Below are 57,671 nucleotides of genomic sequence, written 5' to 3' on the forward strand. Positions count from 1 at the left end.
CAGATGCCAAAGAAAGCTCTAGCTGACTAATAAAGCTATTCAATCAATTTTATCGACCAAAATAGCCCATAAATTTATGGGCTATTTTTTGACTTATAACCCTAAAACTCGCTCTTAAAGTTAAAACCGACTTTTTGTTTGACGCGAGCTGAGGGCTGAGAAATAACCTCAGAAAATAATGTTTGGGCACCTTGTTGCTGTAAATATCGGCTAAGTTCTCTGACCGCGGCAGTGCCTGCTCCCCTTACTGTCCCTTCACGGTCGGGAAATAAAACATACTCTGGCAGGGTGACAGAAGCGACCAGCTCAACTCTCTCTTGGCTATTAAAACGATCAGCCAGCACAACCGCGATAATTCGCCCCTGTAGTTTAATGACCACATAGATTTCACCTGGGCGGTGAAGGAGTAATCTGCGGCTGATAATACCGGTCACGATATATCCGGCATGGTGAAGTTTTCTGAGTGCTCTGTCTTTCTCATCTGGACTGTCATCCATACTGGCGGCTTGTCCATTATGTGGCTCTTGATATTGCTGCCCCCATTGCGCAATGGTTTCACTGAGTTTTTTACGCATGGCTTGAGCATTTTTAACTTCAACGTCTGAAAGTTTTTCTTCTTCTTCTGGTGTCAGTGTTGGCAATATTTCTACTTCGAATTCTAAGTCATTTTGTTCAACTAATTCACCCTGTGAAATGATTATCGGGGTAGTTTGTCTATAGCTAAAAGTCTCTAAGAGTAACTCGTAAATACCTAATGGTAAGGTCTCAACTTGAGATGGTGTGTCATCAGATGAATAGTAAAGACCATAGGTCAAGTAACTAAGCTGAGCATAGTCAAATGCCGTTTTTATCTCATTGAGAGCATTGCTGGTCTTTCGCTCGATTATTTTTTCTTTTATAGCGTTGATTAATCTATCTGCTACTACTTGATTCTCCGCAGCAACACCAATATTTCCTGTTCTGATTATGGTGTCTATCATTCGGCCAAAAAATGCTGTATTCCAAGTATCTAAACTATGACCAAACAGTAATGTGAAGTCAGTCATAATATCAAGTGTCCAATCAATACACTGAGGCCTTATTTGACGGATGGGACGAGTGCTTATTAAGGAGTAGACTGAAACCATGCAGGTTTTAGCTACCGCAGGCAGACTTAGAGATTGACTGATTATATTATCTATATAAGTCAGTGTCATATGATCATCACTGCCTTCTTGTATTAATAGTTCTTCTTTTGTTATCGGTTGGGGTTTTAGTGGGATGCTGTTTCCGGCAATATGCAAGGTTTTCCCTTTTGTATTACTGTTGAAATATCGATCTACACTGAATACGATGGCATCCAGTTGCTGGCATTTACCTCGGATAATATAGTTGTAAATATTTAAGAAAGGGGTGAAAGCACATATTATTTTACTTGTTTGAGTTAAATCTCTCTTTTCCCAATCTTTATCGCCTGCATCTGCGGTAAGTATAGTTTTGGCAAGAACTAAAGGATTACCTTGGTTGTAGTTAGTGATAATGATATCTGGTGAAATACTGATGTCATTAATCCAATTAAAAGAGATAATGGGAGATATATCTACTAAGTTATGTTTTAATGTTTGAATGAATTGTGTTTGTATGGAATCCATATTTATTTGTACAATAAAAGAAATGTTGTCACTGTGCTTATAACGTTCAAAATAAAATTTATTAACCATTTTATAGTCAGAGAATATAATAATTCTTTTGTTTATATTAACGCTAGTACCATTAAGTAGTTGAATGTCATAATTGTCACCCTCTCCAAGGCCTGAAGTGTCAAACACTAATATTACCTGTCTGTTTTGCAATCGTCTATCATTCCAATATTCGCCAAACGCATCATCAAGTTTTATCTTATGGATATTTATGATGGCGCACTTTTGGTCGCAGTTAAGGCCTTTTCTATCGGCTACTTTGATGCTGGTTATTGACATGCTCATTTTGATGGCTTTCAAATCATCATCTGTAATATTCTCTATTAGTGTGAAAAAAGGTAAATTGAAATTATCATTCTTATATATTTTTGCCATCATTCCATTCGGAATTGTTATTGACCTAATACTATCATTATGAATAAGTAATACATCTCGGCCAGACTCAATAATGGGTTCGCTATCATGATATAAATCTATTTGTTGGTCTGCTGCTAAACACATACTATCACCTTGAAATTGATCTTGGGTATAAAAACAAATGGCAGGTGCTATTTCGTACGAATTTATATTTTTATATAAACTCGATAGCTGGAGTTCTGGTAGGTTAATGTCATTTTTTAATATCATTTGTTCACCGGTAAAATTGGCGCCATCATAAAGGGTCACGACCATGCCCGGTGGCACAGATATTGATTCTATCTCGTTATCAAAGCCATCATTATAATTAGACCCTACCTCACCTTCAGTAGAACAAAATGAATTTCCGCCAAAATTAGGCAGTTCATAAAAACAAACTTTAGCTTTGTTTGAATAGGCTGCTTGCGACATTATTAATATAATGCTGATTAATAGTTTTATCACTATTTTCATAGGTGCACCCTTGGGTTGTTTAATTTATTACTCTATGTTACCTACTGGTTTATAATGTTATATTATATTTTTTTCGTTGGCATTATCTATTTTTATTATTCTTTTTAATTGTTTTATAGGACTAATTTTATAAAATAATCTATTCACCACAAATGATAATTAGGCGTAATAAAAAACCCTGAAAATAAGTATTCAGGGTGTGATTAAATATTATCTGCTACAGTTTTTTGTAATTAAACTACAGCTTGTGCTTGTAAACGCGGGCTTGGTTCACCAATGGGTAGTACTGTGCGGCCATATTGCTCGTTCAATACTTCCGCCATTGCCAGGTAAATGGCGCTGGCACCACAAATAATGCCTTCGAAACCGGCAAAAACCAACAGTGAATGGTTACCGGTAAAGTTACCGATTGCCAGCAGTGCAAAGAGTAGCGTCAGGCTACCGAACACAAACTGCAAGGCACGGTTAGCTGGCAAGGTGCCGAAGAACATAAACAGCGTGAAGATACCCCATAGGCCTAAATACACGCCAAGGAATTGTGCATCAGTTGCTTCTGCCATACCCATTTTTGGCAACATCAGCAAACCGACCAGGCTCAACCAGAATGCACCATAAGAGGTAAATGCAGTGGCGGCAAAGGTGTTGCCTTTCTTATATTCCAGCATACCCGCTAGAATTTGTGCCAGACCGCCGTAAAAAATCCCCATACTCAAAATAACAGAGGTCAGGGGAAAGAAGCCTGCGTTGTGCAGGTTAAGCAAGACGGTGGTCATCCCAAAGCCCATCAGGCCTAATGGGCCAGGGTTCGCCAACTTGGTGGTGTTCATAAGTCCTCTGCAAGTAACAGAATGCTAATAAAAAAGGATAATTATCCGAATAAGTATAAAGCGCCTGAATGACTAAAAAGTCGTCGATTCCCTCAGTGCGCGCGGCATCATAATGATCCACGCGATTGGAAACAATGATCTTGAGGGTGATAAAAAGTAATTTTTTTTCATCTCCCCCCTTGATGCTGCGTTTCCTGGCCCCATCTTATTTCCAACCGCAGGGACTAATCACGAATCAGCGGAAGCATGCATCAGCAAAATGCTGGGTGTGAAATCATTGATTATGAAAATACGGGCAGTTGAAAAAAAAACAATCCGCCCACATATAGATTAGTAACTTGACCGAATATGACTTTTTAGTGGAGGCGTTCTAGATGGGTAAAATTATTGGTATCGACTTGGGTACTACCAACTCTTGTGTTGCAATCATGGATGGCACAACTGCGCGCGTGCTGGAAAACGCCGAAGGCGACCGCACAACGCCTTCTATTATCGCGTATACCCAAGATGGTGAGATTCTGGTTGGTCAACCAGCTAAACGTCAGGCTGTTACTAACGCAGAAAACACACTGTTTGCTATTAAGCGTTTGATTGGCCGTCGTTTCCAGGATGAAGAAGCGCAGCGTGATAAAAGTATCATGCCGTACAAAATTGTTGCGGCTGATAATGGCGATGCTTGGTTAGAAGTTCGTGGCCAGAAAATTGCACCACCGCAGATTTCTGCTGAAGTGCTGAAGAAAATGAAGAAAACGGCGGAAGACTATCTGGGCGAACCAGTAACTGAAGCGGTTATCACTGTACCTGCATACTTTAACGATGCTCAGCGTCAGGCAACCAAAGATGCTGGCCGTATTGCAGGTCTAGAAGTAAAACGTATCATCAACGAACCAACCGCAGCGGCATTGGCCTACGGTTTGGATAAAGAAGTCGGCAACCGTACTATCGCAGTTTATGACCTCGGTGGCGGTACTTTCGATATCTCAATTATCGAAATTGATGAAGTTGATGGCGAAAAAACCTTTGAAGTTCTGGCAACCAACGGTGATACCCACCTGGGTGGTGAAGACTTCGATAGCCGCCTGATTAACTACTTGGTTGATGAGTTCAAGAAAGACCAAGGCATGGATCTGCGCACTGATCCGCTGGCAATGCAGCGCCTGAAAGAAGCGGCTGAAAAAGCGAAAATTGAGCTGTCTTCAGCTCAGCAGACCGACGTTAACCTGCCGTACATCACGGCGGATGGCAATGGTCCAAAACACATGAACATCAAAGTGACTCGCGCTAAATTGGAGTCACTGGTAGAAGATTTGGTCAACCGCTCAATTGAACCACTGAAAGTGGCTCTGCAGGATGCTGGCTTGTCTGTTTCCGATATCCAGGATGTTATCTTGGTGGGTGGTCAGACTCGTATGCCAATGGTTCAGAAGAAAGTTGCTGATTTCTTTGGTAAAGAACCACGTAAAGACGTTAACCCAGATGAAGCGGTAGCGATTGGTGCGGCAGTGCAGGGTGGTGTTCTGTCTGGTGAAGTGAAAGACGTTCTGTTGTTGGACGTAACGCCACTGTCACTGGGTATTGAAACCATGGGCGGGGTGATGACTCCGCTTATCACCAAAAACACCACTATCCCAACTAAGCACAGCCAGGTGTTCTCTACTGCGGAAGATAACCAGTCTGCGGTCACCATCCATGTGCTTCAGGGTGAGCGTAAACGTGCTCAGGATAACAAGTCACTGGGTCAGTTCAATCTGGACGGTATTCAGCCAGCACCTCGTGGTGCAGCGCAAATCGAAGTGACCTTTGATATTGACGCCGATGGTATTTTGCATGTGTCTGCTAAAGACAAAAATACCGGTCGTGAGCAGAAGATAACCATCAAAGCATCTTCTGGTTTGAATGAGGAAGAGATCCAGAAAATGGTACGTGATGCTGAAGCTAACGCTGAAGCAGACCGTAAGTTTGAAGAGCTGGTACAGACCCGTAACCAAGCTGACCACCTGATTCACGGTACTCGTAAACAGTTGGAAGAGGCCGGTGACAAACTGCCAGCAGACGACAAAACTGCCATCGAAGATGCGGTGAAAGCGCTGGAAGCAGCTCTGAAAGGCGAAGACAAAGCTGAAATCGAGGCGAAAACTCAGGCTCTGGTGCAGGTTTCTGGCAAATTGCTGGAAATGGCTCAGCAGCAGCAAGCGGCCGCTGGTGGTGATGCTGGTGATACCAGTGCCAAGAAAGAAGACGACGTGGTAGACGCCGAATTCGAAGAAGTTAAAGACAAAAAATAATTGCCCTTAAGCGGGCACAGCAGTGGTAGGCCTTACTGTTGCTGGAAACCAGCACGGGCGTCGAGGAAACTCTACGCCCGTGCACGCATGTTAAGGGTAGGAAAAAAAGAGAATGGCGAAGAGAGATTATTACGAGGTTTTAGGCGTTAAAAAGGACGCCGATGAACGTGAGATCAAAAAGGCCTATAAACGCCTAGCGGTAAAGTATCACCCGGACCGTAATCAGGACGAGAACGATACCGGCGAAAATTTCAAAGAAGTTAAAGAAGCTTACGAAGTGCTAACCGACCCGCAAAAGCGCGCAGCATATGACCAATATGGTCACGCCGCCTTTGAGCAAGGTGGTATGGGCGGCGGCGGTTTTGGTGGTGGTGCCGATTTTAGCGACATTTTTGGTGATGTTTTCGGTGATATCTTTGGTGGTGGCCGTCGTAAGCGAGCTTCCCGTGGTTCAGACTTGCGCTACAACATGGAACTGACGTTGGAAGAAGCGGTGCGCGGTGTGACCAAAGAAATCCGCATCCCCACGCTAAATGAATGTGATGTTTGCCATGGTAGCGGTGCTAAACCGGGCAGTTCTCCGGTAACCTGCTCGACGTGCCGTGGTGCAGGTCAGGTACATATGCGCCAAGGGTTCTTCACCGTACAGCAGGCATGTCCGACTTGTCATGGCAGCGGTCAAATCATTAAGGACCCGTGCAATAAATGTCATGGACATGGCCGTGTTGAGAAATCAAAAACGCTGTCGGTTAAAATTCCGGCAGGGGTGGATACCGGCGATCGCATCCGTTTAAGTGGTGAGGGTGAAGCTGGCGAGCATGGTGCACCTGCGGGTGATTTATATGTTCAGGTTGAGGTTAAAGCGCACCCAATCTTCGAGCGCGAAGGCAATAATCTGTATTGTGAAGTGCCGATTAACTTTGCCATGGCAAGCTTAGGCGGCGAGATTGAAGTCCCGACGTTGGATGGCCGAGTTAAGCTGAAAGTCCCTGCGGAAACACAAACCGGCAAATTGTTCCGTATGCGTGGTAAAGGGGTTAAATCTGTTCGGGGTGGCAGTCAGGGCGACCTGCTGTGCCGTGTTGTCGTCGAGACACCGGTTCACCTGAGTGAAAAACAGAAGCAATTGCTGCGCGAACTGGAAGAAAGTTTTGTTGGTGTGGCGGGTGAGAAAAACAGCCCTCGCTCCAAAAGTTTCTTAGATGGCGTTAAGAAATTTTTTGATGATCTGACCCGCTAGCGGTTAACCAGCTAATAAAACAGATGAAAATTAAAATCCTCGATAAACATCGGGGATTTTTTTCGCCGTCATAGCTGAATATCTGTGATGCACATCAGGAATGACTCGGTTTTACCGAGTATTTATTGCCATAAAAACGACTTTTTTCGAGTTAATGGTTATCCTAAAATTTATGAATTGATTTGCCGAGCAGCTGCTCACTGTCCGATGTAAGGAGTTTTCATTGTGACAAATATGATTCGTCAATTTTTACGCCAAGAGGCCGCTGGCGGCTTAATTCTCATTTTTGCCGCCGCGGTGGCTTTATGCATGGCCAACAGCCCACTGCAGGGGAGCTATCAATCATTTCTTGATATACCAGTATCAGTAAAAATAGCATCACTGGATATCAGTAAGCCCCTGTTGCTATGGATTAATGATGGTTTAATGGCGGTGTTTTTCCTGGTTGTCGGCTTGGAAGTGAAGCGCGAACTGATGGAAGGGTCACTGGCGGGGCGCGATAAAGCGGTGTTCCCAGCAATTGCTGCTTTGGGCGGTATGCTGGCACCCGCCCTGATTTACTTGCTGTTTAATGGGGCGGATGAGGTCACCCGCCAAGGTTGGGCCATTCCCGCCGCCACTGATATTGCTTTTGCGCTGGGCGTGATGGCATTGCTGGGGAACCGAGTTCCAACCAGCCTGAAAGTCTTTTTATTGGCATTAGCTATTATTGACGACTTGGGTGTCATCATTATCATTGCATTGTTCTATACCCATGAGGTTTCAGTGCCCGCCTTGGGGATTGCCGCTGCGGCCATTGCGCTATTGGGCTATATGAATTGGCGTGGTGTTGGGAAAACATCGGCCTATCTATTGGTCGGGTTGGTGCTGTGGGTGTGTATCCTTAAATCTGGTGTGCATGCGACCTTGGCTGGTGTCATTGTCGGCTTTATGATCCCGCTGCACACGAAAGATAAACGTTCGCCATCGGAATCACTGGAGCATGGCTTACATCCGTGGGTTGCTTATTTGATTCTGCCGTTATTCGCTTTTGCTAATGCGGGGGTTTCATTGCAAGGAGTTTCACTCTCTGGCATGACATCACTACTGCCTCTGGGGATTGCGAGCGGCTTATTTATTGGTAAACCACTGGGTATTTTCCTGTTCAGTTGGCTAGCGGTTAAGTTAGGAGTTGCTATACTGCCCGATGCAATCAATTTTAAGCAGATTTTTGCGGTGTCAGTGTTGTGCGGTATTGGTTTCACCATGTCGATATTTATTGCTTCACTGGCATTTGATGGCGCTGATATTGCTCTGACGACCTACTCTAAATTGGGCATATTACTCGGCTCTACTACCGCCGCGGTTGTTGGTTACAGCTTATTGCGTATGGTCTTACCGGTGAAAAGAAAAATAGCCCACTGATGACTATTTGAATAGCCAGTGCCGCTCATAAAGGCACTGGCGTTCTATTTGACGAATTTTAGGCTCACCATTTATTTGTGAAGTCTCAGAACAGGGAACGTTGAGTCGTGCGCGGGGCCATCTATTTGGCTAGGCGATATGTTAAGGAGATAACAATATGCGAATGTCACATATCAATTTCAATCATCTTTATTATTTCTGGCAGGTCTGCAAAGAAGGCTCTGTGGTGGGGGCTGCTGAAGCTTTATTTTTGACGCCACAAACTATTACCGGGCAAATTAAAGCATTAGAAGAACGTCTGGGGGGGAAATTATTTAAGCGCCAAGGGCGTGGGCTGGTGCCATCAGAATTAGGGCAATTGGTTTTTCGCTATGCCGATAAGATGTTCATGCTCAGCCATGAAATGCTGGATATTGTTAACTATCGCAAAGAATCTAACTTGCTCTTTGATGTCGGCGTTGCTGATGCATTATCCAAGCGATTAATTAGTCAGGTACTGGAAACTGCCGTGGTGGACCATGAAAAAATCCATTTACGCTGTTTTGAATCCACCCATGAAATGTTGCTAGAGCAGTTGAGCCAGCATAAGTTGGATATGATTTTGTCTGATTGTCCGGTTGATTCCAGCCAGCAAGAGGGGTTGTTCTCAGTAAAATTGGGCGAATGCAGTGTCAGTTTTTATTGTCGTCAACCTATCCCGGACTTGCCGTTTCCTGCCTGTCTGCAACAAAAGCGTTTGTTGATCCCAGGGCGTCGTTCAATGCTGGGGCGCAAATTATTAAATTGGATCAATAGCAAAGGGTTGCAGGTGGAAATTCTCGGTGAGTTTGATGATGCAGCGCTGATGAAAGCTTTTGCTATTTATAACAATGCCATTTTTGTTGCACCGACACTGTATGCTGCCAATACTTATGCTAAAGATGATGACATTGTAGAAATTGGTCGTTTAGATAATGTGCAGGAAGAGTATTACGTTATTTTTGCCGAGCGCATGATTCAACATCCAGCGGTGCAGCGAGTGTGTAACAAAGATTTCTCCGCACTTTTTAGTGGCTAAAACTGGCAGATTAACAAGTGTTGTGGGTTTGTAAAAGACGTAAAAAAACCGGCCTAAGCCGGTCTTTTTACTAAGCAGCCAACGTAATACAATTACTGCATTGCGTTGATTTGCGCTACCAAGTTTGACTTATGGCGCGCTGCTTTATTTTTGTGGATCAGACCTTTACAGGACTGACGATCCACGATTGGTTGCATCTCATTAAATGCTTTTTGCGCTGCGTCTTTATCGCCAGCTGCGATTGCCGCATACACCTTCTTAATGAAGGTACGCACCATTGAGCGACGGCTAGCGTTATGCTTGCGGCGTTTCTCAGACTGTACGGCGCGTTTCTTAGCTGATTTGATATTAGCCAAGGTCCAACTCCCAAATATATTCTATTGAGGACAATTCAAAGGCCGAGGAATATGCCCTTTTAGCCTTCGTTTGTCAATGGATTTGTGCAAATAAGCGCCGTTTGTACGGGCGGCACTTGCTACGTTGTGATGGAGCGGGATTTTACCAGCTTCGCGCTGTGGAATACAGTCTTTCGAAAGAAAATTCCACAGTTCACTGCCTCGAAGGGATTCGACGGTGGTTCTTGTAAAAATCTCAAGCTGCTTCTGTATTCAACGGCGTGCGTATTCTACAGGATAAAGTCAGTAAAAGGGATTTTACCTGCACAATTTTTGGCAAAATGGTATGACTTTCAGCTAAAGGTACGAATCGCGGGTTAACCTTAACCGCTGTACAAGGTATAATCCGGCGATTTCCACTGTTTTGAGCCAGCTATGGAGCTAATTCGCGGTATACATAATATCCGGGCACGCCACCATGGTTGCGTGCTAACTATCGGTAACTTTGATGGTGTCCATCGCGGACATCAAGCCTTATTGGAGCAGCTAAAGTGTGAAGGTCAGCGCTTGGGCTTACCCGTAATGGTCATGATATTTGAACCGCAACCACTGGAATTGTTTGCAGCGGACAAAGCACCGGCTCGACTGACGCGTTTACGTGATAAAGCCAGATATTTGGCCGATGCCGGTGTTGACTATTTATTATGCGTTAAGTTTGATCCGCGTTTTGCCGCGATGACTGCGCAAGCTTTCGTTGCTCAGTTGCTGGTAGAGAAGTTGGGTGTTAAGTTTTTAACTGTTGGTGATGATTTCCGCTTTGGCGCCGGGCGTCAGGGGGATTTTCAGCTATTACAGCAAGCGGGGGCTGAATTTGGTTTTGATGTAATAAGCACCGACAGCTTTTGTGATAGCGGCCTGCGTATTAGCAGCACCGCGATTCGGCAGGCACTTTCTGACGACGACTTGGTGTTGGCTGAGACACTGCTGGGTCACCCGTATCGTATTTCCGGCCGCGTGGTTCACGGTGACGAACTGGGGCGCACTATTGGCTTCCCTACGGCGAACTTGCCGTTAAAACGTTTAGTTGCTCCAGTAAAAGGAGTGTATGCGGTTGATGTTTATGGCCTAAGTCCAAAGCCATTACCCGGAGTGGCCAATATTGGCACTCGGCCGACCGTTGCGGGCATTCGCCAGCAGCTAGAGGTTCATCTGCTTGATGTAACTATGGATCTTTATGGGCGCCATATTGATGTGGTGCTTCGCGCGAAACTGCGCAATGAACAGCGTTTTGCTTCGCTCGATGCGTTGAAGCAGCAAATCGCCAATGATGTGGTGACGGCCCGAACATTTTTCGGGCTAAAGACACCGGTTTAATATTTCTAGCCGAAACGGAACCGAGAATCTAATGAGTGACTACAAGAATACCCTGAATTTGCCTGAAACGGGGTTCCCGATGCGCGGCGATTTGGCTAAGCGTGAACCTGACATGCTGAAACGTTGGTATGAGCAGGATCTGTACGGGATTATTCGTACAGCCAAGAAAGGTAAAAAAACCTTTATTCTGCACGATGGCCCTCCTTATGCGAACGGCAACATTCACATTGGTCACTCTGTTAACAAAATTCTCAAAGATATTATTGTTAAATCGAAAGGAATGGCTGGCTACGACTCACCTTATATCCCAGGTTGGGACTGCCACGGTCTGCCGATCGAGTTAAAAGTTGAGCAATTAATTGGTAAGCCGGGCGAGAAAGTCAGTGCCGCGGAGTTCCGTGCTGCTTGCCGCAAATATGCGGCTGAACAAGTTGAAGGCCAGAAGAAAGATTTCATCCGTCTAGGGGTGTTGGGCGATTGGGACCATCCTTACCTGACGATGGATTTCAAAACTGAAGCCAATATCATTCGCGCGCTAAGCAAAATTATTGATAACGGCCACCTGCATAAAGGTGCAAAACCCGTGCATTGGTGTACCGACTGCGGCTCGTCATTGGCAGAAGCTGAAGTTGAATATTACGATAAAACTTCGCCGTCTATTGATGTGCGTTTTAATGCCGTCGATGCAACTGCTGTGAGTGCAAAATTTGGCGTAACTCAGGTTAATGGCCCGATTTCACTGGTTATCTGGACGACTACTCCGTGGACTTTGCCTGCGAACCGCGCTATCTCACTGAATGCTGAATATATTTATCAGCTGGTGCAAGTAGAAGGCGAATGTTTGATTTTGGCCGCTGATTTGGTCGAAAGCGTGATGAAACGTGCTGGCATCAGCGAATGGACGATATTGGGCAACTGTAAAGGGTCAGACCTTGAACTGTTGCGCTTCAGTCATCCATTTATGGGCTTTGATGTGCCGGCGATTTTAGGTGACCACGTGACTCTGGATGCCGGTACTGGCGCGGTTCACACCGCACCTGGACACGGCCCAGATGACTTTGTGATTGGTCAAAAATACGGTTTAGAAGTGGCTAATCCGGTTGGCCCGAACGGTTGCTATCTAACGGGGACTTACCCGACGTTGGACGGCCTGTTTGTGTTTAAAGCTAATGATGTAATTGTGGAGCTGCTGCGCGAAAAAGGCGCGTTGCTGAAAGTTGAGAAACTGGTTCACAGTTACCCATGCTGCTGGCGTCACAAAACGCCAATTATCTTCCGTGCTACGCCGCAATGGTTCATTAGTATGGATCAAAAAGGTCTGCGCAAGCAGTCTTTGGCAGAGATAAAAGGCGTGCAGTGGATCCCGGATTGGGGTCAGGCGCGGATTGAAACCATGGTGGCAAATCGCCCAGATTGGTGTATTTCACGCCAGCGCACTTGGGGCGTGCCAATGTCTCTGTTTGTCCATAAAGAGACGGAAGTGCTTCACCCGCGCAGCACTGAATTAATGGAAGAAGTTGCCAAACGTGTCGAGCAAGACGGTATTCAGGCGTGGTGGGATCTGGACCCTGCTGAGATTTTAGGGGCTGATGCTGCTGATTACGTCAAAGTGCCAGACACTCTGGACGTCTGGTTTGACTCCGGCTCAACACATTCTTCAGTTGTTGATGTGCGTCCTGAGTTTAATGGCCATAGCCCGGATATGTATCTGGAGGGCTCTGACCAACACCGCGGCTGGTTTATGTCGTCATTGATGATTGCGACTGCGATGAAAGGCAAAGCGCCTTATCGTCAGGTGCTGACACATGGTTTCACCGTTGATGGTCAGGGGCGCAAAATGTCCAAATCCATCGGTAATACCATCAGCCCGCAAGATGTCATGAACAAACTGGGCGGCGATATTCTGCGCCTGTGGGTGGCATCGACCGATTACACCGGTGAAATTGCTGTTTCTGATGAAATTCTGAAACGCTCTGCTGATTCTTATCGCCGGATTCGCAATACTGCGCGCTTCTTGCTGGCTAACCTGAATGGTTTCGATCCTGCATTGCATCAGGTCGCTCCAGAAGATATGGTCGTGGTAGACCGCTGGGCCGTGGGCCGTGCTCAAGCCGCCCAAGCCGAGATTATGGCCGCGTATGAAAATTACGATTTCCACTTGGTGGTACAGCGCTTGATGCAATTCTGTTCGGTTGAGATGGGGTCTTTCTACCTCGATATCATTAAAGACCGCCAGTACACCGCGAAAGGCGATAGCGTAGCGCGCCGCAGCTGCCAGACGGCATTATTCCACATTGCAGAAGCATTGGTTCGTTGGATGGCACCCATCATGTCCTTCACGGCCGATGAGATTTGGAACGAAATGCCCGGCGAGCGCCCACAGTATGTCTTCACTGAAGAGTGGTATGACGGTCTGTTTGGGTTGGCCGGCGATGAGAGTATGAACGATACTTTCTGGGCTGAGCTGTTGAAAATTCGTGGTGAAGTGAACAAAGTGTTGGAGCAAGCGCGTAGCGATAAACGTATTGGTGGTTCGCTGGAGGCAGCCGTGACTCTGTTTGCTACTCCTGAACTGGCTGCCCGCCTGAACAGCTTGCAAGATGAGTTGCGTTTTGTGTTGCTGACGTCAGCTGCGACAGTCGCAGATTATGCTGATGCTGGTGATGATGCACAGCAAAGCGAGCTGATTGCTGGGCTGAAAATTACCTTTAACAAAGCTGATGGCGAGAAGTGCCCGCGTTGCTGGCATTACACGCAAGACATCGGTTTGGATGCGGAACACGTTGAACTGTGCGGCCGCTGTGTCACTAACGTTGCCGGAGACGGTGAAGAGCGTAAGTACGCCTGATGAGTAAATCGATTTGTTCGACCGGATTGCGCTGGTTATGGCTGGCTGTATTGGTGGTGATTGTGGATCTCGGGAGCAAGCAGTGGGTCATGACCCACTTTGCTCTGTATGAGTCCGTGCCGCTGATTCCTTTTTTCAACCTGACTTATGCGCAGAATTTTGGCGCGGCGTTTAGCTTCCTTGCCGATAAAAGTGGCTGGCAGCGCTGGTTCTTTGCAGGGATAGCTATCGGTATTTCAGTCCTATTGATGGTGCTGATGTATCGCTCTACTGCCAAGCAGCGCCTACTAAACTGTGCTTATGCCCTGATTATCGGGGGGGCGTTAGGTAACTTATTTGACCGCATGGTACATGGCGCGGTAATCGATTTTATCGACTTTCACGTCAATAACTGGCATTTCCCGACATTTAACATTGCCGATACCGCCATCTGTATCGGTGCTGCGTTAGTGATATTTGAAGGCTTTTTAAGCCCTGCTGAAAAAACAGCTATAAATAAAGGTGAGTGATATGTCAGAGCTTGTACAAGACAATAGCGCCGTATTGGTGCATTTCACTCTGAAACTGGAAGATGGCTCAACGGCAGAATCAACTCATATTCATGGCAAACCCGCGCTATTTCGGTTAGGCGATAGCAGCCTAAGTGACGCGCTGGAGCAGCAGTTGATAGGTCTGAAAGTGGGCGATAAGCACACTTTTACCTTGCAGCCTGAAGATGCATTTGGTTTGGAAAGTCCTGATTTGATTCAGTACTTCACTCAGCGCGATTTTGCTCAAACCGGTGTACCGGATGCCGGCACGATTATGCTGTTTACCACCCGTGATGGCAGTGAAATGCCAGGAGTGGTGCGAGAAGTGGCGGAAGAGTCCATTACTGTTGATTTTAATCACCCGTTGGCTGGGCATATCGTCAGCTTTGATATTGAAGTGCTGGAGATTGACCCCCAACAGGAGGCAACGCATGCAGATATTGTTGGCTAATCCACGCGGCTTTTGTGCCGGAGTTGATCGGGCTATCAGTATTGTTGAACGCGCGATCGAGATGTATGGCGCGCCAATTTATGTGCGCCATGAAGTGGTACACAACCGCTATGTAGTTGATAGTCTTCGGGAACGCGGTGCTATTTTTATTGAGGATATCTCTGAGGTGCCGGATGGCTCCATTTTGATTTTCTCGGCCCATGGTGTGTCGCAGGCTGTGCGGGCAGAAGCCCGTGCGCGTGAGCTAACCATGTTGTTTGATGCGACTTGCCCACTGGTGACCAAAGTTCATATGGAAGTTGCGCGCGCCAGTCGCAAAGGGAAAGAAGCTATCCTGATAGGCCATGCTGGTCATCCGGAAGTGGAGGGCACCATGGGGCAATACAATAACCCGAAAGGGGGCATGTATTTGGTCGAATCGCCTGATGATGTGTGGCAACTGAATGTTAAAGACGAGAACAATCTCTGCTTTATGACTCAGACCACTTTGTCAGTTGATGATACCGCCGCAGTGATTGATGCTTTACACCAGCGGTTCCCGAAGATTATCGGCCCACGTAAAGACGATATCTGCTATGCCACAACTAACCGGCAAGAAGCGGTGCGGAATTTGGCAAATGATGCCGATGTTGTCCTGGTGGTTGGTTCGAAAAATTCATCTAACTCGAACCGCCTGGCTGAACTCGCGCAGCGTATGGGGAAATCGGCTTATCTGATTGATTCTGCAGCTGATATCCAAGAGTCATGGCTAGAGAATGCGGCGTGCATTGGCGTCACCGCCGGGGCCTCGGCACCGGATATTCTGGTGCAGCAAGTTATTGCTCGCTTGCAAACCCTCGGGGCTGGCGGGTCTGTTGAACTACGTGGTCGTGAAGAAAATATCGTCTTTGAAGTTCCCAAAGAATTACGTGTTGAGGTTAAACAGATCGATTGATCTCGGCTAAGTATTCATCAGCAATATCAAGCAGCCCTTCGTGGCTGCTTTTTTTACCGGTAAATATCGTAATAACTGCATGAATATGCTTAATAAGCGCATTATGCTTGATGAAGGGTAATCGCACTGTAACCCGCTGAATGGGGCATTTGGCCGCTTACAAAGGCTATCGGCTTGAGGCGGCGGACGTGATGCAAGGAATTAAGTGGTTTCACTGATAAAAATGGGCGTATATCATTTTTTTCTAATACAGATTAAATAGGCTGGTAGAGTCCATGGCAGGCAGCTAATCTGAACCCTTGTCAGGGTAGATGACACAATATTGGGAGAACTAATGACTGATTCAACAATTCGTATCGCCGTTGTCGGCGCGGGTGGCCGCATGGGCCGGCAGCTTATCCAGGCAATTACACAGACAAAAGGTGTTGTACTGGGGGCTGCTGTTGAGCGGGTAGGTTCCACGTTAGTGGGAAGTGATGCGGGTGAATTGGCCGGTACCGGTTCACTGAATATCCAGGTAAATGATGATTTATCGAAAGTAACTGATCATTTTGATGTGTTGATCGACTTTACTCGCCCAGAGGGCACATTGGAACATTTAGCGATTTGCCGCAAACACCGTAAAGCCATGGTCATTGGTACCACTGGCTTTGATGATGCTGGCAAAGCCGTTATCAGTGCCGCCGCATCGGATATTGGCATTGTGTTCGCCGCCAACTTCAGTGTTGGGGTCAATGTGGTGCTTAAGTTGCTTGAGAAGGCCGCTAAAGTGATGGGGGATTACACCGATATCGAAATTATTGAAGCCCATCATCGCCATAAAGTGGATGCGCCATCGGGTACCGCGTTGGCAATGGGGGAGGCGATAGCCGAATCTTTAGGTCGGTCACTGAAAGATTGTGCCGTTTATAGCCGCGAGGGCCACACCGGAGAGCGTCAGCCGGGTACTATCGGTTTTGCCACTGTGCGCGCAGGCGATATTGTCGGGGAACATACCGCGATGTTTGCTGATATTGGCGAGCGGGTTGAAATCACGCACAAAGCGAGCAGTCGCATGACTTTTGCCAATGGGGCGGTTAAGTCTGCTATTTGGGTATCTAAGCACCAAAATGGCCTATTTGACATGCGGGATGTACTGAATTTAAACGAACTTTAATGGTGTAAAGTACAACCCGTGATGTGGTTGTTTTTATCATAATCATATGATAACAGGGCAATATTTTATTGTCCTTTTTTATTTAAATTGATAAATAATACAATTAATTATATTTTTTATTGTTAACATTTATTTTTATGTGTTTTCTATCTATTTTTTGTCTTTTATCCTCCCCGTTAAGCCCTATTACTCATTTTCATCACACCAGCGCGTTTTTTTTCAGTCACTCACCCTCGCAACCGTTTACTATATTAAGTTAGCATGTGTTTTTGCCACGGTAATCTACTCATTTTAATGAGAACGTTAAAAAACAGAGAAAAAATGGCACTTTGGCTAGACAAGAGCATCACTCATCATTAAAATGCGCCCAATTTGCCAAAAATTAGCTTTGAGGGCGGTTTTTGCATTGATTTAGGTCGCTAGGTATGAATTAATATGCAAATAATGTGACTGTTTATTCCTTGGAGGGTGTTTTGATTAAGTCAGCGCTATTGGTTCTCGAAGACGGAACCCAATTTCACGGTCGGGCCATCGGGGCAGAGGGTACGGCAGTGGGGGAAGTGGTCTTCAATACGTCGATGACCGGTTATCAAGAAATCCTTACTGATCCTTCCTACTCCCGCCAGATAGTCACTCTTACTTATCCTCATATCGGCAATGTCGGCACCAATGCCTCCGATGAAGAATCCTCCGCAGTACACGCCCAAGGTCTTGTCATTCGCGACCTGCCATTGATTGCCAGCAACTACCGTAATGAAGAAGGCTTAGCTGAATATCTCAAGCGCCACAATATCGTGGCAATTGCGGATATCGATACGCGTAAGTTGACCAGGTTACTGCGCGAGAAGGGTGCACAAAACGGCTGCATTATTGTGGGTGATTTGTCTGATGCTGCGTTGGCACTGGAAAAAGCCAAAGCATTTCCGGGCTTAAAAGGCATGGATCTGGCCAAAGAAGTGACCACCAAAGAGGTTTATCACTGGCTGCAAGGTAGTTGGACATTAGAAGGGGATTTACCGGCTGCGAAACAGCCAGCAGACCTCCCATTCCATGTTGTTGCTTACGACTATGGTGTGAAGCGCAATATTCTGCGTATGCTGGTTGATAGAGGCTGCCGCCTAACTGTTGTCCCGGCACAGACCCCAGCTGAAGATGTTCTGAAGTTAAGTCCGGATGGTATTTTCCTGTCCAACGGCCCAGGCGATCCGGAGCCATGTGATTATGCTATCGCGGCGATTAAACGCTTCTTGGATACTGATATCCCGGTGTTTGGTATTTGCCTAGGCCATCAGTTGCTGGCCCTAGCGAGCGGCGCAAAAACGGTCAAAATGAAGTTTGGTCATCACGGTGGCAACCACCCGGTAAAAGACCTGGATGCCAATTGCGTGATGATCACCGCGCAGAACCACGGTTTTGCGGTTGATGAAACCTCATTGCCCTCCAACCTACGCACCACACACGTTTCTTTATTCGATGGTTCTCTGCAAGGGATTCACCGTACCGATAAAGCAGCGTTTAGCTTCCAGGGGCACCCGGAAGCCAGCCCAGGGCCGCATGATGCCGCCCCGCTGTTTGATCACTTTATCGAGCTGATTAAAGCTCATCGCGCGACCGCGAGCCATACCAATAAATAATCAGGAGCGAATACCATGCCAAAACGTACAGATATAAAAAGCATCCTGATTCTGGGCGCAGGCCCGATTGTTATCGGCCAGGCTTGTGAGTTTGACTATTCGGGTGCTCAGGCTTGTAAGGCACTGCGCGAAGAGGGTTACCGCGTTATTCTGGTGAACTCTAACCCCGCCACCATCATGACTGACCCCGAGATGGCCGATGCAACTTATATCGAGCCGATTCACTGGGAAGTGGTGCGCAAAATCATTGAAAAAGAGCGCCCGGACGCAGTATTGCCAACCATGGGCGGCCAGACTGCACTGAACTGCGCATTAGAATTGGAGCGTCAGGGGGTGCTGGCTGAGTTTGGCGTCACCATGATTGGTGCGACCGCTGATGCCATTGATAAAGCCGAAGACCGCCGTCGCTTTGATATCGCGATGAAAAAAATTGGTCTGGATACTGCGCGTTCAGGTATTGCGCATAACATGGACGAAGCGCTGGCGGTAGCGGCGGATGTTGGCTTCCCATGCATCATTCGCCCATCTTTCACCATGGGCGGCACCGGTGGCGGTATCGCGTATAACCGCGAAGAGTTTGAAGAAATCTGCGAGCGCGGTCTGGATTTATCGCCAACCAAAGAGTTGCTTATCGATGAGTCACTGATTGGGTGGAAAGAGTATGAAATGGAAGTTGTCCGCGATAAAAACGACAACTGCATTATTGTCTGCTCTATCGAGAACTTCGATGCCATGGGCATCCATACCGGCGACTCCATCACAGTAGCCCCGGCGCAGACTCTGACTGACAAAGAATATCAAATCATGCGTAATGCCTCGATGGCAGTATTGCGTGAAATCGGCGTAGAAACCGGCGGTTCCAACGTGCAATTCTCGGTTAACCCGAAAAACGGCCGTTTGATTGTGATTGAAATGAACCCGCGTGTATCCCGCTCTTCTGCTCTGGCCTCTAAAGCTACCGGCTTCCCAATTGCCAAGATTGCTGCCAAATTGGCGGTGGGCTATACGCTGGATGAGTTGATGAATGACATCACGGGGGGGCGTACTCCAGCTTCCTTTGAGCCATCCATTGATTATGTGGTCACCAAAATTCCTCGTTTTAACTTCGAAAAATTTGCCGGGAGCAATGACCGCCTAACCACACAGATGAAATCGGTCGGTGAAGTGATGGCCATTGGGCGCACTCAGCAAGAGTCACTGCAAAAAGCCCTGCGTGGTCTGGAAGTAGGTGCCACCGGCTTTGACCCTAAAGTGAGCCTCGATGACCCTGAAGCCCTGACCAAGATTCGCCGCGAATTGAAAGAAGCCGGTTCTGACCGCATCTGGTACATCGCTGATGCATTCCGTGCTGGAATGTCTGTGGATGGCGTCTTCAACCTGACCAATGTTGACCGCTGGTTCTTGGTGCAGATTGAAGAGCTGGTTCGTCTGGAAGAGAGTGTGGCGGAATGCGGTATCAATGGCCTGACCGCCGAGTTCATGCGCCACTTGAAACGCAAAGGTTTTGCCGATGCTCGTCTGGCAAAATTGGTTGGTGCCGCTGAAAGTGAAGTGCGCAAGCTGCGTTACAAATATGGTTTGCACCCGGTTTATAAGCGCGTCGATACCTGTGCGGCTGAATTCTCTACCGATACTGCCTATATGTACTCGACCTATGAGGAAGAGTGCGAAGCTAACCCAACCAGCGACCGCCCGAAAGTCATGGTGCTCGGTGGCGGCCCGAATCGCATCGGCCAAGGGATTGAATTCGACTATTGCTGTGTGCATGCATCACTGGCACTGCGTGAAGACGGTTATGAAACCATTATGGTGAACTGTAACCCGGAAACCGTCTCAACTGACTATGACACCTCAGACCGCCTCTATTTTGAGTCTGTGACATTGGAAGACGTGCTGGAAATCGTCCGTATCGAAAAACCGACCGGCGTCATTGTGCAGTATGGTGGGCAAACACCACTGAAATTGGCTCGTGAGTTGGAAGCCGCTGGCGTACCGGTCATCGGCACCAGCCCGGATGCAATTGACCGCGCTGAAGACCGTGAGCGTTTCCAACAGGCGGTCAATCGTCTGGGCTTGAAACAACCGGCTAACGCCACCGTCGCGACGATTGAACAGGCGGTCGAGAAAGCCACTGGTCTGGGTTATCCGCTGGTGGTGCGCCCATCTTATGTTCTGGGTGGCCGCGCCATGGAAATCGTGTATGACGAGACCGATTTGCGCCGTTACTTCCAAAATGCGGTCAGTGTCTCGAATGATGCGCCGGTGCTGCTGGACCGTTTCTTGGATGATGCGGTTGAAGTCGACGTCGATGCCATTTGTGACGGTGAGCGGGTATTAATCGGCGGCATTATGGAGCACATTGAACAAGCAGGGGTTCACTCCGGTGACTCCGCCTGTTCATTGCCGGCTTACACCCTGAGCAAGGAAATTCAGGATGTTATGCGCCAGCAAGTGGAAAAACTGGCCTTTGAACTGTGTGTGCGTGGCTTGATGAACGTGCAGTTTGCGGTGAAAAATAACGAAGTTTACCTGATTGAAGTGAACCCACGCGCGGCTCGTACGGTGCCATTTGTGTCTAAAGCGACCGGCATGCCACTGGCGAAAATTGCCGCGCGGGTGATGGTGGGGCAGACATTAGCACAGCAGGGTGTTCTGGAAGAGATTATTCCCCCTTACTACTCCGTCAAAGAAGTGGTGTTGCCATTCAACAAATTCCCGGGAGTTGACCCGATTTTAGGGCCAGAAATGCGCTCTACCGGTGAAGTTATGGGGGTTGGCCGCACTTTCGCCGAAGCTTTCTCGAAAGCGATGTTAGGCAGTCAGTCTGGTATGAAAAAGAGTGGCCGTGCGCTGTTATCCGTGCGCGAGGGTGATAAGCATCGAGTCGTTGATTTGGCAGCGAAATTGCTGAAGCAGGGTTTTGAACTGGATGCGACTCACGGTACTGCGGTGGTGTTGGGTGAGGCCGGAATAAATCCGCGCCTGGTCAACAAGGTGCATGAAGGTCGTCCGCACATTCAAGACCGTATTAAGAATGGCGAATACACTTATATCGTGAATACCACGGCCGGGCGTCAGGCGATTGAAGACTCCAAATTGATTCGTCGCAGTGCTTTGCAATATAAGGTGCATTACGACACCACGCTGAATGGCGGTTTTGCCACCGCCATGGCGCTGAATGCAGATCCAACCGACCAAGTGATTTCAGTACAAGAGATGCATGCCAAGATTAAGAATATGAAAGGTTAATTTTGGTTGTAAATAATAGGGCGATGGCGACATCGCCCTTTTTTATGCTCACTATTTATAGACTTTTGGCTTTTAACCATACAAACAGCCTGTTTCATAAACAATAATAGGGTTCATGAACAACATTGATCTTCACCAATGTTAGCGCTGGCCAGATTGTGGATAGTACCTTAGCGCGAGCAGGCACAATGCCCGTGTGGTTAGCTTAAGGCGACTTTGATACCTAAGCCTATCAACAGGCCGCCCAGTAATTTATCGACCACTTTTTGCGCTTTCGCCAAACCACGGCGCACTGGCGCACTTTGAATCAGAATGACCAGCAAAGGCCACCAGATAACGGCCAGTAGCCAGATGATTGAGGCGTACCACAGTTTTTCACCCACGCCGGAGTTAATCTGTAATATTTGTGTGAAAACGGCGAGGAAGAAGAGAGTCGCTTTGGGATTCAATAAATTGCAAAGATATCCCTGCAAGAAGGCGGCTTTCAGTGTGATGGGGGATTGTGTGGCGTTATCGATGCTGAGTTTACTTGCTCCGCGCGACAGCAGCGCCTGAATACCAATCCATATCAAATAGCAGGCACCGGCATATTTCAAAAAATTGAACAGCCAGGGTGTGGTGGTGATAACCACCGCCAGGCCAGCCACGCAGTAAGACATGTGGGTAGCAACGCCCAAGATGACGCCGAGTGCGGTCATCATTGCTGCGGGGCGGCGATAGCGGGCGGCATTTTTAATCACCAAAAAGAAATCGGGGCCGGGGGAGAGCATGCCCAATGTAGCAATTGTCGCGACAAATAAAGAGGTTTCAAGCATAAGGATTACCGAGTGAAAGTGGTGCTGTCTGACGATAATAGCGCCACTGGGTGCTCCCTGCATTAATTCTTCTTTGTTCAGCGCGCGGCTGGGTTATCAGCCGTGATGGAATTGAGCATTTATCTTTTACTCTTTTGACGGATAGTGATGCACGAATATGAGCTTGGATAATGTGATAAACAGTGAGGTAGCGGATCAGAAGCAGCGCGAAATTACACGGCTGTGCATCAAATGCGCATTGCTGCTGCTGCAACACGGGGCCGAAAGTATGCTGGTGGAGCAGCTATCCGCCCGTCTTGGTATGGCGCTGGGGATGGACAGTGTTGAAAGCTCCATCTCGGCCAATGCCGTGGTATTAACCACTATTAGCCAAGGTAATTGTCTGACCTCCACCCGCAAAAATATTGACCGGGGCATCAATATGCACGTCGTGACGGAGGTGCAGCATATTGTGATTATGGTGGAACATCATTTGTTAGATGCAAAAGATGTGGAAAAACGCTTTGAGAATATTAAGCCGCTGCGCTATCCGCGCTGGTTAGTGGTGGTGATGGTGGCCTTATCATGTGGCTGTTTTAGCCGGCTAAATGGTGGCGGTTGGGATGCATTCACGATCACTTTCTTGGCCAGTGGACTGGCGATGTTTGTGCGCCAAAGTTTAACCATTCGCCATATGAATCCACTGATTAACTTCTGTATCACGGCGTTTGTCGCGACATCCGTCTCAGGGCTATTGATGCGTTTACCGTTTTTCCAACAAGCTTCCAGTGTCGCAATGGCCGCCAGCGTGCTGCTGTTAGTTCCCGGATTCCCACTGATAAATGCGGTCGCCGATATGTTTAAAGGGCATGTTAATACTGGGCTGGCTCGTTGGACAATGGCGAGTTTATTAACGCTATCAACCTGTATTGGGGTGATATTCGCAATGGCGATGTGGGGATTGCGGGGGTGGTGATGAATTTACTCTGGGCATTATTGCAAGATATGGTATTGGCGGCGATTCCGGCGCTGGGGTTTGCTATGGTATTTAATGTGCCGGTGCGGGCATTACGGTATTGTGCATTGCTGGGTGCTCTCGGGCACGGTTCGCGCATGCTAATGATTCATTTTGGTATGGATATCGAACCCGCGTCATTATTAGCTTCAATCATGATCGGGATGATTGGGATTAATTGGTCACGCTGGTTACTGGCGCATCCGAAAGTATTCACTGTTGCCGCTGTTATTCCTATGTTTCCAGGGATTTCTGCTTATACCGCGATGATCTCGGTAGTCGAAATTTCTCATTTGGGCTATAGCGAGGCCTTAATGTCCACAATGGTGACCAACTTCTTAAAAGCATCATTTATTGTTGGCGCGTTGTCGATTGGTTTATCCCTTCCAGGATTATGGTTATATCGCAAACGTCCTGGTGTATAAGGTTTTTTTCTTCCCTGTTTTTTGTATCCGGCTAGGAGCTGTCTTATATGTGTGATTAGCCCGCTTATCGCTATCGACGCTGGATTAGGCTTTACGTATAGTGTGAGCAATTTTTCGGGACTGGCTCTAGCAGCCTACAGGGTTTAACAATGATTATCAGCCTGATCGCTGCATTGGCAGCGGATCGCGTTATTGGTATGGAAAACGCCATGCCATGGCATTTACCGGCTGATTTAGCGTGGTTCAAACGTAACACACTAAATAAACCGGTAATTATGGGTCGTAAGACATTCGAGTCTATTGGCCGCCCTCTGCCGGGGCGCTTGAATATTGTTATCAGCAGCCAACCTGGAGCTGATAACCGGGTGACATGGGCCAGCTCTATTGATGATGCACTGGCTTTAGCGGGTGAGGTGGAAGAAGTGATGGTGATGGGCGGCGGGCGTGTCTACAAGCAATTCTTAGACCGTGCTAACCGTATGTATATCACTCATATTGATGCAGAAGTTGGCGGCGATACTCACTTTCCAGATTATGAGCCAGATGAATGGGAAAGTACTTTTAGTGAGTTCCATGATGCAGACGATGCTAATTCACATAGCTATTGTTTCGAGATTTTGGAGCGGCGTTAAACGTGAGCGGATATCTTCCCATCTTGCACTTGAAAAGCCCATTTTAATGGGCTTTTTTCTTATGGTTGAGCCGTCCTAAATTGCGGTGGTATGGAACTGCGCAAGGTTACGCGCCTTTAAATTATTACAGGTAATTCGGGGGATCGTCTGATATTCCAGCCAACCCATCAATGGCCTTTATTTCAGCTTCGACCTTGAAAGCTGGCTGTGTGAAATAACGTTTATCTTCCCAGCGCAGGAGGGTTAAATTGCCGCCCCAGCAACAACCTGTATCCAGCCCGTAAATCCCCTCAGGGACACCTTTCCCTTCCAGTGATGCCCAGTGACCAAAGATGATTGAATACTCGGGACTGACCAGCCTCGGCAGCTCAAACCAGGGTTTAAGAGGGGCGGGGGCATTCTCTGGGGTGTCTTTACAGATCATATCCAATTGCCCATTAGGGAAACAAAAACGCATGCGAGTCAATGCATTGGTGCTAAAACGCAAACGGCTTAGCCCTGTGAGCTCTGGTGACCAGTTGTTTGGCATATCACCGTACATGGCATCAAGGAACAAGGGGTAGCTATCACTACTCAAGACAGCTTCGACTTCACGGGCACACATTTGAGCTGTTTCGATATCCCACTGAGGAGTGATCCCCGCATGGGCCATGATTAATTTTAGCTCGTCATCGACTTGCAAGACTGGCTGGCGGCGGAGCCAATTCACCAGCTCGTCAGCATCGGGTGCTTCCAGCAGTGGAGTAATGCGATCTTTGGGTTTATTACGGCTGATGCCAGCATAAACGGCCAGTAAATGGAGGTCATGGTTACCCAGAACCATGCGCACAGCAGGCCCTAATGAGCGAACGTAGCGCAACACATCCAGTGAGGCTGGGCCACGGGCAACTAAGTCACCGGTTAGCCATAAAGTATCCTGCTGTGGGGCGAAATTGACCTGCGCCAACAGCGCAAGCAACTCATCGAGACAGCCATGGACATCACCAATAAGATAAGTCGACATAATTGAGATCAGGGTTAATGGATCAGGGCGGGGATCGCTAAGCGAAAGACCGGAATCGCAGTACGGAAAGCCTGACCGAGGTGGTCAACCATTTCATAATGTCCTTCCATGGTACCCAGCGGTGTTTCTAACACAGCACCACTAGTATATTGGAACTCATTACCAGGTAGGATCAGCGGCTGCTCGCCGATAACCCCTTCACCCTGAACTTCGGTCTGCCGACCATTACTATTGGTGATTAACCAATAACGACCAATCAGTTGCACATTGGAACGGCCCAAATTACGAATCGTCACGGTGTAAGCAAAGACAAAACGCTCTTCGTCGGGTATCGACTGAGTTTCCACGTAGATACTTTGCACCTGTATACAAACTCGGGGCTGTTCAATCATCATATGCTCCTGCTTATTCTTGCGGTGTCGATTGAGCTGAAAGCCAGTTAGCTAACTTACAGTATTGCGCGACCGAAATATTCTCAGCCCGTAGTATTGGGTCAATCCCTAACGCGATTAATTGATCAGGGGTGAACAGGTCACCCAAGCTGTTGCGCACCGTTTTTCTGCGCTGATTAAAAGCTTGTGTGGTAATGCGGCTAAGCATACGTACATCGCCCACTGGGTGAGGCATCTGTACATGAGGAATTAGGCGCACCACCGCTGAATCAACTTTCGGCGCCGGAGTGAACGCCGTTGGCGGCACTTCCAGCACCGGTATGACGTTGCAATAGTATTGCGCCATCACAGTCAGGCGGCCATATGCTTTACTGTTCGGCCCGGCTACCAAGCGGTTAACCACCTCTTTTTGCAACATGAAATGCATGTCACGTATTGCATCAGTATAGCTGAAAAGATGGAACATTAGCGGGGTTGAGATGTTGTATGGCAAGTTACCAAACACGCGTAATGGCTGCCCGGCGCGCTCGGCCAACTCCGAAAAGTTGATTTTCATCGCATCTTCTTGATGGATAGTGAGCTTGTCTTTCAGCTGGGGATGGCTGGCCAGACGGGCGGCTAAGTCGCGGTCTAACTCGATGACCGTCATGTGATCCATACGCGCAGCCACGGGCTCAGTTAATGCACCTAAACCGGGGCCAATTTCAACAACCGCTTCACCAGGAACCGGATGGATAGCGGAGACAATGCTGTCGATGACAAACTGATCGTTTAAAAAGTTTTGTCCAAAGCGTTTGCGGGCAAAATGCCCTTGGTGGACTCTATTATTCATTGCTGTTATTTATCATTTTAATGGCTAAGTTTAATGCCGTAATGAAACTGCCGACATCGGCAGAACCGGTTGCGGCGAGTTCTAAAGCGGTGCCGTGATCCACAGATGTGCGGATAAAAGGTAGCCCGAGAGTGATATTCACTGCCCGACCAAACCCTTGATATTTCAACACTGGCAGCCCTTGATCATGGTACATGGCAAGGACAGCATCAGCATGTTGCAGATATTTAGGCTGAAATAATGTGTCTGCGGGAAGCGGGCCGATAAGATTTATTCCCTGCTGGCGCAGTGCATCGAGCGCCGGAATAATGGTCTCAATCTCTTCATGGCCCATATGACCACCTTCGCCCGCATGAGGATTCAACCCACAGACATAAATCTGCGGTTGGCGAATACCAAATTTGGTTTTCAAGTCACTATCAAGGATGGTGATCACTTCGTGCAGACTAGCCTGTGTTATGGCGCCAGGTACTGCCAGTAAAGGCAAGTGAGTAGTTGCCAGCGCCACCCGTAGCTCTTCAGTTGCCAACATCATCACGACCCGCGGGCAGTGGCTGCGGTCAGCAAAAAACTCGGTATGCCCGATAAAAGGGATCCCGGCATCATTGATAATACTTTTTTGCACTGGGCCGGTGACCAAGGCGGCAAATTCGCCACTGATGGCACCATCACAGGCTTTAGCCAGTGTTTCAACAACATAGCGGCTGTTATTGACATCAAGTTTGCCAGGTGCCACCTCGGCGGCGGTTTTCACCGGCAAAATTGTCAGTGTGCCAGCGCGCTGCGCTAATGCTGTTTTATCTGGCTGGTATTCACGTAGCTGCAATGGCAGTTTAAGCTGACTGGCACGAGCAAGGAGTAAGGCCGGATCAGCGCACACCACCAACTCAACAGGCCAATCCTGTTGCGCTAGGGCGACGACTAAATCCGGCCCCACCCCGGCGGGTTCACCGGGGGTAATAACAATACGATTATTGTGGTTTAGCATCACTACCATCGAGAATTTTCACATAAGCTGCTGCACGTTGCTCTTGCATCCAAGTTTGAGCTTCTTCGGCAAACTTACGGCTAAAGAGCATACGGTACGCTCTGTCTTTCTGGGCTGCATCGGTTTTGTCTACCTGGCGGGTATCAACAACCTGAATCAAATGCCAGCCGAAAGAGGAGTGAACCGGTGCGCTGATTTCGCCTTTTTGCAGTTTCATGACGGCATCGCGGAACGCCGGATCATAAATATCTGGCGATGCCCAACCCAAGTCACCACCTTGCATCGCAGAACCTGGGTCTTGCGAAATCTCTTTGGCGATGGTGGCGAAGTTGGCTTTCCCGCTCTTAATATCTGCTGCGGCCGCCGCTAATTTGGCACGAGCCTGGTCATCGGTCATAACCGGTGATGGTTTCAGCAAGATATGACGGGCGTGGACTTCAGTCACTGAAATAGTTTTATCCGCACCGCGGATATCATTGACCTTTAGAATGTGGAAGCCAACACCGGAACGGATTGGGCCGACAACATCGCCCTTGTTAGCCGATTGCAGTCTTTCGGCAAACAAAGAAGGCAGCTCCTGCAATTTACCCCAACCCATTTGGCCGCCTTTCAGCGCCTGTGAGTCAGCGGAGTTTGCAATGGCCAATTTACCAAAATCAGCGCCACCTTTGATATCGGAAACCAATTTGTTAGCCAGGTCTTCAGCTTGATCAACCTGTTGCTGAGACGGGTTTTCCGGCAGGGGGATCAGAATGTGGCTGAGATTCAGTTCTGCATCACCGCTGGTTTGGTTGCCAACTTGTTTGGCTAACGACTCAACTTCTTGGGGCAGAATAGTAATACGGCGTCGCACTTCATTGTTACGCACTTCTGACGTCAGCATTTCTTTGCGGATCTGCTCACGATAAGTGTCGTAATTCAGGCCATCGGCAGCTAAACGGCTGCGCATTTGAGCTGGCGTCATCCGGTTTTGCGCGGCGATATCCGCAATAGCTTTATCCAGCGCTTCGTCACTGATGGTGATCCCCATCTTCTTGGCCATCTGCAATTGGATATTATCCATGATCAAGCGCTCAAGAATTTGATGGCGCAATGTCGCATCATCCGGAACTTGCTGCCCTGCTTGCTGCGCATTCAGTTTCACTGATTGTAACAGTCCGTCGACATCACTTTGCAGAACTACGCCGTTATCAACCACAGCGGCAACTTTATCAACTTCTTGTGGTGCTGCGAACGCGGTATTGGCACAGACAACCAATCCGAGAATAAGCGTTCTCCAGTTCTTCATACCTTTTCCATTTATGTAATCCGCTTTCGCGGGTTAAAATTCACTGTATTCAGTGTGTTACACAGTATCAGAATGCACTTTGATAAGGCAGGATACCCGAGCCTAACATCTGCGCAGTACCCAGACTATGGTCGCTGCTCAGACCGCGTAATTCGATATTGAAGCTGACTCTGTTGTCATATTTACTGGTTTCATTAGTTGCGTTCCAACCAGTGATTTTCCGCTCATACCCCAAGTTAATGGCCCAGCAGCAGGTGTTGTACTGCACACCAACCAATTGGCTGGCAGGCTGATTGGCCTTGGTATCATAATAATACGCGCCAACCAATGCCCAGCGGTCTGCAATCGGCCAGCTGGCAGTAGTACCGACTTGGGAAATCCCCTGTTGATAACCTGGACTTTTCACGTTTGGTACTGCCGCTTGAATATATTCCGGGCTAGCATAGCGATAATTCAATTGAATCATACGCTCTGAGTCTTTCCTATACTCCATTACCGCGTTACCCAGGGTCAAACTCCCCAAGCGGGTATCATACTGTGCGCCGCCTTTCAGACCCAGTTGATCATTAATACGCCAGAATGTATCACCAGCCCAAACCAAGCTACCAGTATCATCACTGTTATCGATGGTTTCACTATTACCTGTCCGCGAACGGCTGAAGTAATAGATTTGACCTACTGAAACGTTAAAACGTTCAACCAGTTCATCATCATAAATGCGCGAAGTTAAACCGGTAGACACTTGATTCGCTGAAGCTATGCGATCCAGGCCGCTATAAGTGCGGTCACGGAACAGGCCGGAGTAGTCCGACTGCATCAATGTGGTGTCATAAATATAGATATCATCCTGATTCCGATAAGGAACGTAAAGATACTGTACGCGCGGTTCTAATGTTTGGGTAAAGTCCGTCGCCCAATCCATTGGCCGGTCAAAGACCACTTTGCCGTCCATCTTAAATTGTGGCATGACGCGGTCAACAGAATCCTGCAAATTAGGCGCTGCTTCACCACCATTAGCACTGGAATAGTAGCGGGCAAAGCCATTTGGAATATCTTGCTGATAGTGAGTTGCCAGTAATTTTGCTTCCGTATTCAAGCTACCCCAGCTGTTGGACAAGGGCAGATTGATAGACGGCTCGACATGGAAACGGCTGGCTTCCGGATTATCCGGATTGACGCTGGTAAATTTGGCTGCTTGACCATAGACATGTAAATCAAATGGGCCGATGTCATTTTTGTAGTAATTCATGTCCAACTGCGGCTGGGCGCGATAAGCATTACTGTTACCGGCATTATTAAATACTTGGAACTGCTTGGAGGCCAATGTGGCATCCCAGTTCTCATTAGCATAGCCAACACTGAAAATTTGTGTGGCATAACCGTCAGTGGTTGAACCGTATTGTGATGTTAAATCAGTAAAATAATTGGGGTCACTAACGCGGGTATAATTGACGTTAAAGCGCCAGAATTTATCCATTACACCGGAATGGCCCCAGTAGAACAGCCAACGGGTTGGGTCTTGCTCTGTGCCATTGGCCCCTTTGTATAGCCGGTCATTGGGTAGCCAATCCAGGGCCATGGTGCCTGAACCCGGAGCCAGCAAGTAGCGGAACTCGTTTTGCCACTGCATGCCACGCCGCTCCATGTAATGAGGCGTAATGGTGGCATCGAAGTTGGGGGCTATGTTCCAGTAATACGGCAGCATAAACTCAAAGCCGTTATTACTGGTGTACTTGGCATTAGGGATCAAAAAACCGGATCGGCGTTTGTCGCCAACTGGCAATTGCATATATGGGCTATAGAACACCGGTACTTTGCCAATTTTAAAGCGGGCGTTCCAGATTTCTGCTACTTGCTCTTCGCGGTCGTGGATAACTTCAGAGCCCACGACGCTCCAACTATTATCACCGGGTAAGCAGGAGGTAAACGTCCCGTTATCCAAAATGGTATAGCGGTTTTGCCCACGTAATTTCATTAAATCCGCATCGCCACGCCCTTGACGCCCCACCATCTGATAGTTGCCTTTGTTCATATCAGTGTCTTTGGTATTCAAGTTTGACCAAGCTTTGGGGCCTTTCAGCTTAATTTGCGGATCATCATAATTAACATCACCGGTCGCAGTGACGGTGCGAACCGGGATGGCTTCACCCGGTTTCTGTACTTGATTCAGTTCGACCTGATTAGCCGTCAACGTGCTATTGCCTTGTTGAACAACAACATTGCCCGTGAACAGGGCATTATCCGGATAATTAGCTTCGGTTTTATCCGCATTAATGCGCACCGGCAGCTGATTAGGATCGCCGGTGACCAAAGGTTGGTCATAGGTCGGTACGCCAAGCATGCATTGCTCGGCAAGGTCAGCCAGGGTGTGCTGGCTATATAGTGCCGTCCATATCAATGTGGCCAGCAGTGTTGGGAATCTTTTTTTCATACGCGGTTTTGGTGTTCCGTCATCGGGGGGCATCATGCCGGCAAACGGTCTGAGACTATATTACTCATCACAGTTGCGCTAGTGTTAAATCCGGCCGTTTACACGTCTCGCTGTTAGGCGCTGAGCTGAATGCCGAGTATGATAATGCAAATTTTGACTGACGGCATGATGAATTGAGGAGTATATGCAGTATTGGGGAAAACTGCTCGGTCTGATATTGGGCTTTCTGTCCGGTGGAGTCTGGGGTGCAATTCTGGGGTTGCTTGTTGGCCATATGGTCGACAAGGCGCGCAGCACTAAGCGTCGCGGCTATTTTGCCGATCAACAAACACGACAATTAATTTTTTTCCGCGCCACTTTTCAGGTTATGGGGCATTTAACCAAGGCCAAAGGGCGAGTGACGGAGGTTGATATTCAACTTGCCAGCCAATTGATGGATAGAATGCAATTGCATGGCGAAGCCCGAACCGCGGCACAGCAAGCATTTCGTGAGGGGAAAGAGAGTGGGTTCCCATTACGGGAAAGATTGCAGGAACTGCGCGGCGTTTGTTTTGGCCGTTTTGATTTAATTCGGATGTTTCTGGAAATTCAGTTGCAGGCCGCATTTGCTGATGGCTCTTTGCATCCCAATGAGCGGCAAGTGTTGTATGTGATTGCTGAAGAGCTGGGGATTTCGCGCGGTCAGTTTGATCAGTTCCTGAGCATGATTGAAGGTGGGCGTCAGTTTGGTGGCCATGGTGGTTGGCAAGGCCAGCAGGGCGGCTACTCTCAGGGGGGCTACCAGCAAGCATCACGTGGCCCGACACTGCAAGACGCCTGCAAAGTGCTGGGGGTCAGCACCACCGATGACAGTGTGACCATCAAACGGGCTTATCGTAAATTAATGGGGGAGCATCATCCGGATAAATTGGTGGCGAAAGGTTTGCCGCCCGAAATGATGGAGATGGCGAAGCAAAAAGCCCAAGAAATTCAGGCCGCCTATGATTTGATTAAGCGCGAGAAAGGGTTTAAGTAACACGGAGCGAAAGATGTCTGATATTTGACCTCTTTCGCTCTTTCTTTGCATGCAAAATGCCGTTTTAAAGTATTAACGCAGCGGTAATGATGGCGGGCAGGTATTCTCTATGGCTATTATCTGAGGGGAATATTGATAATGTACTTCTTTAATATTATCAAAACTGACTTCAGAATCACTGCTCCCCTCTTTATTTTTCTGCTGAGCAGCGTAAGCACCATACTTACTATAAAATGTTTTTGAATCTAAAGCCCCAAAGGGGGGGGCTCGCTGAAATATAAGTTCATTATCAATTGATATTTTAATTTCTGGGTGATCCCGCTCCATGATTGTACCAATTTTTATATTATAATATCTCCCTAGTTCAATATTCTTTAATAATATATTCTCATTCTGGAACGTATTGTCATTAGCTTCCGTGGGTAAGTTGCTTTGATTGACACTGTTGAATGTGCACATTAGCGCCCCATCTTGTTTTATGCGCAAGGCGAAAGAGGGGCGGTCACCCCCCAGAGTCTTCATGCTACCGCCCAGTTCTCTTATTTGATATATAATCAAGTCGTTAGGTAGGGATGTGGCTTTAAAATCAAATGAATAGGATGACTCACTATCTATTTTTATTGCGCCGGTCGCGGATATTTCACTGCGATAATTCCCTTTTTCTTTAGGAAGAAAAAAAGTAAGTTCTTTATCATTTTTATATGAATCTTCTTTCTGTTGAATAGAAATGTTTTGTAATTCAATTGCTTTCTTTTTCTCTCTTTCTGCTTCGCTTGGTGTGGTGTTCCCTTGGTGGTGCCTGTTTTGTGAGTGAGTATTCATGCTGATGGAATACCCAGCCAATGCATCAATATCACCTTTATCAAACCGGTGGATGCGGCTTCTTATTTTCTCTCCTTTAATACTCTCTGAGTTAATAGCATCTTTTGAGCAAATTTCGGCTGTAGACATAATAACATTCCTTTATTGGTGCATAGGCAAGAAAGTATTATTGTCCAATTTGTTGTTTTTATTTTTGTTTGTAATGTTAAAATATTATATTTATTCTCTAATCGTCAATTGAGATGTAATGAGGCCGCCCCGCATTTAGGGTGCGGTGGCTCATTAAGGTTAATAAATATTAAAAAGGAGCTTCACATTTAAAATGCATTGCTGTGCCAAATTCTGGATGAGTAATACATAATTCCTGCGCATGTAGCTGTAATCGGGATGCCATCGCTTTTGCTTCTGGATGAGCATAAAACCGATCCCCCAAGATAGGATGACCCATCGCCAGCATATGCACCCGCAGTTGGTGTGAACGGCCCGTAATGGGGGATAGCTTGACGCGAGTACTGCCGTCAGCATCGCGGGATAACACCTGATACTGAGTTTGGGAAGGTTTTCCAGTTTCGTAACACACTTTTTGTTTGGGCCGATTCGGCCAGTCGCAAATTAAAGGCAGGTCAATCAACCCTTCATCTTGCGCTAGATGGCCCCATACTCGTGCAAGATAAGACTTTTTCGGCTCACGTTCCCGAAATTGCCGCTTCAGTTCGCGCTCCGCGGCTTTGTTCAGTGCGACGACAATCACGCCACTGGTTGCCATATCCAGCCGATGAACAGATTCAGCAGCAGGATAATCGGCCTGAATACGTGTCATTATGCTGTCTTTATGTTCCGCAGCACGGCCAGGTACTGAAAGTAACCCGCTAGGTTTATTCACCACCATGATGTGTTCATCCTGATACAGGATATGCAGCCATGGGTCGCGGGGAGGGTTATAGGGTTCCATTACTACTCCATTACTATACCCTGCAGCTTTTAAAATGCAGGGTATCCCAGTAACTGGTTGTTATTGCTGAGGATTACTGGTGTGTTACCACGACCAGACGGATAGCATCCAAACGCCAGCCGGCCTGATTCAGGTTTTCCAGCACCATTTTACGGTTATGTTCCAGAGCCTCTATTTCGTCATCACGAATATTGGGATTAACCGCTTTCAGTGCTTCCAGACGTGCCAGTTCAGCACTCAGTTTATCGTCCGCTTCATGCTTGGCTGATTCAATCAATATACGCGCTTGTCCCTCAACCAATGCTTCTGCTTGTTGTAGCATGGTATGAACTTCTTGCTGCACTGCATTGACCAGTTTGCTGGAGGTGTGGCGATTGACGGCATTCAGTTGGCGATTAAAACTTTCAAATTCAACCTGCGCCGCCAAATTGGTGCCATTTCTGTCCATCAGCATCCGCACCGGTGTCGGGGGTAAAAAACGAGTCAGTTGCAGGTGCTTCGGCGCCTGTGCTTCAACCACATAGACCAGCTCAGCAAGCAGAGTGCCCACCGGTAATGCTTTGTTTTTTAACAGAGAAACTGCGCAGCTACCGGTGTCGCCTGACAAGATAAGGTCCAGACCGTTACGGATAATGGGGTGCTCCCAACTGACAAACTGGGCATCTTCGCGCGATAAGGCTTGTTCGCGATCAAATGTGACTGTGCAACCATCCTGCGGCAGCCCAGGGAAATCGGGTACTAGCATATGGTCAGATGGCGTCAGCACAATCAAATTATCGCTGCGGTCTTCTTGGTTAATCCCCACGATATCGAACAGATTCAGGGCGAAACTGACTAAATTCACATCATTGTCTTGGTCAGCAATGATTTGCGCCAGTTCTTGCCCATGCTCACCGCCATTGGAGTGCATCTCTAGCAGGCGGTCACGGCCCTGTTCTAATTGGAGTTTTAACCCCTCATGCTGCTGGCGGCAGGTGTGGATAAATTCATCCAACCCTTCCTGTTCATTCGGCGTCGCCAGATAGGTAATTAATTCCTGATAGCCACTGTCATAAATGGTGCGACCGGTTGGGCAGGTATGTTCAAAAGCATCCAAACCTTCGTGATACCAACGCACCAGTATGGCCTGCGCGGTATTTTCCAGATAAGGCACCATGATTTGGATTTCACGGTTTTGGCCAATACGGTCCAAGCGGCCAATACGCTGTTCAAGCAAGTCTGGGTTAAAGGGCAAATCAAACATTACCAACTGGCAAGCAAATTGGAAGTTACGCCCCTCAGAGCCGATTTCTGAACACAATAGCACCTGTGCGCCATCTTCTTCAGATGCAAAATAGGCCGCTGCGCGGTCACGTTCAATCAGCGATAAACCTTCATGGAACACGGCGGCACGGATAGCTTCTCGCTCGCGCAATACTTGTTCGAGCTGCAATGCGGTGGCGGCTTGCGCGCAGATAACCAGCACTTTTTCGTTGCGGTTAGCAATCAGGTAGTTAAGCAGCCATTCAACGCGCGGGTCAAAGTTCCACCACGTGGCATTTTCACCCTCAAATTCTTGATAGATTTGCTCCGGGTAAAGCATGTCTTTGGCGCGCGCTTCCAGGGGTTTCTTGGCCCCCATAATGCCGGATACTTTAATCGCTGTCTGATATTGCGTCGGTAATGACAGCTTAATCTGATGCAAAACACGGTGCGGGAAACCTTTTACGCCATTACGTGTATTGCGGAACAAAATACGGCTGGTGCCATGCCTGTCCATCAGCATTGTGACCAGTTCTTGACGCGCAGCTTCGCTATCTTCACTTTGGCTGTTGGCTGCTTTCAGCAGCGGCTCAATATCCTGCTCATTAATGAGCTCGCCCAACAGGTTCAGTTTGTCGTCAGCTAAGTGCTCACCGCCCAACAGCAAGGTGACTGCATCGGCGATTGGACGATATTTTTGCTGCTCATTAACAAACTCTTCGTAATCGTGGAAGCGGTCGGGATCCAGTAGGCGCAAGCGGGCAAAGTGACTTTGCTGGCCCAGTTGCTCGGGGGTTGCGGTCAATAGCAATACGCCGGGAATATGTTCGGCCAGTTGCTCAATAACTTGATATTCGCGGCTCGGGGCCTCTTCGCTCCAGGCCAGATGGTGAGCTTCATCCACTACCAGCAGATCCCAAGATGCATCCGCCAATTGTTCCAGGCGCTGCTTATTGCGACGTACGAAATCCAGTGAGCAAATCACCATCTGTTCGGTTTCAAATGGATTGGTGCTGTCGAGTAGCGCTTCGGAATAGCGGCTGTCATCAAACAGCGAGAAGCGCAGATTGAAGCGGCGCAGCATTTCGACCAGCCACTGATGTTGCAGACTTTCCGGTACTACGATGAGGATGCGCTCAGCCCGGCCAGACAGCAGCTGCTGGTGGATAATCATGCCAGCTTCGATGGTTTTACCCAATCCCACTTCATCGGCCAGTAATACGCGCGGTGCATGGCGCTGGCCCACTTCATAAGCGATATGTAATTGGTGTGGGATCAAACTGGCACGGATACCGCGCAAGCCACTCCAGGGCAGACGGAACTGCTCGCTTTGGTATTTACGGGCGCGGAAACGTAGGGCGAAACGATCCATACGATCGATTTGGCCGGCAAATAGTCTGTCTTGCGGCTTGCTAAAAGTCAGTTTGCTATCGAGCAAAACTTCACGCATGGAAACGCCGGTTTCTTCGGTATCTAGGCGGGTGCCGATATAGGTAATCAGCCCATTTTCCTCAGATACCTCTTCCACTTTCAGCTGCCAGCCTTCGTGGTTAGTGATGGTATCACCCGGATTGAACATGACGCGGGTGATGGGCGAGTCATTTCTGGCGTAAAGGCGGTTTTCACCGGTTGCGGGAAACAGTAAGGTGACCATGCGTACGTCAATGGCAACGACAGTACCCAATCCAAGTTCGCTTTCTGTGTCGCTGATCCAGCGTTGACCAAGTGTAAAAGGCATAAATTATCGGCTCGATTTTTTTGTTGGACAGTTATTGGTGAAAAATTCTTTGTAAAATAAATGCTTATAGTGACTAAATAAAATTACTGGCAATAGTTTACCGCCCACGCCGCTTACGTGGTTGACGAGTCTGTCTGAAATACAGCATCCGGTTACGCGGATAATGACGGCCAGTCGATTATGTTAATGTGATTGATGCGAATTTTGGCAAGGGCGCTATGGTAATAGATGGCGAGCGCTTCGTCACCTGTAAAACCACTCAATTATGATTAAAATAGCCCCATTTGACCGGTTATCAGTGTCGTGAAGTCATCATGCATAAAGGGAAGTATAGCGTCTGCCACTGGCTGTAGCTGGCGCGTTAGGTAGTGATCATAGTCAATGGGGGATTGGCGGGTTTCAAGGGGCTCGGGGCCTGCGGTGGTCATTACATAGCTTATCCACCCGCCATTTTGATATTGCAGCGGTCGGCCAAGTTTGCGATTAAACTCATCAGCCAGACGCGCCGCTCTGGCATGTGGCGGAATATTGCGCTGATAATCATCTAGCCGTCGGCGCAGGCGCTTACGGTAAATCAACTGTTCGTCTAATTCGCCGTTTAGCGTGCGGGCGACATAATCCCGCACATAATCTTGATAGGGTTGCTGCTGGAAAATCCGCAGATACAACTCGCGCTGGAATTGCTGGGCCAGCGGCGTCCAGTCTGTGCGCACGGTTTCCAGCCCTTTATAGATCATCTGGTCGCCTGTGGGGGTGGAAATCAGCCCGGCATAGCGTTTTTTACTGCCTTGCTCCGCGCCCCGAATGGTGGGCATCAAAAAGCGCCGATAGTGGGTTTCAAATTCTAACTCCAGCGCGCAGGGTAAATCATAGGTTTCACGGATATGGGTTTGCCACCATTGATTAACATAGCGCACCAGCTCTTTGCCGATACATGCTGCCTGTTCTTCATTGTGGGCATTTTTCAGCCAAACAAAGGTTGAGTCGGTATCGCCATAAATGACCTGATAACCTTGTGCCTCAATCAATTCACGGGTTTGGCGCATGATATCGTGGCCGCGCATCGTTATCGATGAGGCCAATCTGGGGTCGAAAAAACGGCAGCCGCTGGAACCCAAAACGCCATAGAAGGCATTCATAATTATCTTCAATGCCTGGGATAAGGGTTTGTTTTGTTGCTGTTTTGCGGCCTCCCGGCCCTGCCATATCTGGTTAACAATCGCCGGTAGGCAGTGTTTTTCGCGCGAGAACCAGGCACCACGAAAGCCGGGCACTGAATGTTGTTCATCCGGCTGGGACATCCCCACCACTAACCCAACTGGATCAATCAAAAAAGTGCGGATAATTGAGGGATACAGGCTTTTATAGTCGAGCACCAAGACCGAGTCATACAATCCCGGTTGTGAGTCCATGACAAAACCACCGGGGCTGTGTTCTTCTGGCAACTCGCCTAGATTGGGCGCAACATAGCCCATTCGGTGCATGCGCGGCACATAAAGATGGGTAAAAGCCGCGACCGAGCCGCCACTGCGATCCGCCGCCAGCCCTGTGACGGTTGAGCGCTCGAGCAAGAAGCTGAGCAGCTCGGTTTTGGCAAAAATCCGCGTCACCAGTTCACAATCTTTCAGGTTATAATGTGCCAGTGCGGGTTTGTCATTGGCAAAACGCTGGTTAATTTCATCCATCCGCTGATAGGGGCTGTCACTGGCTTTCCCCTCGCCCAGCAAGGTTTGTGAGACTGATTCGAGGCTGAATGATGGGAAATTCCAGGTGGCGGATTTCAGCGCTTCAATCCCATCAATGATCAATCGCCCGGCAGCAGAGGCAAAAAAATGCCCCTGTTTAAAGCCGTGCTCGCGCCATTCCAGCAGGCTACCGCCCCGGCCAAAGCGCAAGGGGATTTGATAGCGGTCGGCGTGTTTTTGTAATACCCGCAAATCAAATTGCACCAGATTCCAGCCAATGATGGCATCGGGGTCATATGTCTCCAGCCATTGGTTGAGTTTCTCCAGTAACAATGGGCGGCTGGCGACATACTCCAGCTTGAAATCCAGCGCGGTTTCATCTGCCAAATGGCCATTGGGTGGCCCTAGCATGTAAACTTGCCGCTGGCCGCACCCCTCCAAACCAATGCAGTAAAGCTCGCCGTGCTCACTGGTTTCGATATCCAATGACACCAGCTTAAGTTGCGGGCGATAGTCATCTGCCGGTTTCATTTGCGTATTGAGCAATGGGCCGTTGCCATTTTCTTCGCCACTAAACCAAACCGGCGCGGTAATGAAGCGCTCCATGAGAAATCGCTCCGGCGGACGAATATCGCCTTCATAGACATTCACACCGCTTTCTCTGAGCAGTTTTTCCAGGCGAATTAATTGGCGATGTTGGCTGCAATACAGGCCCAATACCGGGCGTTGGTGGAAATCGGACAACTCAAGAGGGCGCAGTTGCCAGCGGCGTTCATTACGCAGCACGGTTTCAGCCCGTTGGCGCTGTTCGGCCGGGATAAATGCCACCGAAGGTTGCGGCGGCAGCCTGATGTGCTGCGGCCCTTCATCGGTGGCTAACCAGAATTCAACTTCGGTGCCTGCTTGCGTGTCTCGCCAGTGGCGGGTGAGCAGGAAGCCCTGACGGGGTTGTGCCACGCGACTGTCCTATAATTAAGAAATAATGTCGGAAAACTCATGCTACCTTAGCATGGTTATTTATACAGTAATTGTCTATTTCAATGATGATTTACTATTAATTCATACAATTCGCTGATTGACTCATTTCTTGATGGGCTGGACAATCCCCCGCGCCTGAATTTTGGGTATTAACCAACGGACAAATTTATGGAAGCCTATTTATTACATTTACTGACGCAATCTCTGGCTTTCACGCTATTTGTCGTCATGTTAGTCACTTTTTTCGAGTCTTTGGCACTGGTCGGCATGTTACTGCCCGGCACGGTCATGATGACCACTGTGGGCGCGTTGATTGGCAGCGGCGAAGTGGGCTTTTATTCTGCTTGGGCTGCCGCAACAGTGGGTTGTTTGGTTGGGGACTGGGTCTCGTATTTTATCGGTCGCCGTTTTAAAGCGCCGCTGCATCGTTGGTCTTTCCTGAAAAAACATAAATCACTGTTGGATAAAACCGAGCACGCCTTGCATAACCACAGTATGGCGACGGTGTTGCTGGGGCGCTTTATTGGCCCGGCCCGGCCGATTGTTCCAATGGTCGCGGGGATGCTAAATTTACCGCCAGTGAAATTCGCCTTACCGAATGTGATTGGCTGCCTGACATGGCCGCCGGTCTATTTCTTCCCCGGCATACTGGCCGGCGTTGCCATTGATATCCCACAGAGCGCCAACAGTTATATGTTTAAATGGCTGCTATTTGCGGTGGTGATGCTGATTTGGTTGGCATTGTGGTTATCATGGCGCTGGTGGCGTTTTGGCAAACGCAGCCCGGACCGCCTGAGTCAATGGTTGCCTTTGGCCCGTTTGCGCTGGGTGACGCTGCTTGCCATTATGGTGGCGATTGCCAGTTTTACCTGGCTCCATATGCAGCCAATCATGCCACTTTACCGTCATCTGTTGTGGAAAGTATTGGCAACATAATCGGTTACGAGCGGGTGATAATGCCCAGCACACTGGCTTCTGGCGCACTGCCGTTGACCAATGCTTGGGTGGGGCCATCATAGTAAATACGGCCATCGACAATTAATAAGGTGCGCTCGGCAATGCGGGCGGCATCATCCAGATTGTGCGATACCATCAACAGGGTCAATTGCCGATTTTCGCAGACATTCTCTACCAATTGCAGCATTTCATTGCGCAGGGCCGGATCGAGCGCGGAAAATGGCTCATCCAGCAGCAGGATGGGCTGGCTGCGCACCAAGCAGCGTGCCAGTGCTGTCCGCTGGCGCTGGCCGCCAGAAAGTTGCGCCGGTAGCCGCTCGAGGCACTGTTCCAATCCCACTTGTTGAGCAATGTGGCGCAAGCGTAATTTTTGCTCGTGATTGAGCTTTAGCCCCGGATGCAACCCCAAGCCAATGTTTTGCTCAACAGTCAAATGGGCGAACAGATTATTTTCCTGAAATAGCATCGACACTGGCCGTTGCGCGGGTGGCGTCATAGTATGGTCTTGATTATTCAGCAACATACGGCCGCTGGCGGGGGCTAAAAACCCGGCAATTAAACTCAGCAGCGTGCTTTTACCCGCCCCACTGGGGCCAAGAATGGCCACCCGCTCACCGGGTTGAATGCGCAAATCAAAACGCATCGGTAAGTGGTCATATAAATAGGTGATTTTCTCAAGCTTTAGCATGGCGGCTCGGCAGTTTTTCAATCAAAGTAAATAGCAGGAAACACAGCAGCAGCAACAGCAAAGCGGTGACCGCACCATCCTGGCTGCGATAAGATCCTATCTGCTGATAAAGATAAAATGGCAAGGTGCGAAAATGCTCGTTGCCAAATAATGCCACCACGCCGAAATCCCCGATAGAAAGCACACTGGCGAAGGCCAGTGCTTGAGCCAGCGGGCGTTTCAGCGCACTTAGCTCAATATGGCGCAAACGGTGCCAGCCGCGAATATCCAGTGATAAGCACAGCGGTGTGTAGCGCCAGGCAAGGTCCCGCATCGGATTATCCAGCACTTTTAAAGCATAGGGCACGGCCATCAGCGCATTGGTCAACATCACCAGCGCGTAAGGGGATTGTGGCAAACCCAGGGTGTCATTAAGCAATAAGAAAAAGCCGGTCGCCAACACAATGCCCGGCATCGCCAGAATCACCATCCCGCTGACTTCCAATGCTTGCCCGTAAGCTGCGTGCTGGCGCAGTTTCAATTCACGGCTGCTCCACAACAGCATCATGGTCAGGGTAATACATAATAATCCGGCCCCAATGGCGATGACCAGAGAGGTGAAGAAAGCTTGCCACAGTGCCGGTTGCTGCAACACTGTCAGCATGGTTTTATTGCTGCCATCAATCACGACGGCCAGCAATGGCGGCACCATCAATAATAATGCCGCGCCAATTAACAGTGTGTCGCCAAGGCGCGCGCCATAACTGTCTTGCGGGTTGCGCCAACTTTGCCCATGGGTATTGCCCACCGCCAACACCGAGTTTAGCCGTTGGCTCAGCACCACCAAGCCGAGGCAGCAACTCAGTTGAATCAGTGCCAGTAATGCCGCGCGCCCTAAATCGTAGTCATAACTGAGCGCTTGATAGATAGCCAGCTCGATTGTGGTAGCTTGCGGCCCGCCGCCTAAAGAGAGCACGGTGGCGAAGCTGGCGAAACACAGCATAAAAATCAGTGCAGCGGTGGGCAGAATCTGGCGGCGTAAATAGGGCCACTCGACGAGCCGGAAATGCTGCCAGCCATTCATGCCCAACTGTGCGGCTAATTGGCGCTGTTCCACGGCAATGTTTTCCAATGACTGCAAGAGTAGGCGGGTCGCCAGTGGCATATTAAAGAAGATATGCGCCAGTAAAATCCCGGGCAAACCATAAGGTGAGAAGCGGTATTCCAGCCCCAGCCAGCCAAATAACCCCGCCAGCCACCCTTGGCGGCCATAAACGGTCAAAATGCCAAAGATGGCGACCAGCACTGGCAGCACCAACGTCATCGCGCATAAGCGCAGCATCAGTTGGCGGCCGGGGAAGCGGCGGCGATATAAGGCCCGGGCCAGAAAAATCGCCGGGGTGACCGACAGCAGTGCAGAGAGAAATGCTTGCCAGAAAGTGAAACGAATCACATGCCACAAATAGCTATCATGCCAGATGCTTTGCCAGTCTGCCGCAGGGGCGTGACGCCAGATAGCGCCGAACGCCAGCAGCGCGACACCGACTATCAGCAAGGCGGCCAGTAGCCCCGGCCACAGCCAGGCGGGGATCAGCGGCTGACGGCGGATTGCCATGCTTGAACCCATTTGCCACGATTATCAGCCACGTCTTTTGCATCAAATTGCAATGCTTTTTGCGGCACTGTCAGGGTGTCAAATCCGGCCGGTAAATCCATTTTTATCACCGGATACATCCAGTTACCGGTCGGGATATGATTTTGAAATGCCGGGGTGACGATAAACTGCATAAAGCGCTGTGCCAGCTCTGGTTGTTTGCTCGACGCGACCATGCCAGCCACTTCCACTTGTAAATAGTGGCCTTCGCTAAAATCAGCCGCGGCATAGTTAGCTTTCTTTTCTTCAATCAGATGATAAGCCGGGGAGGTGGTGTAGCTGAGCACTAAGTCCCCCTCACCTTTGAGGAACAGACCATAAGCTTCGCTCCAGCCTTTGGTCACGGTGACCGTTTTTTTCGCCAGTTGCTGCCATGCTTGCGGGGCTTTATCGCCATACACTTTTTGCATCCACAGCATTAAACCGAGGCCTGGGGTGCTGGTGCGCGGGTCTTGATAAATGATTTTCCACGGCGCGCTGCTGTCGACCAATTCTTGCAGGCTTTTGGGCGGGTTTTGCAATTTGTTTTTGTCATATACAAAAGCAAAATAGCCATAATCATAGGGGACGAAAGTTTTATTCTGCCACTTTTCCGGCAAAGTCAGCTGGCTGGTATCTACCTGATTTGGCGCAAATAACCCGGTTTGCTCTGCGGCTTGAACCAGATTGTTATCCAAACCTAAAATCACATCGGCCTGACTATTTTTGCCCTCCATCCGCAGGCGGTTTAGCAGCGAAACCCCGTCTTCCAGCGCGACAAATTTCAGTTGGCAATCACACTCTGCTTCAAAGGCTTTTTTTATCGCCGGCCCAGGGCCCCAGTCGGCGGCAAAGGAGTCATAGGTATACACCGTCAATGTCGGTTTATCCGCAGCAACTGCCGCCGCAGAGAGTAAAAACAAACAGGGAATCATACATTTAAACACTTTGCACTCCTTAGGAATAAAGGTGGCAAAGGTATCTGAGGCGGTAGCTAACATCAGCCGCGTGGGGGCGATGTTCTCTTTCTCAAATCCCTTCGCCGGTGTTAACCGGATCAGGTTCGACGGGTTTACTCTCAGCCAAATGGGGAAAAACCCCCTTTAGCACCCCGTTGAGACGGCGCTATTGTAGAGATTAATCTGGACGGGTGAAAGCCGCTTTATCCCTCTGGCGGTGTAAACCAGGCGGATTTGAAGTCAAACCATCCTAATGTGTTCATGCGCACCCCGCGCATACTGTGCTGGCCATATAATTCTAGCCAGTGATGGAACAGCGGATGGAATTGATTCTGGCTGACCAATCGTTGGCTCCATTCCGCCATGGGAAGAGCATTATTACGCCATAATTCAACATCTTGGTGTAGTTCCTCGTCCAGGCAATATTGCAGTAGCGGCAGTTCATACAAGGTGGCGAAGAGGGAAAACTCCAGCGGCAAGTAGAAGTTGGCGCTGCCAAGCCAAATATCACTCTGCGCATCCCCCTGATACCATTGAGTGTAATCCACTATTTGTATTTTCAATGTTACGCCTTGGGCGGCCAGCAACTGGGTCAGTGTTTGGCTGATAGCATCAAATTCGGAATGATCACTGTAAAAAGTCAGCGTCAGCTCGGTCAAACCTTCGGGTTTCGCTTCCAATGCGGTGAGCCGGTTGTGGTGCCAGCGCGGCAACATGCCGTAGGCGGGCGACCAGTAGTGCTGATAAAAAGGATCGGCGTGACTGAGCAGGGCGACCGGGGTTATCAGTTCACACAGCCAACGGCGGGTCTCGGGAGGGCAAGTCTGGGGAGAGCGCTGGTCGAATAACAAAAAGTAGCATCCTTCTTCCAAGCGGCTTTCCAGCTCATTTTTACTGGTATCGTCCGCCTGCAATTGCACTCCAGAGTAAACCAGCTCCTCAGATAGCTCCGGTAAGACCCAGATATTGACTTCATCAACCAATGCGCGGAAACCAAAATAGTTGTCAAACGCCTGAATTTTCAATTGGCTGTGGTGATTACGAATCACCGAATAAGGGCCAGTGCCAATAGGATGTCGCCGGAAGTCCGGTTGATTTTCCCACTCTTGCGGCAAGATCATGGCGTGCACACTGCCCAATAACCACGGCAGCCAGCTATCTGGGGTACTGAGATGCACATCAATCACATACGGCGTGGGGGAGCGCACCGCCGTAATATGTGCAAAGAGAGGTTGGGGGATTAATCGGGTCAGGCTACCAATCACATCATGCATATCCAACTCACGGCCATGGTGAAAATGAATGGCCGGGCGCAAATAAAAGCGCCAATGCAAGGGACTGATGGCCTGCCAGTGATGAGATAAATCCGCTTCCAGTTCCCCATTTTCCTCATTTATTCGTGTTAGGCCGTTAAAAATTTGCCGCACCATATGGGTTTCTGAGCGGCGCAGTGCGGTGCCGGGTAACAGGTTTTGCAGTGGGCGATAATAGAGCACCCGCAGAATGTGTTTTCCTTGGCGGAAGCTGCGCCCCAGCTGGGATAGCAGCATTTGGCGCACGGTTTTTTTATCCCCGACTAACTGCACCAATTGGTCAATATTATCTTGCTCGAGTAACTCTTCGGCCCGCTGTTGTTGCAGTGCCAGCCCGGAATAGAGGAAGGTCAGTTGTGAGCGCTTACCTCTGCCCGCTTCGGCTTGCCAGTTGAGCCAGCCCTCTTGCTGCATACTGCCCAGTAACGAGCGCACATGGCGGCGCGAGCAGCAGAGCACGTCGGCGAGCTCCTGTAGCGTGGTTTCTGTGGGGGAACCGTTAAAACGTTGCCAGAGGCGAATAAACTGTTGTTGCAAGCGCGAGGCCGACATAAAAGAGGAACTCCTCAGCAAATTTCATCAATTTTTCTTTCCCTATATTACGCAGATACTGGTCATCAATAACAGCAGGTTATTGCGGCAATAGCGGCGAGATCACACCCCAGGGGAGGAATAAGATGATTTTCAACTTACAACGTTATTCCACTCATGACGGCCCCGGTATTCGCAGTGTGGTATTTCTCAAGGGGTGCTCGTTGAGCTGCCGCTGGTGCCAAAATCCAGAAAGTCGCTCGCGCCATCCAGAGGTGCTATTTGACCCGCGCCTGTGTTTATCAGGTTGTGATTTGTGTCATCAGACTTGCCCGCAAGCAATCCAACATATTGATAATAAAATTGTTATTCATCGTCAGCGCTTGACTGACGGCGATGTTCAGGCGCTAAGCACGCGCTGCCCCAGTGCGGCATTAACAGTGTGTGGCAGCCCAATTGATATTGACGCCACTCTGGCGACCTTACTGCGCGACTTGCCCTTTTACCGGCGCAGTGGCGGCGGGGTGACATTATCTGGTGGCGAACCTTTTATGCAGCCGGATGTTACTGCTGAATTATTACAACGTTGCCATCAGCAAGGCATCCATACCGCAGTGGAATCCTGTTTGCATACGCCATGGCGCTATATTGCCCCCTCTTTGCCGTGGCTTGATTTGATGTTGGCGGATCTGAAACACACCGATGAGCACCGTTTTCAGCAGTGGACTGGCGGTTCGGCCAAGCGGGTGATGGATAATTTTCGCCAATTAGCGGCGGCGGGCACCCGCATTACGGTGCGAGTGCCCTTAATCCCAGATTTCAATGCTGACCGCCGCTCGGTACAAGGGATTGTTGATTTTGCTGCTGATGAAATTGGGGTGAAAGAAATCCACTTTTTGCCTTATCACACTCTGGGTATCAACAAATATGCCCTGCTGGGTGAAGAGTATCTGGCCGCCCGTAGCCCCTTGGATGCACCTTCCCTGCTGGTCTTCGCGGAAAGCTATGCCCGTGATAAGGGCCTTACCGCAATTTTAAGAGGATGACGCAATGACGACTCTCGATTTGGTAACCTTAAGCGAACGGACAAAACAGCATAAAAATGCGCTGATTCATATTGTAAAACCGCCAGTTTGCACCGAGCGAGCGCAGAATTATACTGAGGTTTATCAACAGCATCAGGATAAACCGCTGCCGGTGAGACGTGCGCTGGCGCTGGCCCATCACTTACAGTTGCGTACTATTTGGATTAAAAATGATGAGCTGATTATTGGTAATCAGGCGAGTCAATTACGTGCCGCGCCGATTTTTCCTGAATATACCGTCAGTTGGATTGAAAATGAAATTGACCAGCTAGCCGACCGCCCCGGCGCGGGGTTCTCGGTCAGTGAAGAAGATAAAGCGGTTTTGCATAAGCTGTGCCCCTGGTGGCGTGGCCAAACGGTACAAGACCGCTGCTATGGCATGTTTACTGACGAACAAAAAGCCTTGCTAGCCACCGGGATCATCAAAGCGGAAGGCAATATGACCTCCGGTGATGCGCATTTAGCGGTTAACTTTCCGCTATTGCTGGAAAAAGGCTTGGATGGCCTACGCAACAAAGTAACAGGCCGCCGCTCTCGCTTGCAACTGACCGACTGGGGCGACCTGCATAAAGAGCAATTCCTGAAAGCCATTGATATCTCTCTGGTTGCACTGAGTGAACATATTGAGCGCTATGCTGCTGTGGCCCGGGAAATGGCAGAGGAAGAGCGCCGTGAATGGCGGCGAATTGAGCTACAGACTATCGCCGCAAACTGTGAACTCATTGCCCATCAGCCACCGCAGACTTTCTGGCAAGCTTTGCAACTGTGCTATTTCATTCAACTGATTTTGCAAATTGAGTCCAATGGTCACTCGGTGTCATTTGGTCGCCTAGATCAATATTTGTATCCCTGGTATCGGCGCGATGTTGAGCTGGAAAACACCCTCAGCCGCGAAAAAGCCATCGAAATGCTGCATAGCTGTTGGCTTAAGTTGCTGGAAGTGAACAAAATCCGCTCCGGTTCGCACTCCAAGGCCTCGGCGGGCAGCCCGCTTTATCAAAACGTCACTATCGGTGGGCAAACCCTGGTGCAGGGCAAGGCCATTGATGCCGTCAATCCGCTCTCTTATGCGGTGCTGGAGTCGTGCGGGCGTTTACGTTCAACTCAGCCTAATCTCAGTGTTCGCTATCATGCCGGTATCAGTGATGATTTTCTGGATGCTTGTGTGCAAGTCATTCGCTGTGGTTTTGGTATGCCCGCGTTTAATAATGACGAAATTGTGATTCCCGAATTTATCAAGCTGGGTGTTGATCCACAGGATGCTTATGATTACGCCGCCATTGGCTGCATTGAAACTGCGGTTGGCGGTAAGTGGGGTTATCGTTGCACCGGCATGAGTTTCATCAACTTTGCCAGAGTGATGTTGGCGGCGCTGGAGCAAGGCCGCGATGCCACCTCCGGTCAGGTATTCTTGCCGCAAGAGCAGGGATTGTCGCAAGGTAACTTTACCGATTTTGCGCAAGTCATGGCGCAATGGGATGCGCAGATTCGCTATTACACCCGCAAATCTATCGAAATTGAATGTGTGGTGGATACGGTACTGGAAGAGAATGCCCACGATATTGTCTGTTCAGCGCTGGTGGATGATTGTATTGAGCGCGGTAAAAGTATTAAGCAGGGCGGGGCGCGTTACGACTGGGTATCAGGTTTGCAAGTCGGGATTGCCAATTTGGGTAACAGCTTGGCGGCGGTGCGAAAATTGGTGTTTGAACAACAACTTATCGGGCAACAACAACTGGCTGCGGCCTTAGCCAATGACTTTGCCGGCCTGAATGGCGAGCAACTGCGCCAGCACCTGATTAATTCAGCGCCGAAATATGGCAATGATGTTGATGATGTCGACCAGCTGTTGGTGCGCGCCTATCAGACCTACATTGATGAGCTGAAGCAATATCACAATACCCGTTTTGGTCGCGGCCCTATTGGTGGCACCTATTATGCTGGAACTTCATCCATTTCGGCCAATGTGCCATTTGGTGCGGCCACCATGGCGACACCCGATGGTCGTAAAGCTCATAGCCCATTGGCGGAGGGCGCAAGTCCGGCCTCGGGTACCGACCATCTCGGGCCAACGGCGGTGTTCAACTCGCTATCGAAGCTACCGACCGCCGCGATTTTGGGTGGCGTGCTGCTCAATCAAAAATTGAATCCGTCCACGTTAGATAATCCGCGTGATCGTGAAAAATTGATGCTGATGCTGCGCACTTTCTTTGAGGAGTATCTGGGCTGGCATGTGCAATACAACATTGTATCGCGTGAGACTTTGCTCGAGGCCAAGCAGCATCCGGACCGCTACCGTGATTTAGTGGTGCGCGTCGCGGGCTATTCGGCATTTTTCACCGCACTGTCACCGGATGCACAGGACGATATTATCGCCCGCACCGAGCATACACTGTAATTTATTGTTTTTATGAGTTATTTAGTCTTGCGGGGCCTTAAGCGTCAAACATTGTACTGAGTTCCACAATTTCTGAGTAATGGTGTACTTCACCAGCCAGTGGTTTATCCCACTGGCTTTTTTTATCCGGTGTTCTGAATGCAATCGCATTGTTAGTGGCATCAATTATTCGGGTGTAAATTTATAGTTTTCTCTATATAAATCTACCCGCTTCTGTAGCATAGGAAGTCATGGCTGTTTCTGGCGCTGGAGCCTGGAATGAAATCTGCTTTAACCTTTTCCCGTCGTATCAATCCGGTTTTTCTCGCTTTCTTTGTGGTGGCTTTTCTCTCCGGTATTGCCGGTGCTTTGCAGGCTCCGACCTTGAGTCTGTTTTTAAGCACCGAAGTTAAAGTGCGGCCGCTATGGGTTGGGCTGTTTTATACCGTGAATGCCATTGCCGGGATCACGGTCAGTTTTGTGCTGGCCAAGCGCTCGGATTCTCGCGGGGATCGCCGCAAACTCATTATGGTTTGCTACCTGATGGCGGTGGGAAATTGCCTGTTATTTGCTTTTAATCGTGATTATCTCACTTTGATCACTGCTGGTGTTTTGCTGGCCTCAGTGGCCAACACCGCGATGCCGCAAATTTTTGCTTTGGCGCGTGAATATGCCGATAGCTCGGCCCGCGAAGTGGTGATGTTCAGCTCCATTATGCGTGCGCAACTTTCATTGGCTTGGGTGATTGGGCCGCCGCTGTCGTTTATGTTGGCGCTGAATTATGGCTTTACCCTGATGTTCAGTATTGCTGCAGGTATCTTTGTACTGAGTGCGCTGGTGGTGTGGTTTGTTCTGCCGTCAGTGAAGCGAGCCGAGCCGGTGGTGGATGCCAAGGTGGCTGCCCCTGGCCGCCTGTTTGCGGATAAAGACGTGCTACTGCTGTTTATTGCCTCGATGCTGATGTGGACGTGCAATACCATGTATATCATTGATATGCCTTTATATATCACGGCGAACTTGGGCTTGCCTGAACGGTTGGCGGGCTTATTGATGGGCACGGCGGCTGGGCTGGAAATCCCCATTATGCTCTTGGCGGGTTATTCGGTGCGGCGTTTTGGGAAGCGCAAAATTATGCTGTTTGCGGTGCTGGCTGGCGTGCTGTTTTATACCGGGCTGGTGTTATTCAAATTCAAAGCGGCGCTGATGTTATTGCAGATTTTTAATGCCATTTTTATCGGCATTGTCGCCGGGATAGGTATGCTCTATTTTCAGGATTTAATGCCAGGCCGGGCCGGGGCGGCGACGACATTGTTTACGAACAGTATTTCAACCGGGGTGATTCTGGCTGGGGTGCTGCAAGGGGTATTAACTGAAACTTGGGGGCATAATGCGGTGTATGTCATGGCCATGATCCTTGCCATCCTTTCACTCATTATTTGTGCGCGAGTTAGAGAAGCTTAGCGCCCCGCAGGGCGCTGTGTGCTGTTTAATAGACGGGCAGTAAGTTCAGGCTGGATAGAATATGGGCGATGGCATTAATCGCCCCGAACAGCAAAATCAATACAATCATCGGAGTACCGCCCCAAACCCGGTACAGCGGGCTACCAAAACGTTTACGTGAGGCGCGGGCCAGCAGCGCCGGGACAATGGCGGCCCAGACAGTGGCAGCCAGCCCGGCATAGCCGATGGCGTAAATAAAACCATCTGGATATATCAGCCCACCCAATATTGGCGGCAGGAAAGTGATGGCGGCTGTTTTTGCCCGACCTAAACGGCTGTCGTCAAATTTAAATAAATCAGCCAGATAATCGAATAATCCCAAGGTGACGCCCAGAAATGAACTGGCGACGGCGAAGTTTGAGAACACTGTCAGCAACAAATCCATTGACGAACTTTGTAATATTCCCCCCAGCGCGCTGACCAGCACATCAATATTGCCGCCCTGACTGGCTATTTCACGAAATTGGGGGCGTGGGATATTCCCCATGGTGCCGATCAACCAGATGATATACAGCGCGAGGGCTAACAGGGTGCCAAACAGTAAACAGTTGCGGATGCGATGTGGGTTTTTACCGTAATATTTCATCAGGCTGGGGACGTTACCGTGATAACCAAATGATGCGAGACAAAATGGCAGCGTCATCAGCAGATAGGGCAGGTAGCTTGGGTTGGCGTCGCTCAGATTAAATAATTTTACGGGTTCGACATGGCCTAACAACCCACCAAACGTCATAAAGAAAGTGAGTATTTTGGCCCCCAGCACAATCGTCGTCATGCGGCTTACTGCGGTAGTGCTGAGCCAAACAATAAAGGCGACAAATAAGGCGAAAAACAGGCCGCCGAGCCGGGCCGAGAAGTCTATCCCCATGGCGCGCAAAGTATGTTGAATGACCGAGCCACTGGCGGAGATATAGGCGTAGGTCAGAATGTAGAGCACAAAGGCGACAGTCAGGCCATTAATCACATTCCAGCCGTTGCCCAGTAAATCTTTGGTGATGGTGTCAAAACTGGCACCGGTATGATAGTTGAGATTGGCTTCGAGGATCATTAATCCAGAGTGAAGCATACAAAACCAGGTAAAAACCAGTACGGCAATTGACCAATAAAACCAGATCCCTGACATCACTACGGGGAGTGAAAACATCCCTGCGCCGACGATAGTTCCTGCAATAATCATTGCGCCGCCGAGCAGAGAAGGTGTTTTAATTTTTGCTGCTGTGACCTGATTTTCTAATGTAGTTTGGGCCATAGTCGGGTGTCCTCGTGTGGTTTTACCACTTATAGAGGTAGCAATTTTGTCACTGTGTTCCCCCTGCCGGTGCGGCAGGGGGCGTGGTCGGGAATGGGGCTTGGTGTTTACTCGATGGGTTTCAATCGGGCTACAAAGTGGCGCAGAACAGGGGGTTCGTAGGTGAAGGTTAAGCCTTTGATTTCCTCAGCTCGTGATTTGAGTGCAATCAGGGCATCGGCAATATAATCCATGTGGTCATTGGTGTAGACCCGGCGCGGGATGGTCAGGCGCAGCAGTTCCAATGGCGATGGTTTTTGTTGGCCGGTTTGCGGGTCACGGCCTAGCAGCAATGAACCAATCTCCACACTGCGGATACCCGCTTCCAGATACAGGGAGTTATTCAGCGCCTGTGCTGGGAATTGCTCGGCTGGAATATGCGGCAGCAGAATTTTGGCATCAACAAACACCGCATGACCGCCCGTCGGGTATTGAATTGGAATGCCACCCGCGCGCAGGCGCTCCCCGAGATACTCTACCTGACCAATGCGGTAAGTCAGGAAGTCCTCGTTCATGCCCTCTTCCAATCCAATCGCCAGCGCTTCCATGTCGCGGCCAGCCAGACCACCGTAAGTAACAAAACCCTCCATTGGGACACAACGGATGCGAACGTCGCTGAACAAGTCCTCATCAGTGCGGAAGCAGCACAAACCGCCAATGTTCACCATCGGGTCTTTTTTGGCTGACATGGTGAGCATATCGCCATACTGATACATTTCCAGAATGATCTCTTTGATGGACTTATCGCCATAGCCCGGTTCGCGTTGCTTAATAAACCAAGCATTTTCACAGAAGCGGGCAGAGTCAATAACGATCGGGATATTATGCTGTTGAGCGATGCGATAGACTTCGCGCATATTGCTCATTGAAATCGGCTGCCCACCAGAGCTGTTGCAGGTGACCGTGGTAATAATCGACACCACGTTATCAGCACCATACTCGGCAATAGTGGCTGTCAGTTGGTCTAAATCAAAATCGCCTTTCCAGTCATAATAAGCCACAGTATCAAAGGCTTTTGGAGTAACGACGTTGATGGCTTTCGCCCCATTCATTTCGACATGGGCGGCGGTGGTATCAAAGTGGAAGTTGGAGATAAAGACCGGATTCTTAGCCCCACCTGCTTTTTGTTTTTTCGCAATCAGGCAGGGGAAGAGGATCTGTTCAGCCCCACGGCCCTGATGTGTTGGGATAGTAAATGGGTAACCAATCAGTTTCTTAACCTGGTCACATAAGTGGTAATAGTTACGGGAGCCAGCATAAGCTTCATCGCCCATCATTAATCCTGCCCACTGGCGATCACTCATTGCTCCGGTGCCGGAGTCGGTCAGTAAATCAATATAGACATCTTCACTTGGCAGTAAGAATGGGTTGTAACCCGCTTCAATCAGTGCTTTCTCACGATCCTCCCGGTTGGTCATCCGAATATTTTCTACCATTTTAATACGGAAAGGTTCAGGGATGCGTTTCATGGCTTATGACTCCAAATACCCGTCATATTTAAAGCCGCAGAGATATTAGTCGCGAGTGCCCACCCGAATGACTTAATTGTTTTAACCTACTAAAATAAGCTTATCGGGATCGGTTTACTGGTCGCCTATCTGCAATTCTAATGACTTTGGGTATATATTAATATTAAAAATGCAGTCAGTTTTTGGCGAGCGGAAATAACAATCCGTATGGCCGATGACGGCAATAAAATAAAGAAATGAGTTTTTTCAGCCTAAGCTGAATAAGCAATGGGGAGTTAACGTGGGAAATCGTTGGCGAGGCGATAATCAATATTAAACCAAGCTCGGCTGTCGCCGGAGATGCGTGCTTGGTAACGCAATGCAATGCGTGTCATAAGGCGCCCTCTAGGTGTGGATGGTGAGCGCAGCATACCGGTGTTTAAAAAATAAAAAAGTGGCCGTTAGCACAGAATACAAGCAATATAAACTACATTAACAACACTAATATTTATGCAATATAATAGGTTACGGCACTGTTATATAACAGATTGATTATTACAATATTTGGATTGGGATAACAGTAATTAACGAGGGAAAGGTAAGTTTTCAATAAGTATTTTGATAGATTTTAATTGTTGGGTCAGGTGGGTACCTGACACCAACAATATACTCACAAAATGAACTGAAAATAATTAACGCAGAAATTCTGGCTGTTGTTTTTCGTATATTGAAATATTACTTTCGTGCTGTAATGTTAGGCCAATACTGTCTAAGCCGTTAATCATGCAGTGGCGACGGAAGCTATCGATTTCGAATGAATAACTCTTTCCGCCAGCATTGACGGTTTGCTCGGTCAAATCGACAGTAAACTCGGTGCCTTCATGCTCTTTAACCAATTGGAATAAAGTATCAATATCCCCTTCATTTAATGTGACCGGCAATAATTGGTTATTAAATGAGTTGCCATAAAAAATATCAGCAAAACTGGGGGCGATAACCACTTTGAAGCCAAAGTCTGTCAGTGCCCAAGGCGCATGCTCACGGGATGAGCCGCAACCGAAATTCTCGCGCGCTAACAAAATGGTCGCGCCCTGATAGCGTGGCAGATTCAGCACAAACTCCGGGTTCGGCACTTTGCCGGCATCATCAAGAAAGCGCCAGTCATTGAACAGGTGCTGACCAAAACCGGTGCGCGTCACTTTTTGTAAAAATTGTTTGGGAATAATGGCGTCAGTATCGACGTTCGCCGCGTCCAATGGCGCGACCAAACCAATATGTTGAGTAAATTTAGCCATGTCAGTGTCTCCGGTTAGTGGGTGGCAGCGGATAAATCGCGCACATCAGCAAAATGGCCACTGACGGCGGCGGCGGCAGCCATGGCCGGGCTAACTAAATGGGTACGTCCTCCACGGCCCTGACGCCCTTCAAAGTTACGGTTGCTGGTGGATGCACAACGTTCGCCGGGTTCCAGGCGGTCATTATTCATCGCCAGACACATCGAACAGCCCGGTAAGCGCCACTCAAAACCGGCCTCAATAAAGATTTTATCCAACCCTTCGGCTTCGGCCTGCGCTTTTACCGGGCCTGAGCCGGGTACCACGATAGCCTGTACCCCGTGGGCAACTTTGCGCCCTTGCGCCACCGCGGCCGCTGCGCGTAAATCTTCAATGCGCGAGTTGGTACATGAGCCGATAAACACTTTATCAATTGCCACGTCGGTTAACTTGATACCTGGGCGCAAGTCCATATAAGCCAAGGCTTTTTCCGCAGAGGCGCGCTCCACCGGATCACTGAAAGATTCAGGGGCCGGAATGATTTGATTAACAGCAATCACTTGGCCCGGATTCGTGCCCCATGTCACTTGCGGCGCAATCTCTGCGGCATCTAAGGTGACAACAGTATCGAATTTGGCATCAGCATCGGATTTCAACCCGCGCCAGTACGCAACACCCTGTTCCCATTGGTCACCACTTGGGGCAAATTGGCGGCCTTTCAGATAGTTAAATGTGGTGTCATCCGGTGCCACTAAGCCGGCTTTGGCCCCCATTTCGATGGCCATATTGCATAAAGTCATCCGGCCCTCCATGCTCAGCGCTGCAATGGCGCTACCACAGAATTCCACCACATGGCCGGTGCCACCTGCGCTGCCGGTTTTACCAATAATAGCCAACACAATATCTTTGGCGGTAATGCCTGGGCCGACATCACCATTAACTTCAATTTTCATGGTCTTGGCCCGGCCCTGTTTCAGGGTTTGGGTTGCCAGTACGTGCTCGACTTCGGAGGTGCCAATACCAAATGCGAGGGAGCCAAAGGCGCCGTGGGTGGCGGTATGGGAATCACCACAGACAATCGTCATGCCCGGCAACGTCATCCCTTGCTCTGGGCCAATGACATGCACAATGCCCTGAAATGGGTGGTTTAAGTCATATAATGACACGCCAAATTCAGCACAGTTTTTGATAAGCTCCTGCATCTGAATGCGGGCCATTTCACCGCTGGCATTGATATCTTTGGTTTGAGTCGAGACGTTGTGGTCCATGGTGGCAAAGGTTTTGCTTGGCTGGCGCACCGGGCGGCCCATGGCCCGCAAACCATCAAAAGCCTGCGGCGACGTCACTTCATGCACCAAGTGGCGGTCGATATACAACAATGGCGTTTCATTCACAGCTTCATAAACGATGTGCGCATCATACAATTTTTGATATAAAGTCTTGCCCATATTAAACCCCCTCAGCCACGAATTTAGCGATGATATCGCCCATTTCATTCGTGCCGATTGTTTGGCCATCTCCCGCTAAGTCAGCCGTGCGATAGCCTTGTTCCAATGCTTTATTAATGGCGCTTTCGATGGTGTCCGCGGCGTCGTCTTTGCCTAAGCTGAAACGCAGCAACAGGGCCAAAGAGAGAATTTGCGCAATGGGATTGGCAATGTTTTTGCCCGCGATATCTGGGGCTGAACCGCCCGCAGGCTCGTATAAACCGAAACCTTGCTCATTCAAGCTGGCTGACGGCAACATCCCCATGGAGCCGGTTATCATGGCGCATTCATCGGACAAAATATCGCCAAACAGGTTTGAACACAGCAAGACGTCGAACTGGGCAGGGTCTTTGATTAACTGCATGGTGGCATTGTCGATATACATATGTGACAGAGCGACATCAGGATAATCTGCCGCAATGGCGGTCACTACTTCGCGCCACAAAATTGAGCTTTGTAACACATTGGCTTTATCTATCGAGGTCACTTTGCCGCGGCGCTTGCGGGCAGACTCAAAAGCAATGCGGGCAATACGTTCAATTTCAAAGCGATGATAAACTTCAGTATCAAACGCACGTTCGTGCATGCCCTGACCTTCACGGCCTTTGGGCTGACCGAAATAGATGCCGCCGGTTAATTCACGCACACACAGAATATCGAAGCCTTTGGCGGCGATATCACTGCGCAATGGACAGAAATCTTCTAATCCTTGATACAAACGTGCTGGGCGTAAGTTGCTGAATAATTTGAAATGTTTACGTAATGGCAGCAAGGCTCCGCGCTCAGGTTGTTCCGCCGGCGGCAAATGTTCCCATTTGGGGCCGCCTACTGAGCCGAATAAAATGGCATCCGCTTGCTCACATCCGCTAATGGTTGCTGGCGGTAACGGGCTGCCATGACGGTCGATGGCTGCGCCACCGACATCATATGCGCTGGTTGAAATCTTGATGCCAAAGCGCTGGCGCACGGCGTCCAATACTTTGTTTGCCTGAGCCATTACTTCAGGGCCGATGCCGTCTCCGGGCAAAACCGCAATGTGGTAAGTCT

The 57,671-nt window shown here is 49.0% G+C and carries 45 protein-coding genes and 1 riboswitch (2 of these 46 cut by a window edge); of the genes, 21 read left to right on the plus strand and 24 right to left on the minus strand.

The window, feature by feature from the left end; genetic code table 11:
* On the plus strand, window positions 1–30 hold the 3' end of the coding sequence (locus tag D5F51_RS03615) for an MFS transporter (protein ID WP_129195635.1). The gene continues 1,338 nt to the left of window position 1, outside the view; only the last 30 of its 1,368 coding nucleotides appear in the window; its start codon lies beyond the left edge, outside the window; it ends in the stop codon at window positions 28–30.
* Between the two features lie 71 nt (window positions 31–101).
* Here the strand turns inward: D5F51_RS03615 and D5F51_RS03620 are convergent, their stop codons facing one another.
* A complete protein-coding gene (locus D5F51_RS03620; protein ID WP_129195636.1) occupies window positions 102–2,549 on the minus strand; it encodes a peptidase inhibitor family I36 protein in 2,448 nt (815 codons plus the stop codon).
* A 233-nt stretch (window positions 2,550–2,782) separates the two neighbouring features.
* Window positions 2,783–3,376 (minus strand): acetate uptake transporter, encoded by a 594-nt coding sequence (gene satP, locus D5F51_RS03625; protein ID WP_129195637.1) that lies wholly within the window; start codon window positions 3,374–3,376, stop codon window positions 2,783–2,785.
* A 374-nt stretch (window positions 3,377–3,750) separates the two neighbouring features.
* On the opposite strand from satP, the gene dnaK reads away from it, so the two are divergent.
* From dnaK to nhaR, 4 genes are all read left to right on the plus strand, one after another.
* Window positions 3,751–5,661, plus strand: coding sequence for a molecular chaperone DnaK (dnaK, locus tag D5F51_RS03630; RefSeq protein ID WP_129195638.1), 1,911 nt, complete (start codon window positions 3,751–3,753; stop codon window positions 5,659–5,661).
* A 112-nt stretch (window positions 5,662–5,773) separates the two neighbouring features.
* On the plus strand, window positions 5,774–6,901 hold the full coding sequence (dnaJ, locus tag D5F51_RS03635; RefSeq protein ID WP_129195639.1) for a molecular chaperone DnaJ: 1,128 nt from the start codon (window positions 5,774–5,776) through the stop codon (window positions 6,899–6,901).
* Window positions 6,902–7,126: 225 nt separating this feature from the next.
* Window positions 7,127–8,305 (plus strand): Na+/H+ antiporter NhaA, encoded by a 1,179-nt coding sequence (nhaA, locus tag D5F51_RS03640; protein ID WP_129195640.1) that lies wholly within the window; start codon window positions 7,127–7,129, stop codon window positions 8,303–8,305.
* A gap of 157 nt (window positions 8,306–8,462) precedes the next feature.
* Window positions 8,463–9,362 (plus strand): transcriptional activator NhaR, encoded by a 900-nt coding sequence (gene nhaR / locus D5F51_RS03645; RefSeq protein ID WP_129195641.1) that lies wholly within the window; start codon window positions 8,463–8,465, stop codon window positions 9,360–9,362.
* Between the two features lie 92 nt (window positions 9,363–9,454).
* On the opposite strand, the gene rpsT is transcribed toward nhaR, so the two are convergent.
* On the minus strand, window positions 9,455–9,718 hold the full coding sequence (gene rpsT / locus D5F51_RS03650; RefSeq protein ID WP_002220715.1) for a 30S ribosomal protein S20: 264 nt from the start codon (window positions 9,716–9,718) through the stop codon (window positions 9,455–9,457).
* Window positions 9,719–10,132: 414 nt separating this feature from the next.
* On the opposite strand from rpsT, the gene ribF reads away from it, so the two are divergent.
* From ribF to carB, 8 genes are all read left to right on the plus strand, one after another.
* The gene (ribF, locus tag D5F51_RS03665) at window positions 10,133–11,071 is read left to right on the plus strand and encodes a bifunctional riboflavin kinase/FAD synthetase (protein WP_025379557.1); all 939 of its coding nucleotides are present in this window, start codon (window positions 10,133–10,135) and stop codon (window positions 11,069–11,071) included.
* A gap of 31 nt (window positions 11,072–11,102) precedes the next feature.
* Complete coding sequence (gene ileS / locus D5F51_RS03670) at window positions 11,103–13,919, plus strand: isoleucine--tRNA ligase (protein WP_087769554.1); 2,817 nt, start codon at window positions 11,103–11,105, stop codon at window positions 13,917–13,919.
* The gene (gene lspA / locus D5F51_RS03675) at window positions 13,919–14,428 is read left to right on the plus strand and encodes a signal peptidase II (protein ID WP_025379555.1); all 510 of its coding nucleotides are present in this window, start codon (window positions 13,919–13,921) and stop codon (window positions 14,426–14,428) included. The genes ileS and lspA overlap by 1 nt, the downstream gene beginning before the upstream one ends.
* 1 nt (window position 14,429) lies before the next feature.
* Window positions 14,430–14,900 carry an FKBP-type peptidyl-prolyl cis-trans isomerase gene (fkpB, locus tag D5F51_RS03680; RefSeq protein WP_025379554.1) on the plus strand — a complete coding sequence of 157 codons (471 nt, stop codon included), beginning with the start codon at window positions 14,430–14,432 and terminating at the stop codon, window positions 14,898–14,900.
* Entirely contained in the window at window positions 14,881–15,834 is a 954-nt protein-coding gene (gene ispH / locus D5F51_RS03685; RefSeq protein ID WP_129195642.1) for a 4-hydroxy-3-methylbut-2-enyl diphosphate reductase, read from the plus strand. Before fkpB ends, ispH begins: the two co-directional genes overlap by 20 nt.
* Before the next feature lie 334 nt (window positions 15,835–16,168).
* Window positions 16,169–16,990 (plus strand): 4-hydroxy-tetrahydrodipicolinate reductase, encoded by an 822-nt coding sequence (dapB, locus tag D5F51_RS03690; protein WP_129195643.1) that lies wholly within the window; start codon window positions 16,169–16,171, stop codon window positions 16,988–16,990.
* Between the two features lie 473 nt (window positions 16,991–17,463).
* Window positions 17,464–18,624, plus strand: coding sequence for a glutamine-hydrolyzing carbamoyl-phosphate synthase small subunit (carA, locus tag D5F51_RS03695; RefSeq protein WP_129195644.1), 1,161 nt, complete (start codon window positions 17,464–17,466; stop codon window positions 18,622–18,624).
* 15 nt (window positions 18,625–18,639) lie between these two features.
* Window positions 18,640–21,873, plus strand: a complete 3,234-nt coding sequence (gene carB / locus D5F51_RS03700) for a carbamoyl-phosphate synthase large subunit (protein WP_129195645.1) — start codon at window positions 18,640–18,642, stop codon at window positions 21,871–21,873.
* 200 nt (window positions 21,874–22,073) lie between these two features.
* Here the strand turns inward: carB and D5F51_RS03705 are convergent, their stop codons facing one another.
* On the minus strand, window positions 22,074–22,688 hold the full coding sequence (locus tag D5F51_RS03705; RefSeq protein ID WP_025379549.1) for a LysE family transporter: 615 nt from the start codon (window positions 22,686–22,688) through the stop codon (window positions 22,074–22,076).
* A gap of 157 nt (window positions 22,689–22,845) precedes the next feature.
* On the opposite strand from D5F51_RS03705, the gene D5F51_RS03710 reads away from it, so the two are divergent.
* The 3 genes from D5F51_RS03710 to folA all read left to right on the plus strand — a co-directional run bounded on the left by D5F51_RS03710 (window position 22,846) and on the right by folA (window position 24,739).
* Window positions 22,846–23,643, plus strand: coding sequence for a threonine/serine exporter family protein (locus tag D5F51_RS03710; RefSeq protein ID WP_129195646.1), 798 nt, complete (start codon window positions 22,846–22,848; stop codon window positions 23,641–23,643).
* Complete coding sequence (locus D5F51_RS03715; protein WP_162301679.1) at window positions 23,643–24,107, plus strand: threonine/serine exporter; 465 nt, start codon at window positions 23,643–23,645, stop codon at window positions 24,105–24,107. The genes D5F51_RS03710 and D5F51_RS03715 overlap by 1 nt, the downstream gene beginning before the upstream one ends.
* Before the next feature lie 149 nt (window positions 24,108–24,256).
* Complete coding sequence (folA, locus tag D5F51_RS03720) at window positions 24,257–24,739, plus strand: type 3 dihydrofolate reductase (RefSeq protein ID WP_129195647.1); 483 nt, start codon at window positions 24,257–24,259, stop codon at window positions 24,737–24,739.
* Window positions 24,740–24,863: 124 nt separating this feature from the next.
* Here folA and apaH read toward each other — a convergent pair whose 3' ends face one another.
* The 6 genes from apaH to lptD all read right to left on the minus strand — a co-directional run bounded on the left by apaH (window position 24,864) and on the right by lptD (window position 31,673).
* Window positions 24,864–25,742 (minus strand): bis(5'-nucleosyl)-tetraphosphatase (symmetrical) ApaH, encoded by an 879-nt coding sequence (gene apaH, locus D5F51_RS03725; RefSeq protein WP_129195648.1) that lies wholly within the window; start codon window positions 25,740–25,742, stop codon window positions 24,864–24,866.
* Between the two features lie 14 nt (window positions 25,743–25,756).
* Entirely contained in the window at window positions 25,757–26,134 is a 378-nt protein-coding gene (gene apaG / locus D5F51_RS03730) for a Co2+/Mg2+ efflux protein ApaG (RefSeq protein WP_129199168.1), read from the minus strand.
* A gap of 13 nt (window positions 26,135–26,147) precedes the next feature.
* Window positions 26,148–26,966: a 16S rRNA (adenine(1518)-N(6)/adenine(1519)-N(6))-dimethyltransferase RsmA gene (gene rsmA, locus D5F51_RS03735; protein WP_025379543.1), complete on the minus strand. Its 819-nt coding sequence runs from the start codon at window positions 26,964–26,966 to the stop codon at window positions 26,148–26,150.
* The gene (pdxA, locus tag D5F51_RS03740) at window positions 26,959–27,954 is read right to left on the minus strand and encodes a 4-hydroxythreonine-4-phosphate dehydrogenase PdxA (RefSeq protein ID WP_129199170.1); all 996 of its coding nucleotides are present in this window, start codon (window positions 27,952–27,954) and stop codon (window positions 26,959–26,961) included. The genes rsmA and pdxA overlap by 8 nt, the downstream gene beginning before the upstream one ends.
* A complete protein-coding gene (gene surA / locus D5F51_RS03745) occupies window positions 27,938–29,242 on the minus strand; it encodes a peptidylprolyl isomerase SurA (RefSeq protein WP_087769552.1) in 1,305 nt (434 codons plus the stop codon). The genes pdxA and surA overlap by 17 nt, the downstream gene beginning before the upstream one ends.
* Before the next feature lie 67 nt (window positions 29,243–29,309).
* Window positions 29,310–31,673, minus strand: coding sequence for an LPS assembly protein LptD (lptD, locus tag D5F51_RS03750; RefSeq protein WP_129195649.1), 2,364 nt, complete (start codon window positions 31,671–31,673; stop codon window positions 29,310–29,312).
* 184 nt (window positions 31,674–31,857) lie between these two features.
* On the opposite strand from lptD, the gene djlA reads away from it, so the two are divergent.
* Complete coding sequence (gene djlA, locus D5F51_RS03755; RefSeq protein ID WP_025379539.1) at window positions 31,858–32,688, plus strand: co-chaperone DjlA; 831 nt, start codon at window positions 31,858–31,860, stop codon at window positions 32,686–32,688.
* Window positions 32,689–32,760: 72 nt separating this feature from the next.
* On the opposite strand, the gene D5F51_RS03760 is transcribed toward djlA, so the two are convergent.
* The 4 genes from D5F51_RS03760 to D5F51_RS03775 all read right to left on the minus strand — a co-directional run bounded on the left by D5F51_RS03760 (window position 32,761) and on the right by D5F51_RS03775 (window position 40,084).
* Window positions 32,761–33,639 (minus strand): heparin lyase I family protein, encoded by an 879-nt coding sequence (locus D5F51_RS03760; RefSeq protein WP_129195650.1) that lies wholly within the window; start codon window positions 33,637–33,639, stop codon window positions 32,761–32,763.
* A gap of 169 nt (window positions 33,640–33,808) precedes the next feature.
* Window positions 33,809–34,462 carry a bifunctional tRNA pseudouridine(32) synthase/23S rRNA pseudouridine(746) synthase RluA gene (gene rluA / locus D5F51_RS03765; RefSeq protein ID WP_087769304.1) on the minus strand — a complete coding sequence of 218 codons (654 nt, stop codon included), beginning with the start codon at window positions 34,460–34,462 and terminating at the stop codon, window positions 33,809–33,811.
* Between the two features lie 73 nt (window positions 34,463–34,535).
* A complete protein-coding gene (rapA, locus tag D5F51_RS03770; protein WP_025379536.1) occupies window positions 34,536–37,442 on the minus strand; it encodes an RNA polymerase-associated protein RapA in 2,907 nt (968 codons plus the stop codon).
* Between the two features lie 269 nt (window positions 37,443–37,711).
* Entirely contained in the window at window positions 37,712–40,084 is a 2,373-nt protein-coding gene (locus tag D5F51_RS03775; protein WP_129195651.1) for a DNA polymerase II, read from the minus strand.
* Between the two features lie 189 nt (window positions 40,085–40,273).
* Here D5F51_RS03775 and D5F51_RS03780 point away from each other — a divergent pair, with 189 nt between their 5' ends.
* A complete protein-coding gene (locus tag D5F51_RS03780; RefSeq protein WP_129195652.1) occupies window positions 40,274–41,041 on the plus strand; it encodes a DedA family protein in 768 nt (255 codons plus the stop codon).
* 4 nt (window positions 41,042–41,045) lie between these two features.
* On the opposite strand, the gene thiQ is transcribed toward D5F51_RS03780, so the two are convergent.
* From thiQ to sgrR, 4 genes are all read right to left on the minus strand, one after another.
* Complete coding sequence (gene thiQ / locus D5F51_RS03785) at window positions 41,046–41,750, minus strand: thiamine ABC transporter ATP-binding protein ThiQ (protein WP_129195653.1); 705 nt, start codon at window positions 41,748–41,750, stop codon at window positions 41,046–41,048.
* Window positions 41,737–43,344, minus strand: coding sequence for a thiamine/thiamine pyrophosphate ABC transporter permease ThiP (gene thiP, locus D5F51_RS03790; protein WP_129195654.1), 1,608 nt, complete (start codon window positions 43,342–43,344; stop codon window positions 41,737–41,739). The genes thiQ and thiP overlap by 14 nt, the downstream gene beginning before the upstream one ends.
* Window positions 43,320–44,309 (minus strand): thiamine ABC transporter substrate binding subunit, encoded by a 990-nt coding sequence (gene thiB, locus D5F51_RS03795; RefSeq protein WP_145507599.1) that lies wholly within the window; start codon window positions 44,307–44,309, stop codon window positions 43,320–43,322. The genes thiP and thiB overlap by 25 nt, the downstream gene beginning before the upstream one ends.
* A 69-nt stretch (window positions 44,310–44,378) precedes the next feature.
* A riboswitch (TPP riboswitch) is annotated at window positions 44,379–44,486 on the minus strand.
* Window positions 44,487–44,524: 38 nt separating this feature from the next.
* Window positions 44,525–46,186 (minus strand): HTH-type transcriptional regulator SgrR, encoded by a 1,662-nt coding sequence (sgrR, locus tag D5F51_RS03800; protein ID WP_129195655.1) that lies wholly within the window; start codon window positions 46,184–46,186, stop codon window positions 44,525–44,527.
* 125 nt (window positions 46,187–46,311) lie between these two features.
* On the opposite strand from sgrR, the gene D5F51_RS03805 reads away from it, so the two are divergent.
* The 3 genes from D5F51_RS03805 (at window position 46,312) to D5F51_RS03815 (ending at window position 51,088) form a co-directional block, all read left to right on the plus strand.
* Complete coding sequence (locus D5F51_RS03805) at window positions 46,312–47,211, plus strand: glycyl-radical enzyme activating protein (RefSeq protein ID WP_129195656.1); 900 nt, start codon at window positions 46,312–46,314, stop codon at window positions 47,209–47,211.
* A gap of 4 nt (window positions 47,212–47,215) precedes the next feature.
* The gene (locus D5F51_RS03810; RefSeq protein ID WP_129195657.1) at window positions 47,216–49,648 is read left to right on the plus strand and encodes a formate C-acetyltransferase/glycerol dehydratase family glycyl radical enzyme; all 2,433 of its coding nucleotides are present in this window, start codon (window positions 47,216–47,218) and stop codon (window positions 49,646–49,648) included.
* A 258-nt stretch (window positions 49,649–49,906) separates the two neighbouring features.
* Window positions 49,907–51,088: a sugar efflux transporter gene (locus D5F51_RS03815; protein WP_129195658.1), complete on the plus strand. Its 1,182-nt coding sequence runs from the start codon at window positions 49,907–49,909 to the stop codon at window positions 51,086–51,088.
* Between the two features lie 25 nt (window positions 51,089–51,113).
* On the opposite strand, the gene mtr is transcribed toward D5F51_RS03815, so the two are convergent.
* From mtr to leuB, 6 genes are all read right to left on the minus strand, one after another.
* Window positions 51,114–52,376: a tryptophan permease gene (mtr, locus tag D5F51_RS03820; protein ID WP_025379528.1), complete on the minus strand. Its 1,263-nt coding sequence runs from the start codon at window positions 52,374–52,376 to the stop codon at window positions 51,114–51,116.
* A gap of 107 nt (window positions 52,377–52,483) precedes the next feature.
* On the minus strand, window positions 52,484–53,884 hold the full coding sequence (gene tnaA, locus D5F51_RS03825) for a tryptophanase (RefSeq protein WP_129195659.1): 1,401 nt from the start codon (window positions 53,882–53,884) through the stop codon (window positions 52,484–52,486).
* A 275-nt stretch (window positions 53,885–54,159) separates the two neighbouring features.
* Window positions 54,160–54,258, minus strand: a complete 99-nt coding sequence (tnaC, locus tag D5F51_RS03830) for a tryptophanase leader peptide (RefSeq protein WP_005156906.1) — start codon at window positions 54,256–54,258, stop codon at window positions 54,160–54,162.
* Between the two features lie 297 nt (window positions 54,259–54,555).
* Window positions 54,556–55,158 (minus strand): 3-isopropylmalate dehydratase small subunit, encoded by a 603-nt coding sequence (gene leuD, locus D5F51_RS03835; protein ID WP_129195660.1) that lies wholly within the window; start codon window positions 55,156–55,158, stop codon window positions 54,556–54,558.
* 14 nt (window positions 55,159–55,172) lie between these two features.
* Complete coding sequence (gene leuC, locus D5F51_RS03840; protein ID WP_129195661.1) at window positions 55,173–56,585, minus strand: 3-isopropylmalate dehydratase large subunit; 1,413 nt, start codon at window positions 56,583–56,585, stop codon at window positions 55,173–55,175.
* Between the two features lies 1 nt (window position 56,586).
* Window positions 56,587–57,671 carry the 3' portion of a 3-isopropylmalate dehydrogenase gene (leuB, locus tag D5F51_RS03845; protein ID WP_129195662.1) on the minus strand. Its footprint extends 7 nt past the window's final position, so only the last 1,085 of its 1,092 coding nucleotides appear in the window; the start codon falls outside the window, past its right edge — the gene reads right to left on this strand; its stop codon occupies window positions 56,587–56,589.

The organism is Yersinia hibernica, assembly GCF_004124235.1.
In the GTDB taxonomy this organism is placed as follows: domain Bacteria; phylum Pseudomonadota; class Gammaproteobacteria; order Enterobacterales; family Enterobacteriaceae; genus Yersinia; species Yersinia hibernica.

Excerpts from the sequence above, each read along its gene's own strand:
- thiQ (WP_129195653.1), bottom strand. The coding sequence starts at position 41,750 with ATGCTAAAGCTTGAGAAAATCACCTATTTATATGACCACTTACCGATG.
- dnaJ (WP_129195639.1), top strand. The coding sequence starts at position 5,774 with ATGGCGAAGAGAGATTATTACGAGGTTTTAGGCGTTAAAAAGGACGCC.
- D5F51_RS03805 (WP_129195656.1), top strand. The coding sequence starts at position 46,312 with ATGATTTTCAACTTACAACGTTATTCCACTCATGACGGCCCCGGTATT.
- D5F51_RS03705 (WP_025379549.1), bottom strand. The coding sequence starts at position 22,688 with ATGCTTGAAACCTCTTTATTTGTCGCGACAATTGCTACATTGGGCATG.
- rluA (WP_087769304.1), bottom strand. The coding sequence starts at position 34,462 with ATGGAACCCTATAACCCTCCCCGCGACCCATGGCTGCATATCCTGTAT.
- mtr (WP_025379528.1), bottom strand. The coding sequence starts at position 52,376 with ATGGCCCAAACTACATTAGAAAATCAGGTCACAGCAGCAAAAATTAAA.
- D5F51_RS03710 (WP_129195646.1), top strand. The coding sequence starts at position 22,846 with ATGAGCTTGGATAATGTGATAAACAGTGAGGTAGCGGATCAGAAGCAG.
- nhaR (WP_129195641.1), top strand. The coding sequence starts at position 8,463 with ATGCGAATGTCACATATCAATTTCAATCATCTTTATTATTTCTGGCAG.
- D5F51_RS03760 (WP_129195650.1), bottom strand. The coding sequence starts at position 33,639 with ATGTCTACAGCCGAAATTTGCTCAAAAGATGCTATTAACTCAGAGAGT.
- dnaK (WP_129195638.1), top strand. The coding sequence starts at position 3,751 with ATGGGTAAAATTATTGGTATCGACTTGGGTACTACCAACTCTTGTGTT.
- djlA (WP_025379539.1), top strand. The coding sequence starts at position 31,858 with ATGCAGTATTGGGGAAAACTGCTCGGTCTGATATTGGGCTTTCTGTCC.
- lptD (WP_129195649.1), bottom strand. The coding sequence starts at position 31,673 with ATGAAAAAAAGATTCCCAACACTGCTGGCCACATTGATATGGACGGCA.
- D5F51_RS03715 (WP_162301679.1), top strand. The coding sequence starts at position 23,643 with ATGAATTTACTCTGGGCATTATTGCAAGATATGGTATTGGCGGCGATT.
- tnaC (WP_005156906.1), bottom strand. The coding sequence starts at position 54,258 with ATGACACGCATTGCATTGCGTTACCAAGCACGCATCTCCGGCGACAGC.
- pdxA (WP_129199170.1), bottom strand. The coding sequence starts at position 27,954 with ATGCTAAACCACAATAATCGTATTGTTATTACCCCCGGTGAACCCGCC.
- leuC (WP_129195661.1), bottom strand. The coding sequence starts at position 56,585 with ATGGGCAAGACTTTATATCAAAAATTGTATGATGCGCACATCGTTTAT.
- thiP (WP_129195654.1), bottom strand. The coding sequence starts at position 43,344 with ATGGCAATCCGCCGTCAGCCGCTGATCCCCGCCTGGCTGTGGCCGGGG.
- sgrR (WP_129195655.1), bottom strand. The coding sequence starts at position 46,186 with ATGTCGGCCTCGCGCTTGCAACAACAGTTTATTCGCCTCTGGCAACGT.
- fkpB (WP_025379554.1), top strand. The coding sequence starts at position 14,430 with ATGTCAGAGCTTGTACAAGACAATAGCGCCGTATTGGTGCATTTCACT.
- D5F51_RS03620 (WP_129195636.1), bottom strand. The coding sequence starts at position 2,549 with ATGAAAATAGTGATAAAACTATTAATCAGCATTATATTAATAATGTCG.
- leuD (WP_129195660.1), bottom strand. The coding sequence starts at position 55,158 with ATGGCTAAATTTACTCAACATATTGGTTTGGTCGCGCCATTGGACGCG.
- D5F51_RS03810 (WP_129195657.1), top strand. The coding sequence starts at position 47,216 with ATGACGACTCTCGATTTGGTAACCTTAAGCGAACGGACAAAACAGCAT.
- ribF (WP_025379557.1), top strand. The coding sequence starts at position 10,133 with ATGGAGCTAATTCGCGGTATACATAATATCCGGGCACGCCACCATGGT.
- dapB (WP_129195643.1), top strand. The coding sequence starts at position 16,169 with ATGACTGATTCAACAATTCGTATCGCCGTTGTCGGCGCGGGTGGCCGC.
- rapA (WP_025379536.1), bottom strand. The coding sequence starts at position 37,442 with ATGCCTTTTACACTTGGTCAACGCTGGATCAGCGACACAGAAAGCGAA.
- ispH (WP_129195642.1), top strand. The coding sequence starts at position 14,881 with ATGCAGATATTGTTGGCTAATCCACGCGGCTTTTGTGCCGGAGTTGAT.
- rsmA (WP_025379543.1), bottom strand. The coding sequence starts at position 26,966 with ATGAATAATAGAGTCCACCAAGGGCATTTTGCCCGCAAACGCTTTGGA.
- surA (WP_087769552.1), bottom strand. The coding sequence starts at position 29,242 with ATGAAGAACTGGAGAACGCTTATTCTCGGATTGGTTGTCTGTGCCAAT.
- D5F51_RS03815 (WP_129195658.1), top strand. The coding sequence starts at position 49,907 with ATGAAATCTGCTTTAACCTTTTCCCGTCGTATCAATCCGGTTTTTCTC.
- satP (WP_129195637.1), bottom strand. The coding sequence starts at position 3,376 with ATGAACACCACCAAGTTGGCGAACCCTGGCCCATTAGGCCTGATGGGC.
- D5F51_RS03780 (WP_129195652.1), top strand. The coding sequence starts at position 40,274 with ATGGAAGCCTATTTATTACATTTACTGACGCAATCTCTGGCTTTCACG.
- folA (WP_129195647.1), top strand. The coding sequence starts at position 24,257 with ATGATTATCAGCCTGATCGCTGCATTGGCAGCGGATCGCGTTATTGGT.
- apaH (WP_129195648.1), bottom strand. The coding sequence starts at position 25,742 with ATGTCGACTTATCTTATTGGTGATGTCCATGGCTGTCTCGATGAGTTG.
- carB (WP_129195645.1), top strand. The coding sequence starts at position 18,640 with ATGCCAAAACGTACAGATATAAAAAGCATCCTGATTCTGGGCGCAGGC.
- apaG (WP_129199168.1), bottom strand. The coding sequence starts at position 26,134 with ATGATTGAACAGCCCCGAGTTTGTATACAGGTGCAAAGTATCTACGTG.
- ileS (WP_087769554.1), top strand. The coding sequence starts at position 11,103 with ATGAGTGACTACAAGAATACCCTGAATTTGCCTGAAACGGGGTTCCCG.
- lspA (WP_025379555.1), top strand. The coding sequence starts at position 13,919 with ATGAGTAAATCGATTTGTTCGACCGGATTGCGCTGGTTATGGCTGGCT.
- tnaA (WP_129195659.1), bottom strand. The coding sequence starts at position 53,884 with ATGAAACGCATCCCTGAACCTTTCCGTATTAAAATGGTAGAAAATATT.